Below are 54,656 nucleotides of genomic sequence, written 5' to 3'. Positions count from 1 at the left end.
TGGGACGGCAGCCTGCAGCTCCTGATCGACATCAAGAGCGAAGGCGAGGCCACCTACGCGGCCATCGAGCAGGAACTGTCCGAACACCGCGACATCATGAGCCGCTACACCAACGGCAACACCAAAACCGGACCGGTCACCGCCGTCATCAGCGGCAACCGCCCGCTGGCCACCATGCAGGCACAGACCCAGCGCTTCAGTTTCTACGACGGCCGCTCCACCGACCTCGCCTCCGGCCTGCCCGCGGCCCTCATGCCGCTGGTCAGCGACAACTGGACCAAGCTCTTCACCTGGCAGGGTGTCGGCCCCATGCCCGAGGCTGAACGCACCAGGCTGCGCGCCTTCGTGGCCACGGCCCACGCCAACGGTTACCGCGTCCGCTTCTGGGCCACACCGGACCAGCCCGGCGCCACCCGGGACGCCGTCTGGACCGAGCTCGCCGACGCGGGCGTGGACCACATCAACACCGACGACCTCGCCGGCCTCCAGCAGTTCCTCACCGCCCGCAGCGCCTAAGCCCCCACGAGAAACAGGACCATCCCCATGCCTTCAAAGACGTTGAAAACCGCGACGGCGGCGCTCGCCCTGGCGCTCGGCCTCCTTGCGGCCCAACCCGCCCAGGCAGCCGACGGCACGAGCGACAGCAACCAGGCCTTCACCTTCGCCGCCATCGGCGACATCCCGTACGGCGCAACCGAGATTGCGAAATTCCCGTCCCGCATCCAGGACCTCAACGCCGACAAGGACCTGAAGTTTGTAGCACACGTGGGCGATATCAAGAACGGCTCCTCCGTCTGCTCGGACGACTACTTCTCCTACATCCGCACCCAGTTCGACACCTTCACCCATCCGCTGGTCTACACGCCCGGCGACAACGAGTGGGTGGACTGCCACCGGACCAACAATGGCGCGTACAACCCGCTGGAGCGCCTGGACAAGTTGCGGGAAATCTTCTTCAACGAGCCCGGCAAAACGCTGGGCGCCACCATGCCCGTCAAAACCCAGGAGAACCTGGGCCTCCCCGAGGACGTCCGCTTCACGAAGAACCGCGTGGCCTTCTCCGTCCTGAACGTCCAGGGCAGCAACAACTCCCTTCTGCCCTGGACCGGCCTGGGCAGGACAGCACCCACGCCGGAGCAGCTCGCCGAGGTGGAGCACCGGACGGACGCCGTCATCGCCCAGATCCACCAGACCTTCGCCGACGCCAGGCGCAGCAATGACCGGGCCGTGGTGCTCATGCAACAGGCCGACATGTTCGATCCGTCGCTGCTCGCCAGCGCCACAGCCGACCCGGGCACTGTGTCCGGCTTCCGCGGGATCGTGCAGGCGATCGTTGACGAAACCAACCACCTCGATGCTCCCGTCTACCTGGTCAACGGTGACAGCCACGTCTTCGCCGAGAACCAGCCACTCGCCGCAAGCTCGCCCTGGCTGGACATCTACGGCTCGCCGGCCGCTGACAACCTTCAGCGCATCACCGTGGACGGCGCCAGCAATGCCGTGGATTACGTCCGGTTCACAGTGGCTGGCAACAGCGCCACGGGCGCCGATGTCCTGAGCTGGGAAAAGGTCCCCTTCAGCGGGTAGCCACCCAACGGAAGCGGACGACGGCGGGTGCCCACCCGCCGTCGTCCGCTTCCTTTGCGGAGGTCTGGACCGTGGCCGCGGCCGGATTTATGGTGAAAAGGTGGCGGCTGCCTGACTGGCAGGATGGCAAGCTCTGCCGGCCCGCTGTTGCAGCCGTCCGTCTTGAGGAGGCAGCAGATGGAACACGTTGAAGAGACAGTCGACGTCGCAGTGCCGGTGCGCACCGCGTACAACCAGTGGACCCAGTTCGAGTCCTTTCCGCAGTTCATGTCGGGTGTGGAATCCGTAACCCAGCTCACCGACACCACCAACCACTGGGTCACCAAAGTGGGTGGAGTCCAGCGCGAATTCGATACTGAAATAGTCGACCAGGAACCGGACGACCGCATCGCCTGGCGCAGCACCGACGGAAAGTCCCACGCGGGAATCATCAGGTTTACACCGCTGGACGCCAACCACACAAAGGTCAAAGTCCATTTCGAGTGGGCGCCGGAAACCGTCACCGAAAAGGCAGGCGCGGTACTGAAGATCGACGAGATGCAGGTAAAGGCCGACATGCGGAAGTTCAAGGACTTCATCGAATCGCGCGGTGCCGAAACCGGCGGCTGGCGCGGCGAAGTCAAGGACAGCGGCCCCACCGGGCAGTTCTAGCAGTGCCCGTGCGCCCGGCCGGGGAAGCGGCGCATCAGCAACAAAAAGCGGACGACGGCGGGAGGTTCCCGCCGTCGTTCCCCTTCGGTTTGAGGATTAGAAAGTCAGGCGTCAGCGCCCCACGAGGCCCATGTGCACATCGTTGTAGCGGTTTCCCTGCACCCCAATCCGGCCGGCGACAGCGTTGAGGTCAGCGACCTCGTCGGCGGACAGGGCAACGGCGGTGGCGCCTGCGTTTTCCTCGAGGCGCTCACGGCGGCGGGTCCCGGGGATCGGCACAATCCATGGCTGCTGCGCCAGGAGCCAGGCCAGCGCAATCTGCCCAGGCGTGGCGTTCTTGGCGGCCGCAAGTCCGGCCACGTGATCCACCAAGGCCTGGTTGGCCGCGCGGTTCTCCGGCGTGAAACGCGGAATGCTGCCGCGCACGTCACCCTCGGAGAACTGTGTGGCCGTATCCACGGTTCCGGTGAGGAAGCCCTTGCCGAGCGGGCTGAAGGGAACAAAACCGATCCCCAGTTCCGCAAGCGTGGGCAGCACTTCCGGCTCCGGATCACGCGTCCACAGGGAATACTCGCTCTGCACCGCTGTCACCGGATAAACGGCGTGGGCCGCCCGGATGGTAGCAGCCGAGGCCTCGGACAGGCCGAAGTGGCGGACTTTTCCGGCCTTAACAAGCTCGCCCACGGCGCCGGCCACCTCTTCGATGGGCACATTGGGGTCCACACGGTGCTGGTAAAAGAGGTCGAGCGTGTCCACGCGAAGCCGTCTCAGAGATTCCTCCGCGACGCGCTTGATCCGTTCGGGTGAACTGTCCAGCCCCACGGATTTGCCGTCCTCGATCCTCCACCCGAACTTCGTGGCAATGACCACCTCATCCCTGACCGGCGCCAGTGCTTCGCCGATTAGTTCCTCATTGACGAAGGGGCCGTACACCTCGGCCGTGTCAAAGAAGTTGATCCCCATCCCTGCCGCATCCCGCAGCACCCCGATCATGGCCTGGCGGTCCCCAGGGTTGGGGCCGTAGCTCTGCGACATACCCATGCAGCCAAGCCCAATCGCCGAAACCTGCAGACCCTGCCCAAGTGTCCGTGTATGCATGATGTCTCCCTTGTCCATGGCGGTCATACCTGCCGGCACCCGGTGCCCCGCCTTAACCCAGTCAACGCCTTCCCGGGCGCGTAGGGGAGTCCCTGCTGAAACGGGTTCCGGCAGGGCCACCCTTGCATGCTGCCTTCCCGAGCTGGTTGGGGGTGTCTGACGGACACTGCCACCGGCCGGTCAGGCTGCGTAGCGTGATGGGTGTGGACAGAAAAGACGACATCCGTGAGTTCCTGATCTCGCGCCGCGCGAAGATCAGCCCCGACCGGGCCGGAATCCACAGCTACGGGGAACTGCGCCGGGTGCCAGGGCTCCGGCGTGAGGAAGTGGCTCAGCTCGCGGGGGTGAGCACCGACTACTACACCCGGCTGGAACGCGGCAGCCTCCGCGGTGTCTCAGACTCAGTGCTGGAAGCGGTTGCCGCTGCCCTTCAGCTGGACGAGGCCGAACGTGCGCACCTGATGGACCTGGCCCGGACGGCCAATGCGCCTAAGCGCCGGACGTCAGGGAGGCCGCCGCAGCAGCGGGTCCGTTCCGGGGTGCTGCGCCTGCTGGACGGAATGACCGGGGTGGCAGCCCTGGTACAGAACGGCCGCTCCGACGTGCTCGCCGCCAACCTCTTGGGCAGGGCCCTGTACTCCAACGTGTTCAGCTCCGATGAGTCGTTCGGCCCGGACCTTCCGGGCCGGCTGCCGAACCAGGCGCGCTACCTCTTCCTCGACCAGGGAGCCGGAGACCTGTATCCCGACTGGAACGCGGTGGCCGCCACCACGGTGGCCATGCTGCGCTCGGAATCGGGCCGAAGCCCGCACGACCGTGCGCTCAACGAACTGATCGGGGAGCTCACCACCCGCAGCGGACAGTTCGCCGCACTCTGGGCCGGCCACGACGTCCGGATCCACACCACCGGCACCAAGCGATTCCATCACCCGGTGGCCGGAGACCTGTCCCTGCAGTTCGAGACGCTGCACCTGCCCGGAGACCAAGGACAGACCCTGTTCACCTTCACCGCAGAGCCGGGCTCGGCCTCGGAAACCGGGCTTGCGTTCCTCGCCAGCTGGGCATCACCACCATCGTCCATCCCGGCCCGCGCCAGCGCGCAGGCAGAAACACCCATCACAGGAAAGACAGAACAACCCCATGACTGAACAGACCCTTCCCACATCTCCAACAACCAGCAGGACCGGCCGGAAGGTCTGGTTCATCACCGGCGCCGGCCGCGGTCTGGGCACCGACATCGCCAAGGCTGCCCTTGCGGCCGGGCACGCCGTCGTCGCCACCGGCCGCAACCCCGAAAAGGTGGCGCAGGCCGTCGGCGGCCACGAGGATTTCCTCGCCGTCAAGCTCGACGTCACAGATCCCGCCGACGCGACGGCCGCCGTCCAGGCGGCAGTGGACCGGTTCGGCGGAATCGACGTGCTGGTCAACAACGCCGGCAACTTCTACGCCGGGTTCTTCGAGGAAATCACCCCACAGGACTTCCGGACCCAGATCGAAACCACCATGTTCGGGCCCATGAATGTCACCCGCGCAGCCCTGCCGGTCCTGCGGGCCCAGCGCTCCGGCTTGCTGCTCACCATCTCCTCCACGGCGGGCATCGCAGGCGGAGAATTCCTTACCGCCTATGCCGCCTCCAAATTCGGGCTCGAGGGCTGGGCCGAGTCCCTGGCCCCCGAGATCGCGCCGTTCGGCATCCGCACCATGATCGTTGAACCGGGTTTCTTCCGCACCGAACTGCTCACCCCGGACTCCACCAGCTACGCAGACTCCACGATCGAGGACTACACAGAACGCACGGAGCAGACCGTCAAAGCGTGGAAGAGCATGGACGGCCAGCAGTGGGGAGACCCGGCTAAACTGGCCGACGCGCTGATCCACCTTGCCGGGCTGAGCGAACCGCCGCTGCGCTTCGCTGCCGGTGCCGACGCCGTCGACACCTTCGAGGCCCGGGCCAAGCTGCTTCAGGACCAGGCCGGCGCCCAGCGGGACCTCTCCAGCAACCTCGCCTTCGCCGAGGCCTGACAAACAGAAGCGGACGACGGCGGACGCCCAGCCGCCGTCGTCCGCGTTCCCTGGGTGCCGAGCACCTGGGGCAGCCAACCAACTGGGAGGGAGGTCAGCGTGCCGCCAAAACGCGTCATCAGGGGGCACTTGTCAGCGCGGTGAGGGCGCTCAGCTGGTCCACATGCAGATCGATGTCTGCGGCGGAAGCGTTGGCGCGGAGTTCGCCGGTGTTTTCCGCGCCGACGATGGCGGAGGCGACGCCGGGTCGGGACAGCAGCCACGCCAGCGAAGCCTGGTAGGGCTCGAGCCCCCATTCCCGGCTAAGCCGGTCGACTTCCCGGGCGATGGCGATTTCCTGCGGGGGGAATCCGGGTCCGGCGAAACGCTGGTCACCCGCGATGCTCCGCTCGAGGACGCGAAGATCAGCAAGCAAGCCTCCATGCAAGGGCGCGTAGGGGACGATGGACAAGCCAAAGTGTTCGCAGGCGGGCACCAGTTCACGTTCGGCTGCGCGATCAATGAGGTTGTACTTCACCTGGGCGGCGACAGGTGCGTGGTGCCGGCGGTCCTCGGCAATCCACAGTGCGTGCGTGACCTGCCAAGCGGGATGGTTGGATAAACCGACGTAGCGGATCTTGCCTTCCCGGATCAGATCGTCATAAACGCCAAGGGTTTGTTCCAGTGCCGTGTCCGGGTCCGGGTGGTGTGCGTAGTAAAGGTCGATGTAGTCCGTGCCCAGGCGGCGGAGGCTGGCCTCTACTTGTCGGATGATGTGGCGGCGGGACAAGCCGCGGTCGTTGACGCCGGGTCCGGCGGGGCCGCTTGATTTGGTGGCAATCACCACGTCGTCCCGGCGGCGCCGCAGTGCGCGGCCGAGGATTAGTTCGGCAGGTTCACGGTCGGCAGCGGGCGGGGCGCCAGGGCGATCGAAGACGGGAGTGTTGCCGTACACATCTGCGGTGTCAATGAAGTTGATACCAATTTCGAGCGCTGCCCCGACAATACGGTCCGCTTCTTCAGGGGCGGGGGCCACGCCAAACGTGGCAGTACCAAGGCAAATGCGGGAAACCTTAACGCCAGTCCTGCCAAGGGTTGAGTACCGCATCTGCAGCTTCCTTCATATCTGGATGGGTTATGGACTTGAACACTAACCGAGTGGTAGGTTTTCGTCAACGTTCCGAGGGAAGGAGGATGGCGGTGTGCGCTAACGTCGCGTCTCCCGCGCGCGGCCCCTATAAGACGGGTGTCCGGCGGAGGGAACAGATCGTCCAAGCTGCGATGGCAATTTTTGGAGAGCGCGGCTTTGCGGGCGGGTCCATCCGCACCATTGCCGAGAGCGTCGGGGTCTCGCATGCCACGCTGCTCCAACACTTTGGAAGCAAGGAAGGCCTCTTGACGGCGGTCCTGGAGGAATGGGACCGGCAAACCGTTGAAACCGGGCTGACCGACGTCTCAGGGCTGGACTATTTTCGGCGCCTGCCACAGGTCATGGGCGGGCACCTGGCCAACCGCGGCCTTCTTGAGCTGTTCATCACCATGGCGGCGGAGGCGTCCGGGCCTGGCCATCCAGCCCACGACTTCATCCAGCGCCGCTACAGGCGCAACCTTGCCACCCTGGCCGGCCACTTGCAGGAGGCTGTCGATGCCGGCGACGCAGCACCTTTGACCACAGCCCAAATCAATGTCGAAGTCATCATCGTTACCGCCGTCCTGGACGGGATCGGCCTGCAATGGCTGCACGACCCCTCCACCGATATGGTCCACAGCGTGGCCACCTTCATTGACCGCACGATCGCTGAATGGGGTCGTTAATCCTTTGCGCGGGGGAGACCTCTTTTAGCTTCTGCGGGAAGGGACGCCGCGCACCCGCTCTGAGCTGGCCACGAGGACCGGCCTGGCCCGGTCCACGGTCGCCTCACATATTGATGCGCTGATGCTCTCTGGGCTGGTGAGGCCGGCGGGGGATGCTTCGTCAACCGGCGGCCGGCCCCCCGCACGGGTAGCGTTCAATCCTGACGCCCGCATCATCCTGGCCGTCCATGTGGGAAGCACGCGGGTGCTCGTTGCCGTCACAGACCTCAAGGGCAAGGTGCTCAGCGAGCGTTCCCTCCCGCTGAAGGCGGCCGATGGTCCCGCGGCTGTCCTTGGCCAGGCGGTGGAGCAGGTCCCAGAGCTACTCGCCACCGCTTCCCGCAGGCTGAGCGAACTCGCAGGTGTGGGCATTGCCTTGCCCGGTCCTGTGGAACGCGGTACAGGCCGGCCGCTCAAGGCAAACATCTTGCCTGGGTGGGAGGGCTTTGACATCGCCGGTTATCTGCAGCAGTACCTGCCTGTGCCGGTGCTGGTGGACAACGACGTGAACATGATGGCTCTCGCGGAGCGAAACCGGCACTGGACGGAGCACGAAAACTTCTTCTTCTTGAACATTGCGGAAGACATCCGCTCCGCGGTCATCAGCGGCGGGCAGTTGCAGCACGGGGCCAATGGCATGGCAGGCGACCTTGGACACGTTCAGGTTGCCCCCACCTCGGACGTGCTGTGCACTTGCGGCAATTATGGATGCCTCCAGGCGCTCTCATCAGGGCCCGGCATCGTCCGCCGCCTCCGCAACGAGGGGCTGGATGCCAGCGGAGCCGCCGACCTGTTGGACCTCGCGGTTGCCGGCAATCCACAAACCCTCCAGGCCATTCGCCAAGCTGGGCGGGATATCGGAGGCGTACTGGCAACGGCCGTAAACCTGCTCAACCCCTCCGCAATAGTGGTGGGAGGCAGCATTGGAGAGCTCGGCGAACAATTGGTGGCAGGTATTCGCGAAGTGATCTACCAGCGATGCCCTCCGCTGGCGACGTCCCAACTTCGCATCGGCACCGCCATTGCAGGCGCCCACGCCGCTGTATACGGGGCAAGCCAGATGGTTGCCCAGCATGTCCTCTCACCTGATGCCGTAGAGGCGACCCTGGCCGCCAACACCACGCGCGGCCGCTAAAGACCGAGTTCCATGAAAACGCTGTTGGGGTCCAGGACGTAGTCGGCAAACGGCGGGCACTCGGTGAAACCGTGCCGGGCGTAGAGACGGCGTGCGGGAGCGAAGTAGTCCTCGGTCCCCGTCTCCAGGTAGAGGTGCTCAAGATTCCGGGCCCGGGCGTCCTCGACGATATGCCGGAGCATGAGGGTGGCCACGCCCCGTCCCCGTGCCGTTGCCGCGGTGCGCATGGATTTGATCTCGCCGCGCCTTGCAGGGCCGGTGGGTGAGGCCAGGAGCTTGAGCGCCCCGCACCCCAGCAAGTTGCCATCTTCGCGGGCAGTCCAGAACGTGATGGACGGGGCGGAAAGCGCCGAGTGATCCAGGGCGTGAACGCTCTCGGCCGGCGAGGTGGCGAACATGTCCGCCAGATGCTCCCTGAGGAGGCGGTGGACGTCGTCGCGTGTGGGGCTGTCCCGGTCTATGGAAATCATCGGCTCAAATTTACCTGTTGCGCAGCACTTCACGGCTGTGCCATGATTCCCGTGATCGTGACCCGACCGCAGGAGGTGAGACCCATGAATGCTGTATCCGCAATGGGTGCTCCCCGCAGTCCACGATCGCGCGGCTGAACCAGCCGCCACCGGGAGCGCCAAACAGGCAATTCGCGAAAGGCGACTCCCATGAACTCAACACCTTCTTCAACTCCGCACGCCACCCCGACGGCGGCCTCCGGACGGGCACTGGTCCTCGGCGGCGGCGGCTCAACAGGCAACGCCTGGCTGATCGGCGTCCTCGCCGGGCTGGCCGATGCCGGCCTGGACGTAACCGTCGCTGATGTGGTCATCGGCACCTCGGCCGGGTCCACAGCCGCCGCCCAGATCGCCGGCGCCGTGCCCACCGACCTCTATGCAGCCGTCCTGGACACGCCCCCGCACCGGGCTGCTCCGCCAGGACCCGGCAGCGGACCCGCTCCTGCCAGGCCCGTGTCTGACCAGCTGGAACGGACCGGCAGGATCATCGCCTCCGCTGAAGACGCGGCGGACATGCGCCGCAGGATGGGTGCCCTGGCCCTGGACCTGGCTGCCGCGCATGACGCGACCGGGCGGTGGCGCGAGACCGTGGCCGCGCGGCTGCCAAACCGGGACTGGCCGCACCACAAACTGCTCATCACTGCGGTCGACGCCCACACCGGCAAACCGGCCGTGTTCGACCGCAACAGCGGCATCGACCTGGTGGACGCCGTCGCTGCCAGTTGCGCAAGCGGGTTCGCCTACGGGATCGGGGACAGGCGCTATATCGACGGCGGCTACCGGCGCAATGAGAACGCCGACCTTGCCGCGGGGTGCGGACACGTCCTTGTGCTCTCGCCCTTCGGGGGCAGGACACGGATGCCCCTGGAGTGGGGCATGCAGCTTGCCGCGCAGGTGGAGGAGTTGCGGGAAGGAGGGAGCAGGGTGGAAACAATCTTCCCGGACGGCGGCGCCGAGCACATGTTCGGCGCCAACGCCATGGACTTTTCACTGCGCCCGGCAGCCGCCAGGGCGGGGTACGGCCAAGGCGGAGTGTTGGCCCATCGACTCACGAAATTTTGGTACTGACGCCGGGTGTTTTTCCAGGCAAACTTCGCATCCCACCCGCATGCCGAAAGCCAGCAGGCCGGGGTGGGATAGCGGGACTTTGGAGGGCTGGCCAAAAAAATAAAAGGGCGTAGCGTTGCGGGTACGCAAGCAAGGAAAGGCGTGATTCCGATGTCCGGAAAATCCCCCAAAAGCAGCGCCGCCAAGAAAGTCGGCAAGTCAATCCTCGAAAAACGGGCCGACAAAAAAGCAAAGCATGAGAGCGGCGAACTCAACGTTGTAAAGCCCCGGAAAAACCGGCGCTGACCAGGCTGGCGGGCGGCCGGAACTCCTAGCCCGGCTGCCCGCCGCCAGGTACCTCAGCAGTGAGCCTGGAAGGACGACGGCGGGTGCCCACCCGCCGTCGTCCTTCCTGTCAGCCTGCTAGTCCTCGATGGTGACGCCGCGCCAGAACGCGATCCTGTCCTCGATGTGCTTGGCCCTGTCTTTGGGTTCGGGGTAATACCAGGCGGCGGCGTCGTTCCGCTGGCCGTCCACTTCGAGCGTGTGGTAGCTGGCCTGGCCCTTCCACGGGCAGAAGGTGTTCTTCTCGCTGTCCCGCAGATAGCCGGCGTTGACGGCCTGGCGCGGGAAGTAGTGGTTGCCCTCCACCACCACCGTGTCCGCGGATTCGGCGATAACTTTTCCGTTCCAGATGGCCCTGACCATGAGGTTCCCTTCCGTCGCTGGCGCCGCACGATGCGGTAGGTGTCGTACCGATGCCAACGGCCTGGGGCGCGGGCTTGTTCCCGGGTGGGGGAGCTACCGCGGGCTTTTGTCGATGACGCAGAACCGGTTTCCGTCCGGATCCTCCAGGACCACGAAATCAGGATCCTCCGGGTACATGTCCCAGTCCACCCGCTTGGCGCCCAGCGAGACCAGACGGTCAACCTCTGCGCCCTGGTCATCCGCATAGAGGTCCAGGTGGATCCGCGGGTGGTCCTGGACGGGCGTTTCGCTGAACTGGAGGGACAGTGCCGCGCCCGGGCCCGACGCCGGCACCAGGGTCACCCACGTATCGTCACCGGGTTCCCGGGGGACATAGCCGATGGCGCCATGCCAGAAGTTGGTGGCGGCGGCAACGTCGTTAACGCCGAGGACGATGGTTCCAATGGTCAACATCCGCCCAGCCTAATCCTGGGTCCGGCACCCTGTCCTGCCCCTGGACAGGGGAAATGCCCGACTCCTTCCCGGAACCGGGCAACCCCTTCAGCAGCTAGGCAGCCACTTCCGACGGCACCACGCTGCAGTCCGCCCTTGTACCGGCGAGCTGTGGTGCCCACCCGTCCGTTCCCTCCAGGTACGTCCTGACCGTGTACTTGCCCGCTTCAGCCCGGGGCAACTGCGGACGGTCGGGGGTAACCTGCGCGCCCGGGCCACGGTTGTTGTACTCGTGGAACCGTGCCTCCCGCCAGGAGAAGCCGCTCATGTCTGTCCACGGCGTGCCGGAGATGTGGGCGCCAAGCCAGGAATCCCGGACCAGGACCTGGGCGACGGCTTTTGGATCGCCGCTGGGGTGCCACGGCCTGCCCAGGTGGACAGTGTTCGCGGCGGCATCCGAGACAAGCCGGCACCGGTCAAAGAGGTAGCCGTACGTGATGGACAGATCCTGGCTGCCCGCCGTCACGTAGCCGTTGTTGGTGCTGGAGCCGCGGTCCAGCGACGTGATTTCGCAGCCACTGAAGACGGCGGTCCCGCGGCCGAAGATGAAGTCCACGTCGCCCTCCACATAGCAGTCCTCAAAGTAGAACCGGGCCTGGACGCCGGCACCCGGTGAGTTGACCAGCAGGGTGTCCTGGTTGCCCAACAGCCGGACGCTGGAGAGCACCGAGCGGTCGCCGGTGATGTGCAGCGCGACCGCCTGGCGGTCCTTCATCCCCATGTTGGCGGCCTCGTCGAAATCGTTGCTGATGGTCAGGTTCCGGGCCACGAAGTCCGGCCCGTCAATCCGGACGGACGCGCTGCCGGAGGTGCCGAAGTTCCCGCTGCCGTCCGGCTTGGGCGTGCCGGACGCGTTGTGGAAGACCAGCACCACGTCCTCCGGCCGTCCGCCCTGGCCGACGAAGGAGATCCGGGGCTTGTCCGCCGGGACCCGTACGGCTTCCCGGTAGGTGCCGGGCTGGATCCTGACGACTGTCCGCTGGAGGCTGCCCGGAGGGACGGAATCGACGGCGGCCTGCACGGTCGCGAACGTCCGGCCGGGTCCGACGTCGAGCGTCACCGGGACGTCAACGGGCCGCTCGGCCGGCCAGTACATGTCCAGCAGCGGGGCCGCGGCGGCGTCGATGTCCGGGAAGTAGCCCGGCGGGACGATCTCCTTGGACTGCAGCTCACGCGCGACGAGGCGGGCCACGGCCAGCGCACCGGCGCCCTGGAAATGCGTGTTGTCCTCCGAACCCTGCGGATACTGCGGGTGCTCACCGGGAGCCAGGAAAAGGAACTGCGACTTGGTTCCTTCCGGCCCCAGCTGCTGCCAGAGCTCCTTGGAGGACGCCGTGAGGTCCACCAGGGGAGTGCCGGACGCCGCGGCGAGTTCCCGGACAGCCTGCGGATACGCTCCATGGGAGTCCTTCGCGTTGCCGAACGAATCGAAACGGCGGCGTTCCACCGGGGTGACCAGCACAGGCTTGCCCCCGCGTGCCCTGGCCCCGGCGATATACCGGCCCAGGTACTCCTTGAAAGTGGTGTCGGGGAGCGTTCCACGGGCAGGATCCGCCACTTTTTCGTCGTTGTGCCCGAAGGAGATCAGCAGGTAGTCGCCCGCCTGCATCAGGGCCAGCACCCGGTCCAGCAGCCCGGCGTCGGCGTAGCTCTTGGAGGAGGCGCCGGACCACGCGTAGTCAAAGACGGTTGCCTGCGGGCCCAGCAGGAGTGGCAGGGCCTGTCCCCAGCCGGCGCGGGGGCGTTCGGACTGCTGGTAGGCCGACGACGTCGAGTCCCCGACCACGAAGATGACCGGTTTGGTGCGGGGTGTCGCGGGGTCTTGGCCGGCTTGGGCGAACGCCGCCGCCATCCCCGTACCCGGGAAGGCCGCGGCCCCTGCGGTGAGTGCCAGCGCGGTCAGGACGCTGCGGCGGCTGGGCAGGACGGCAGCCATCAGAGCTCGCCCTCGGCCGTGAAGACCGGTCCCGTGGAGTCCTTGAGCAGCGCCGGCACGGCCTGGGCCGGGTGGACCTGGGTGCGCAGGGCAGGCGTCCAGGACGTATCCTCGGCCAGCTGGTCCGCGGGTACCGCGGCGGCGTTGTACTCGGCGCGCAGGTCGGTGATCTTGCCGTTGACCGCATTGGCGATGGTGGTGATGGCCGTCCCCTTGTAGCGGCCGATGATGTCCGCGGTGTCGATACCGGCCGGAAGTGTGAACGCGTTCGCTTCTGCGTAAAGGTGTGAGCTGAACCCGGCGCCCAGGCTGTATTCATAAGGAATTGCGCTGTCCTGGGTGACCTTGAAGTGGTTGTTGTACACATCCACCTGGCCGAACCGGACGCGTGGGGCGCGCTGGCCCACGTTTTCGAAGACGTTGTGGTGGATGGTGACCCGCAGCTTGCCGGGGTCCCCGCGCGTGGGTGAATCGGTGGAGCCGATCAGGAGCAGCTTGTCGTGCTCCGAGAACCGGTTGTAGGACATCGTGACCAGGTCCGAGCCGTTGGTGACATCGACGGCGCCGTCATGCACCTGGTAGGGGCGTCCGAAGTACAGCGGCTGGGAGCTGTCCAGGTTGGGGGCGTCCGTGAAGGCCGAGTGGTCGATCCAGACGTGCGTGGCCTTGTTGATGACCTGCAGCAGGTCGTACTCGCTGTTCCAGTTGCCCTCGGTGCCGTCCGTTGGGTCCCAGGCCGGGAAGCAATCGGACGCATCCCGAAGGGTAAGGTTGCGAACGATCACGTTGGTGGCGCCGTTGACGCGGAGGGCTGCGCCCTTGATGCTGCTGTCCGGCGTGGCGCCAACAATAGTGGTGTTGCTCGGGATGTCCCACCTGATGGTCTTCGCCTGGTTTGCTGCAGCGATACGCCTTGCGTCCTCCTGTGGGCCGGAAGGCTTCTGGCTGCGGCCGTAAGCGGCCGGATCGAAGTCCTGAAGGTACTGCTCCAGGCTGTAACCGGTGCCTGCAGCGTAGTCTTCGCAGGTAAGCAGGGAACCGTCCGTGGCCGTGTTGGCATCGATGCTTCCATGGATCCGGACGATTTTGGTCTGGCTTCCGGCAGCGAAGGCGGCCAGCAGTTCTGCCTTGGTGGAGACGTCGTAGACGTTTGCGGCTTCTGCCGCCGATCCGCCCGTGGTCCCCGTGCCCTCGGATGCCCAGCCGTTTCCCGCTGGGAGAATCTGGCGCTCAAGGGGGACCTGGGAGGTCTGGGCCGTGGGATCCGCTGCCGGGTTTGGCGAGGCACCTGCCGGTCCGGCAATGAGGAGTGCTCCCGCCACGGCGATGGCTGCAGACATGGATAAGTGCGTACTGCTTCTTCGCATGTTCTCTCTTCCGTCATTGGAATGAACAGCGCTCCCGTCCGGGGCCGCTTTGCCGCCGGAGGCTGTGAGCGCTGACAAGGACCCTACCGAGAAACCGCTTTCTCAGCAATAGAAGAGGCGGATGTTTCTGGAGTGGCTGGAGTGCGCGCCGGGCAAACTCCTGGGCGGTTGATATGTCGGGAATTTCCGACATATACTTGACGCTGTGCTTCCCGATGTCTTTGCTGCCGTATCCAATCCGGCGCGGCGCGTCATCCTGGATGAGCTGCGCCAGGGTCCCCGGACGGCGGGTGAGCTCACCGGGCTGCTGGACGTCAGCCGTCCGGCCGCATCCGAACACCTTGCAGTCCTTCGCGAGGCGGGGCTGGTCCGGGAGGAGCGGCAGGGCCGGAACAGGGTGTACCACCTCCAGCCTGCCGCGCTTGCCGAGATCGGCGGCTGGGTGAAGCACTTCGAGCACTACTGGAACCAGCGGGTTGATGCGCTGGCAGACCTTCTGGACGAGGAGAATCCGTCATGACCGAGAATGCCATCCGGCTGGAACGCCGCTTTCCGCACCCCGCCACGGCGGTCTGGGCAGCACTGACCACGCCGGAACTGCTGGCCCGCTGGTGGGCGCCCGGCGACATCGCACCCGTGGTGGGCCATCGCTTCACGATGGACATGGACGCATGGGGGCATCAGCAGTGCGAGGTCCTCACCGTGGACCCGGGGACATCCATCAGCTTCCTCTTTTCCGAAGGCCAGCTGGACACCACCATCACCTGGCGGCTCGAGCCCGTCGACGGCGGCACCCTCCTCCACTTCGAACACGCGGGCTTCCAGCTCGACACCCCGATGGGCCGGCATGCGGTCGAAGGCATGGGCAACGGCTGGCCAGGCCTGTTGGCCCGCATTGACGGCATCCTCGCCGGCGTCTCCTGACCCCTGGGGAACGGGCGACGGCGCAGGGACGACGGCGGGACGCGCCCGCCGTCGTCCGTTCCCTTTGGCTCCTTCCGCCCGTTTACCGCCGGAAGCAGAAGGGTAACCATGGAGTATGACTGATTCCGGAGCTGGCGGCGCAAACGACCCCTTTGACGGCAACGACGAGATCGTGGCCGGAACCGAGCATCACGAGACTCCTGAAAGCATTGCGGAGGATGTGCGGCACGAAATCCAGCTGGGCCACGTCCAGGACGATGTAACCCACGTCCTTGAGGAGCGGTTCGAGGAAGCGGGCATTGAGGCCCGCCCCGAAGAAGTGGAAGACCTCGCCGAAGAAATCGAGCGGGACGCATCCAGCTGAACAAAGCCGGGCGGGCCTGAAACGGCGGGTAACAACCTGGACCAGTGCGCTGGCCGTGTTGGGCGCATGGCTCCAAGGAGTCATACCGGTGGTCCAGGTGGCCCGTCCCTCAGCGCGCTGCTCCGTGCTTAGGGCCAGTCGGCCCGGGTGAAGCGTACCGGGCTCCTGAGCGTGAGAAGGCAGTCGGACGTCCACTCGGCGACATTGCCCTGTGCGTCCAAGGAATTCGGCGCTGCGACCTGAGGCGCGTCCTGGATCCCGCCGTCTTGAAGAGCTTCAACGGTGCTTTTCACTTATCCCCCTTGGCAAGCTTGTGTGCCCACATTAGGCACCCCGCAAGGCCAACGGAAGAGGGTTAATCCACCAGCGGGATAAACTTCGCAAATCTTGAGGAACACGCTGATCGCTGCCCCAAACGGCTGCCGAAGGGCTGCATTGGCAGCCTTTCCCGATCCAGCGCGGCTGCAATTAGCTCACCGTTTTATTGAAACTCTGTTGCTTGAAATGCAACTATCGTGGCCGCTGATTGCCTTGTTCGTCGGCGCGCTCGCACTCTAAGGAACGGTCGAAGGCCCGGCAGATTGTTTTCCTGAGGCTATTGACTGTGTTGCGTATCACGACCTATCTTGAAACAACCACGTTGCAACAGATGCAACTCTTACTTTTACTGGTGGTTTCATGAGTAACGAATCAAGCTCACCCGTCGCAGGAGTCATTGGCAATGACGCCAACGCTCCTGGCCAGGCGGGCCCCGGCACGGACAGCACCGCGGTCAGCAAGGATGTACGGCGCCGGGTGGTCACGGCGAGTTTCATTGGGAACTTCGTCGAATGGTTCGACTACGCCGTGTACGGCTACCTCGCTGCCGTTATTTCCTCGGTCTTCTTTCCGGAAGCAGACCGGCAGAGCGCGCTCCTGGCAACCTTCGGCGTCTTTGCCGTTTCCTTCTTCGTCCGTCCCCTGGGCGGCTTCTTCTGGGGCCACATCGGCGACAAACTCGGCAGGCGCAAAGCGCTGTCATTGTCCATCGTCATCATGTCCGTCTCCACCTTCTGCATCGCCCTTATCCCCGGCTACGGAACCATCGGCATGCTGGCACCGGTCCTACTGCTCCTGGTCCGCGTGGTCCAGGGGTTCTCGGCGTCCGGGGAATATGCAGGCGCCTCAGCCTTCCTGGTGGAATACGCCCCGGCCAACCGCCGCGGACTCTACGCCGCGGTGGTGCCGGCCAGCACCGCAGCGGGCCTGCTCCTGGGTTCACTGATCGCGGCACTCCTCAGCTCGGTGCTCAGTAGCGAACAGCTGCACGACTGGGGCTGGCGGCTGCCGTTCCTCCTGGCCGCCCCCATGGGCCTGATTGGCCGCTACATCCGGACCAGACTGGAGGACACCCCGGCCTTCCGCGCCCTGGCTGAGCAGGAGGAGTCGGTGCCCAAAGCTCCCGCACTGGCCATGTTCCGGACCTACCGCAAGCAGCTGGTCATCGCCTGCGGGGCGGTGCTGCTCAACGCCGTCGGCTTCTACGTCATCCTCAGCTACATGCCCACCTACCTGTCGGAGGAACTGGGCTTCGGGCCCACCGAGTCCTTCCTGGCCACCACCATCGCCCTGGCCAGCTACATCGGCTTCATCTTCCTGACAGGCATGGCCTCGGACCGGTTCGGCCGTAAACGCATGCTCATCACCGCCTCCGTCCTGTTCATGCTCCTGACCGTCCCCGCCTTCATGCTGCTGGACACCGGCAACTTCCTGGTGATCGTCCTGGTCCAGATCCTGCTCGGCGGCATGCTGACCCTCAACGACGGAACCCTGCCCAGCTTCCTCGCCGAACTGTTCCCCACCAAGGTCCGGTACAGCGGCTTCGCCGTCAGCTTCAACTTGTCCAACGCCCTGTTCGGCGGAACCGCGCCCTTCATGGCCACCCTGCTGATCGGCCTGACGCAGAGCAAGCTGGCACCCGGCTGGTACCTCGTAGCAGCCTCCGCCGTGTCCCTGGCGGCCGTGCTGTTCGCCGCCGAAACGTCGCGGAAGCCCCTCAGGCACCTCTGAAGAAACCAGAGACCCCTAAACCAACCCCTTCCAGAAAACACCAACTGCAGCACCTCAAACTGCCCCGGCAGCAGCTGCATCCATTAGAAAGGCACCACCTTCGTGACTATCACCGCCGACAACGCCTCCTCCATCGCCGAACTCGAGCGCCTCAAGGTCCTCCACATTGGCTCCAAGGGCAAGCTCACGTTCTCCGACGCTGAGTTCGAGCGCCGCCTGGACGGCCTCCGCCGGATCATGGCCGCCAAGGACCTGGACGCAGTCATCCTGACCAGCTACCACGGCATCAAGTACTACTCCGACTTCCTGTACACCACCTTCGGCCGCAACTACGCCCTGGTGGTCACCGCGGATGACTCCGTCACCGTCACAGCCAACATCGACGCCGGTATGCCCTGGCGCACCTCCTACGGCGAGAACATCGTCTACACCGACTGGCGCCGGGACAACTTCTACTTCGGCCTGCAGGAGGCACTGCGCCAGCGCGGCGTCAAGGCCGCCCGCCTGGGCGTCGAAGACGACTTCCTCCCGGGCCTTACCCGCGAGAAGATCGCTGCCGCCTTCCCGGGCGCCGAACTCCTGGACGTCTCGCAGGACGCCATGCGCCAGCGGATGATCAAGTCCGCAGAGGAAATCGAGGTCATCAAGCACGGCGCCCGCATCGGCGACCTGGGCGGCGAGGCCATCCGCAACGCCATCCGGGAGGGTATCACCGAGTACGAGGTTGCGCTCATCGGCACCGAAGCCATGGTGCACGAAATCGCCAGGACCTTCCCTGACCGTGAGGTCCGCGACACCTGGGTGTGGTTCCAGTCCGGCATCAACACCGACGGCGCCCACAACTGGGCCACCACCCGGAAGCTGCAGCAGGGTGACATCCTTTCGCTGAACTGCTTCCCGATGACCTCCGGCTACTACACGGCCCTGGAGCGCACCCTCTTCCTGGGCCAGCCGGACGAACGATCCCTGGAACTGTGGAACATCAACGTCGAGGTGCACCGCCGCGGCCTGGAACTCATCAAGCCCGGCGCCGTCTGCAAGGACATCGCCGCAGAACTCAACGAGATCTACATCAGCCACGGGCTGCTGGCCAACCGCACCTTCGGCTACGGCCACTCGTTCGGCGTCCTCAGCCACTACTACGGCCGCGAAGCCGGCCTGGAGCTGCGCGAGGACATCGACACCGTGCTGGAACCCGGCATGGTGGTGTCCATGGAACCGATGATCACGGTGGCGGACGGCCTGCCCGGCGCCGGCGGCTACCGCGAACACGACATCCTGGTCATCGGCGAGGACACAGTGGAGAACATCACCAAGTTCCCGTTCGGCCCGGAACACAACATCATCCAGGCATAACTGGCTGAACAGCCAAAGCGGCGCCGTGGGCCACGGCGCCGCTTTCGGCGTCTGCCGCCAACGATGAGGAAAGATGGTGTCCACCATGACTCCTGCAACAACCCCCGAAACCAGCGGCGCCGGCACCAACGGCGGGACGGACGCCAAAGGCGCCTCCGTCGTCGTCAATGCCATCGCCGTCCTGCGCACCTTCACCGCGGACGAACCGCTGCTGGGCGTCACCGAAATCGCCAACCGCGTCGGCATGCACAAGAGCAGCGTCTCCCGGATCCTGGCCACCTTCGAGCAGGAAAACCTGGTGGAACGGGACCCGGAAACCAAGCGGTTCCGGCTGGGCCTGGGGCTCATCGCCGTCGCCGGACCGCTGCTGGCCGAGATGGAAGAACGGCGCGTGGCGTACCCCGTCCTGCGGCAACTGACCGAGCAGACAGGGGAGACCAGTGCGCTGATGCTGTGGAACGGGGACGAGGCAATCTGCGTGGAGCAGATCGCCAGCCACCACCAGATCAAGCACACCACGCCCCTTGGCGCCCGTTACCGGGACGCCATGAGCGCCTCTGTCCAGGTGTTTCTCTCCACCCTGCCGGCCGAGCGGGTGCGGGAGCTGCTGCGCAGCGGAACCATCACATTTCCAGGACTGGACGACGCCGGACTGGCGGCTTACGAAGCCAGGCTCCAGGACGTGGCGCAACGGGGATGGGCGGGAAACTACGGCGAATCGTCCATGGACGAGGTGGGCGTCGCCGCCCCGGTCCGCGACCACCGCGGCGACGTGGTGGCTGCCGTCCTGATCCCCGCCCCCCGTTTCCGGGTATCGAAGGAACAGTTCGAAAGCCTCGCTGAGACGTGCGTGGCCGCTGCGGCCAAGGTATCCACCCGCTTGGGCGGCAGGCCGGCAACCTGACTCTAGGATTCGACGAGCGTCAGGATGGTTTCCGGGCGGACGCCGTCGGATTTCATCGCATCGGCTGCAGCTTCCGACTCCATCATCCGCTGGAACGTGTCCATGTCCGGGACATCGACGATCAGGCCTACACGGTTGGTCTTCGCCGGATCAGTGAACGTTCGAACGGTGATGCCCGCGGGCCCGAAGATTTCTTCCCGTTTTGAGGAACTGAGCCAGTGCTCAACGTCATCGACCTCGTGCATGATTACCAGCGTTGGCATCGTTGCCCCTGCTTTCTGAAGTTTCGTCAGAAGCCGAACGGGAGAGGACCCGCGTCAGGACATCCTGATCACCCGAAACCTAGCATGACCTCGATCGCAGGGCCAGAGACCGAAGACACCGATTCACATGTCACGGCAGCCCGGCCATCCGCGCCGCCAGATGCAGCGCCGCGAGCCGCCCGGTCCCGCGCGGATCGCCGCCGCACAGCTCGAAAATCCGCTGCAGCCTGTGGTGCATCGACTGCCGCTCCAGGTGCAGTTCCCGTGCGGACTGCGCCGTGTTGCAGCCTGAGTCCAGCCACACCTGCAGGGTCTCCAGCAGCTGGGACTGCCGCTGCGCATCATGCTCAAGGACTGCCCGCAACTGCCGGTTGACAAACGCCTCGCGGGCCGAGCCGTCGAGGCAGGTCAGGGAGAGGCTCTCCACGGCCGCGTCGTCGGCGTCCACCACCACCAGGCCGCGGGCCGGGAAACGCCTGCGCGCCGACGCGTTCCGGCGCCGGATCTGGCGCACTTCCAGGGTGCGGCGCGCTTCAGCAAGCGACCAGGCAGCCCCGGCAACGCCACCTGTCAGCGGACCCGCGGCGATCACCGCATCGTGGTCCCCCTCCAGGCCGCGGAGCGATTCCAGGAGCTGCCGTCGTTCACCGGCAGTATCAGTGCACGGCAGGCCAATCATCACCACCAGCTCGGCGTCGTCCAGGTACGCGGCACAGGGGATGCGGCGTGAGCTAAGGAAAGTTTCGACGGCGCCACGCAGCTCCTGCGGCGACGCCGCGTGGATTGCCGCCACCACGGCGGGGGAGTCCGTGGGAAAGCCCGCAGCCGGGGCCAGCTGCTCAAGGCGCCACTCCGGAGCGGAGTGCAGTACGGCCCGCATCAGTTCGGCGCCGGCCAGGGCGTGCAGTCCGGGAGGGGTGTGCTGCAGCAGCGCCAGGCCCAGGATGTCCACGGCGCGTTCCCCGGCCACCTGCGCCATTGCCAGGTCCGCAACATCCGGCACCCGCACCTCGAGCCGGCCCATGAGGACCCCGCGCACGGGGATGTCCACGCTGACCACTGTTTCGCCCGCGGCCCCGGAAACCAAGCGCTGCCCGCCTGCCTGCTCGTCGCCGTCGTCCTCCCAATCCTCAGGCGCCGCGCTGCCCATGGTGACACCCCAGGGGGAGGTGAGCTTGCAGGCGGAACCGGTGATGCCTGCCAGCACGCCCAGGATCTTGTCGAGCGACGCCCCGTGGGCCAGCTCCGCCGCCATGGCACGCGTGGCGGCGTCGGCCTGCTGCAGGTGCCCTACGGACTCGCTGACCAGCATGGAGTTGATGGCCTGCATGACGCCCACAAACGGCACCACCTTGCGCAGCTCCACCACCGGAAGGCCGTATTCCTCAGCCTTTTCGAGCATGTCGGCAGGGATTTCCGGCAGGGCACCACCAGTCTCGATGGCGAGCGCCGCAACGCCGCGCTGGGCCAGTTCACGGACGTAGTTTTCGCGTTTGGCAGGCGTGGCCGTGGCCAGCGTGATCCCCCCGCAAAGCAGCAGTTCGCCGCCCCGGAGCAGGGGAGCGATATCCAGTACCTCACTGGAGTGGACCCAGCGGACCGGCTGTTCGTCAATCAGCACGCCCTGCGGATGGACCACGGGGTCGGCGGCGGCGAGCGCGGGGTGGGCGAGTATTTCGCCAAGAAGCAGTGACACGACATTCCGTAACGTAATAGGAGAATCTATTCGACATATCGTATCTTGTTCCTTGTGATCAGGGCCACATAACCTTTTGGTACTTATCCACCTCACGGAGGCCCCCATGCAAGAAAAGCTTTCACCAGCCACGCACGGCCAACCCGGCCAGGCCACGCAGGACCACAACGCCGTGGACCACGAAGCCTGGCTCCAGCCCATTCCCGAATCAGCACGAACCCGCAAGGTATCCGGCCAGTTCTGGATCTGGGCGGGCGCCAACCTGGCCCCCATCAACTGGGTGCTGGGGGCACTCGGCATCCAGCTGGGGCTCGGGCTGGCGGACACCGTCACCGTCCTGGTCCTGGGCAACCTGATCGGCATGCTGCTCTTTGGCTGCTTCGTCCTCCTGGGCCAGAAGACCGGCGCCACCGGCATGGTCCTGGCCCGGGCGGCCTTCGGACGGCGCGGCAACTACTTGCCGGCCGCCATCCAGGCCCTGCTGGTCATCGGCTGGTGCGCGGTGAACACCTGGATCATCCTGGACCTGGTTATGGCCCTCTTCGGAACCCTCGGCTGGGTTGACCCGGACGCCCCCAACTACGGCTGGAAGATCGGCGTCGCCACCTTCATCATGGCCCTGCAGGTGGCCATCGCCTGGTTCGGCTACAAGGCCATCGCCGCCTTCGAAAAATGGACCGTACCGCCCACCATCCTCATCCTGGCCGTCATGTCCGCCGTCGCCTGGTTCGGCATGGACATCGACTGGGGCTACGCCGGACCGGCCGGCGCCATCCTGGAAGGCTCCGAGCGCATCGCCGCCATGAGCGCCGTCATGACCGCCATCGGAATCGGCTGGGGCATCACCTGGTTCACCTACGCCGCGGACTACTCCCGGTTTGTCAGCACGAGCGTCCCCAAGAAGAAGGTCTACCTGGCCTCCGTGCTGGGCCAGTTCATCCCGGTGGTCTGGCTCGGTGTCCTCGGCGCCAGCCTGGCAACCAACAGCGGCGAAATCGACCCCGGCAAGCTGATCGTCCTGAACTTCGGCGCCATGGCGCTGCCGGTGCTGCTCATGGTGCTCCACGGCCCCATCGCCACCAACATCCTGAACATCTACACCTTCTCCGTGGCCACCCAGGCGCTGGACATCTCCATCAGCCGCCGCAAGCTCAACCTGTTCGTCGGCGTCTTCTCGCTCGCCGCCGTCGTCTTCTTCATCTTCCAGGAGGACTTCGCCGCGGTCCTCGACGCCTGGCTGATCGGCCTGGTGGCCTGGGTGGCCGCCTGGGGCGGCATCATGCTGGTGCACTACTTCTGGCTGGACAAGCGCTGGCCCGGTGAGCCGGACCGCCTGTTCGACGCGGTGGGCACCAAGCGGCTGCCTGGCGTCAACTGGGCCGGCGTCACCGCCCTCGTGGCCGGCATCTTCGCCACCTGGCTGTTCATGTACGGACTCATCCCCATCATGCAGGGCCCCATCGCAGTGGCCCTGGGCGGATGGGACCTGTCCTGGCTGGCCGGCGGACTGACCAGCGCCGGGGTGTACGCCATCCTCGGGCCACGGCAGCACATCCGCTACCTTGCCTTGGAGCCCCGCACCCCGCAGGAGGCGGACGCCGCTTCCGGAGCGGACGGCACGGCGGCGGACAGCACGCCTGCCCTTCCCGCTCTCTAAGCCGCCCCACCCCTCTTCCCTAAGACCCTGGCGGGCGCACTGCGCCCGCCGAAAGGATTTCCCGTGAACCAGCCCGCCATCGCGGACCCACTGCACCCGATCACCTGGCCGGACGGCGCCAAGGCTGCTGCATCGTTCACCTTCGATGTGGACGCCGAGTCCTGCACCATCGCCCACGACCCCGCCAGCACCCGCCGCATGTCGCTGATGAGCCACCAGTCCTACGGACCCAAAGTCGCGGTGCCGCGGCTGCTGGCGATCCTGGCCCGCCAGGACATCCGGGCCACCTTCTTCATCCCCGGCTTTACCGCCGAGTCCTACCCGGACGTGGTGCGGCGGATCGTGGACGGCGGGCACGAGGTGGCGCACCACGGCTACCTGCACGAACCCATGCAGGGCATCGATGCCGCCACCGAAGCCGGCTACATCGACCGTGGCCTGGAGGCCCTGGCCAGGGTGGCCGGAGTCCGGCCGGTGGGCTACCGGGCGCCGTGGTGGGAGCTGAACTGGCATTCCCCAGGCCTGCTGGCCGACCGTGGTTTCCTTTATGATTCCAGCCTGCTCGACGGCGACGCCCCCTACCGCTTCGCCGTCGCCGCCGATGATCCCCGGGACATCGTGGAAATTCCCGTGGACTGGGCCCTTGACGACTGGGAGCAGTACGCGTTCTACCCCGGGGTGACGGGCAGCGGGGTGATTGAGAGTCCGGCCAAGGTCCTGGAGATGTGGACCCTGGAAGCCGAGGCCCACCACTCCCAGGGCAGCTGCTTCGTGCTGACCAACCACCCGTTCATCTCCGGCCGGCCATCGAAGGCCGTGGCGCTGGAACAACTCATCGAGCGGGTGAAGGCCATGGACGGCATGTGGGTGGCCACGATGGAACAGATTGGCCGGCACACGAAGGCCACGGTCCCCGAGGTCCACACCCACGCGCGGATTGACGTGCCGGTATTCCCGGGCGCGGGTGCACAGTTCCAGTCGGCCGTGGTGCGGCAGGGGGTGCTGGCCTAGTCTTCCCGGGCATCATGTCTGGCCGAGGACAGCGGCCGGCGGGCGGGAACCCCCGTCGCCGGCCGCTTTCCTTGGTTCCCCATGGACATCCTCGTTTCCCATGGACACCGTCTGCGTGCGCTGCCTATGGTGGCGGAAGGGGCCGGGATGACCGGGCGGGAGGAGCCTTCCATGGATATGACAGACCAACTCACGGGCGGCATCGGGCAGGAGCTGTCCTGGCAGATCCCCCTCTACGAGCAGTTCCACCGGCACCCGGAACTGGGCCTCTCCGAACACGAAACGTCCGCAGCCGTCGCCGCGAAGCTGGCTGGTTGGGGCTATGACGTGCGGCACTTTGGCGGCACCGGCGTCGTGGGCGTCCTTGCCCACGGTGCAGGTTCGTGCGTCCTGGCCCGGGCGGACATGGACGCCCTCCCGGTCACCGAGGCAACTGGGGCAACTTACGCCTCCAGCATTCCGGGCGTGATGCATGCCTGCGCGCACGACATGCACGTGGTGGCGCTGCTCGGCGCGGCGAAGTACCTGGCCGAACACCGCGATATCTGGCAAGGCACCTACGTTGCCCTGTTCCAGCCGGCGGAGGAGACAGCGGCTGGCTCCCAGGCAATGCTCGACGACGGCCTGGCCGCCGGAATCCCTCGGCCCGACATTGCGCTGGCCCAGCACGTGATGCCCACCGAGGCGGGAACGATCGGCACAACCCCGGGCCCTGTGCTGTCGGCAGGCGACTCCGTGCGGATCACCGTCCACGGTCGCGGCGCCCACGGCTCAATGCCGCACAAATCCGTGGATCCTGTGGTCCTGGCCGCCTCGATCGTCCTCCGCCTGCAGACGGTGGTGTCCCGGGAAACCCTGCCGGGGGAGTTCGCCGTGCTGACCGTTGGCTCGGTGAGTGCCGGAGCTACGGCCAACATCATTCCGGACCGGGCCGAACTGCTGCTGAACCTCCGCACTTACGATCTGGCGATCCGGAGCCACATGATCGCCGCCATTGAGCGGATCGTGCGCGGCGAGTGCGCAGCGGCCGGCTCGCCGCAGGAACCGGAGTTCGAGTATTACGACCAGTACCCGCTGACCAGCAACGACCCGCAAGCCAACGCGCGGGTCACTGCTGCCTTCACCAATGCCTTCGGTGCTGACGCTGTCTACCGCACCGCCCCGCAGACAGCATCCGAGGACTTCAGCCGCATCCCCGACGCGTTCGGCATCCCGTACGTGTACTGGGTAGTGGGCTCCGTGCCCCAGGCAGCCTACCGGCGGGCCGTGGCGAACGGCACGGTGGACGCGGACATCCCGGCCAACCACTCGCCGTCGTTCCTGCCCGCCGTGGATCCCACCCTCGGCGTGGCCACCCGCGCCCAGGCCGCCGCCGCGCTCGCGTTCCTCGCGGGGACTGTTTAGCCGGCCACGGACAGCAGGGACTGCATTTGCGCTGCAGCGTCACTGCCCGGGGCGGGCGTGTACACCACGATGTGCAGATCCGGCCGGTCGGAAGGGGAGACCTGATGGTGTTCGAGCTGGAGGACTCCCACCGCCGGGTGGTGGAAGAGGCGCTCGCGGGATTCGAAGCCGAGGATGTCGTAGAGGTCCCAGCCCTGCCGGAACTCCGGGCTGGCTTCCTTGAGCCGTTCCACCTGGTACTGGATGTCCGGATCGCCCAGCCGCTGCCCGGTTTCGGCCCGGAACTCGGCAAGGAAACGCTTGCTGGTGGTCTCCCAGTCCGGGAGCAGGTCCCTGACGTAGGGGTCCGTGAACACCAGCCACAGCAGGTTGCGGTCCGCGGGCGGCGCGATGGCGATGTTCGGGTACAGCGCGGCATATGCCTTGTTCCAGCCGGCCACGCCCCAATCCGGGAACAGGGCGAAGGACGGATTGGGATCCAGCGCATCCAGCAGCCGCTGGATATGGGGTGGCGCCGAGTCTGCCGCGGGGCCGGAAGGGGCGGCGGACGCGTACCCGCCCAGCGACAGCACATAGCCAAGACCGGTGCTTGAAAGATGCAACGCGCGGCTGATGGCTTCCAGGACCTGCCGGGACGGGCTGATGTCCCTGCCCTGCTCTAGCCAGGTGTACCAGGTGACGCTGACGCCGGAGAGAAAGGCCACCTCTTCGCGGCGGAGGCCCCGCTCGCGGGTACGGCCAATCGGCGGAAGGCCGTAGTCGGCCCGCAGCGCCTGGTCGCGGCGGGCCCTCAGGAAGAGGCCAAGTTCCTTACGCCGCCCGGGGTTAGTCACCCATAAATACTATTACTGTGGTACTCCTACTACTAGTATCAGCGCTGTCTTCCACCGCGCTGTGGATGCACAGAGGATGGTAGGCATGCCTGCACTCCGCTCAAAAACAGTCACCCACGGCCGCAACATGGCCGGCGCCCGCGCACTGCTGCGCGCCTCCGGCGTCGCCAACTCGGACATCGGAAAGCCCATCATCGCCGTGGCCAACTCCTTCACCGAATTCGTCCCCGGGCACACCCACCTCGCCCCCGTGGGCCGGATCGTCTCCGACGCGATCCTCGCCGCCGGCGCCGTGCCGCGGGAGTTCAACACCATCGCGGTGGACGACGGCATCGCCATGGGCCACAGCGGCATGCTCTACTCGCTGCCGTCCCGCGACCTGATCGCCGATTCCGTGGAATACATGGTCAACGCCCACTGCGCCGACGCCCTGGTCTGCATCTCGAACTGCGACAAAATCACCCCCGGCATGCTCATGGCCGCGCTGCGCCTGAACATCCCCGTGGTCTTCGTCTCCGGCGGTCCCATGGAGGCCGGCCGCGTGACCCTGACGGACGGCTCCGTGCGCTCGCTGGACCTGGTGAACGCCATTGCCGACGCCGTGGACGAGTCCATCTCCGATGCTGACATCAACCTCATCGAAGAGAACGCCTGTCCCACCTGCGGTTCCTGCTCCGGCATGTTCACCGCCAACTCCATGAACTGCCTTGCCGAGGCCATCGGCCTGGCCCTGCCGGGCAACGGCTCCGTGCTGGCAACCCACACCGCGCGGAAGGCGCTGTACGAGAAAGCCGGCCGCACCGTCGTCGAGCTGGTGAAGCGCTATTACGACGGCGACGACGCCTCCGTGCTGCCGCGCTCCATCGCCACCGCGAAGGCCTTCGACAACGCCATGGCCCTGGACATTTCCATGGGCGGCTCCACCAACACCATCCTGCACCTGCTCGCCGCGGCCCAGGAGGCCGGCGTGGATTACGGCCTGGCCGAGATGGACGCCAAGTCCCGCCAGGTGCCCTGCCTGGCCAAGGTGGCACCGAACGTCGCCAAGGACAAGACCTACTACATGGAGGACGTGCACCGCGCCGGCGGCATCCCGGCGCTGCTGGGCGAGCTGAACCGCGGCGGCCTCCTGCACAAGGACGTCCACTCCGTGCACTCCAATGACCTTGACGGCTGGCTGGACGACTGGGACATCCGCGGCGGCAAGGCCACGGAAGAAGCGAAGGCCCTGTGGCACGCGGCTCCCGGCGGCGTCCGTTCCTCCACCGCGTTCTCCCAGTCGAACGAGTGGACCTCCCTGGACACCGACGCTGCCGAAGGCTGCATCCGCTCCGTGGAGCACGCCTACTCCAAGGACGGCGGCCTGGCCGTGCTCCGCGGCAACGTGGCCATCGACGGCGCAGTAGTGAAGACCGCCGGCGTGGACGAATCCATCTGGACCTTCCAGGGCCCGGCCGTCGTGTGCGAATCCCAGGACGAAGCCGTGGAAAAGATCCTGAACAAGACCGTCAAGGAAGGCGACGTAGTGGTCATCCGCTATGAAGGCCCGCGCGGCGGTCCGGGCATGCAGGAGATGCTTTACCCGACGTCGTTCCTCAAGGGCCGCGGCCTGGGCAAGAAGTGCGCCCTCATCACGGACGGCCGCTTCTCCGGCGGCACCTCGGGCCTGTCGATCGGGCATATCTCCCCGGAGGCTGCCTCCGGCGGCGCCATCGCCCTGGTGGAAGACGGCGACATCATCAGCATCGACATCACCCAGCGTTCAATGCAGCTGGAGGTCTCCGACGAGATTCTCGCCGAACGCCGGGAAAAACTGGAAGTCAACGGCGGTTACAAGCCCAAGGACCGCGACCGCCAGGTCTCGCCTGCGCTGCGGGCGTACGCCGCGATGGCCCTGTCCGCGGACAAGGGCGCAGTCCGGGATGTCTCCCTGGTAGAGCGCTAAGGCTCTCCGGGCGGGGGAGGAGTGAAGCAGGGTCCTCCGGGCCTCCCCCGCCCGCTCAAACAGACACGGGCGGCGTGACGTCCCATGTCAACGGGCCAAAAGTCCGGTCCCACGCTCCTGCAGTGACGGTACCCTGTTGACATGGTGCAGGAATTTTCCGATTACCGGGCGGAAGGCATCCTGCTTGCCGGGGCAGGCCGGGCCATCCTGCTGCAGCTTGCCAACCCGGCCATTGGCCGGGGAGTGGCAGAACACAGCACGTTCACCGAGCGTCCCGTCAACAGGCTGAAGGGCACCCTGACCTACGTCTACGCGATCGTGTATGGAAACGAGGCGCAGGTGAACGAGGTCCGCCGCAGGGTAAACCGGGCGCACGTGCCGGTGCAGCGGGCTGCAGATAAAACCTCCGCCGGGTACAGCGCCTACGATCCTGAGCTGCAGCTCTGGGTGGTGGCCACGCTCTACGACACTGCCCTCACCATCATCGAGAAAATCTACGGCCCGCTGGACGACGACGCTGCCGACGCCATGTACCGGGACTATGCGCGGATCGGCACCGCCCTGCAGCTTCCACCGGGCATGTGGCCGAAGGACCGGACAGAGTTCGGTCGCTACTGGGCGGACCATGTCTCCACCCTCCGCGCGGAGTACGCAGGGGTGCGCGTGGGCCGGGGCCTGTTGTTTCCCAAGCACACGGCCCTTTGGTACCGGGCCATCATCCCGCCTGCCAGGTTCCTCACCGCCGGGCTCCTTCCCGACCAGTTGCGCAAAGACTTCGGCCTCGCCTGGAGCGACCGGCACGAGCGCCGCTTTGACCGGACGTTCCGCATCCTGGCCGTGGCCTACCCGAGGCTGCCGCAGGGCATCAGGTACTGGTTCAAGGACTACTGCCTGCGCGAACTCGACAGGGACCTGAAAAGGAACCTGCAGCCAAGCCAGCACGAGGGGATCAGTGCATAGCTCGAATACCGGTTCGACACCGGTGGAGCAGCGGATCGACGAACGGGCCCGTCGCTTCCTGGCCACGGCGCCGCCCGGCGGCGGCAAGGCAAAGCTTATCGAGTTCGCCGTTTTCGGCCTCAAGCAGGGGTGGGCCTGCATCTTCGGCGCATCGCTCCTGGCAGTGCTCATGGCGGCCAGGCTCTGGTACCCGGACTCTGCCGGCCTGGCCCGCAACGACTTCCTGACCATCGCCGCCGTCGCCATCCAGATCCTGATGGTGTCGTTCAAACTGGAGACCCTGCGGGAACTGCGGGTGATCGTTCTGTTCCACCTGGTGGGGACCGTCATGGAGCTGTTTAAGACGGACATGGGCTCCTGGTCTTACGCTGCCGAAGGTTTCCTGCGCTTCGGCGCCGTGCCGCTCTTCAGCGGGTTCATGTATGCGGCTGTGGGCTCCTACATGGTGCGCGTCCACCGGCTGTTCGACCTGAAGTTCGCCGGCTACCCCCGCCGCTGGATCACCGCCATCCTCGCCGCCGCCATCTACGCCAACTTCTTCACCCACCACTACATCTGGGACTTGCGCTGGGTGCTGCTCGCCGCCGTCGTCCTCATCTATGGCCGGTGCGTCATGCACTTCCGGGTGTTCCGCCGCGAATTCCGCATGCCGCTGGTGGTCTCGTTCCTGCTGGTGGCGCTGTTCATCTGGCTCGCCGAGAACATCGCCACCTGGTCCGGCGCCTGGCTCTACCCCAGCCAGCTGGACGGCTGGCACCCCGTGGGCGTGGAGAAACTGGTGGCCTGGTTCCTGCTGATGATCATCTCCGTGGTCCTGGTGGCCTGGGTCTACAAGCCGCAGCCCCCGGAGGCGGATAGCGGACGACGGCGGCAGGTCCCGACGTCCGCTGCGCTGCGGTAAGGGGCGCTGCGGCAAGGGGCGGCGGTAAGGGGGGTCTGCCAAGACCCGTTTCAGCAGGGCCCTCGCTAGGGCGCCGGGAGCACGGTTTGATGGAGAACATGCCCCAGGAAACAACAGTCATCAACACCAGCGAAGCGCAGACACCACACGGCCCCGGGCACCACCCCGCCCACTGGGGAGGCGTCTTCGCGATGTCGCTGTGCGTCTTCGCGCTGATCGCCTCCGAATTCATGCCGGTCAGCCTGCTCACGCCGATGGCCTCCGAGCTGCAGGTTTCCGAAGGCATGGTGGGGCAGGGCATCGCCATCTCCGGCGTCTTCGCCGTCCTGACCAGCCTCTCGGTCTCCACACTGGCCGGCAGCACGAACCGCAAAACACTCCTGCTGGGCCTGACGGCGCTGATGGCAGTCTCCGGAGCGCTGGTGGCCATGGCGCCGGGATACCTGCTCTTCATGATCGGCCGCGCCCTCATCGGCGTGGTGATCGGCGGCTTCTGGTCCATGTCCGCTGCAACGGCCATGCGGCTGGTGCCGGCCCACCAGGTGCCCCGCGCCCTGGCCATCTTCAACGGCGGCAATGCCCTCGCCACGGTGCTGGCCGCGCCGCTGGGAAGCTACCTTGGCTCCGTCATCGGCTGGCGTGGCGCGTTCTTTTGCCTGGTGCCGGTGGCCGTGCTCGCGCTCGGGTGGCAGTGGATCAGCTTGCCCTCGATGAAGGTGGAGAAGCGGGCATCCGGCAACGTCCTCGGGATTTTCGCCGGGCTCAAGAGCCGGCCCGTCGCCTGGGGAATGGCCGCCTGCGGGTCCTTCTTCATGGGCCAGTTCGTCCTGTTCACCTACATCCGGCCGTTCCTGGAGACCGTGGCCCGCGTGGACGTTGCCACGGTGTCCCTCGTCCTGCTGGTGATCGGCGTGGCGGGCTTTGCGGGAACCCTGCTGATTGGCCGCTTCCTTGGCAAGGGCCTGTACCGCACACTGGTTATCATCCCGGTGCTGATGGCGGTCATTGCCGCAGCCCTCGTTCCCGCCGGCGGCTGGATCGCCGCCGTCGTGGTCCTGCTGGGCCTGTGGGGCCTGATGTCCACGGCCGCGCCTGTCGGCTGGTGGAGCTGGCTGGCGGAGGCGATGCCGCACGACGCCGAAGCCGGCGGCGGCCTGATGGTCGCGGTGGTCCAGACGTCCATCGCCATCGGGTCCACGCTCGGGGGCGTGCTGTTCGATTCCGCGGGCTACCAGTCCACGTTCCTGGCCGCAGCGGCCATTCTTTCCATCGCCGCTGTCCTGGCATTCGTGACGTCCCGCGCCATGCCTGCCGGCAACCACCAGGCGGCATTGCCAGCCAATTGAAACCGAAATACCAGGAGGAAAACATGAAATACACCAAGAGCGGCGGCCAGACAGGCGCCGGGCCGAAGGACTGGTTCACGGGAACGGTGCAGATTGATGGCATCCGAAACCCTGATGAGCAGTCGGCCATCGGCTGTGCGCACGTCCGGTTCGCCCCCGGCGCCCGGACCGCCTGGCACCACCACCCCAAGGGGCAGACTCTTTACGTCACGGACGGGATTGGGCTGGTGGCCCGGCGCGGCGGGGAGGTCCAGGAAATCCGCCCCGGCGACGTGGTCTACATCGAGCCGGGCGAGGAGCACTGGCACGGGGCTACTCCTGAGCGGTTCATGGCGCACGTCGCCATGCACGAGGCCGACGAAAACGGAGAGGTGGTCACCTGGCTCGATCACGTAACCGATGAGGAGTACGGGGCCTGACCGTCCCAGGCACAGCAAAAGGGGAGCGGACGACGGCGGGAGGTTCCGCCGTCGTCCGCTCTTCCGCCTGCGGGAGGCAGGTCAGTCCTCGTAGGTGTTCGCGATGTAGACATCGCACGGGGCGTTGTGCGCCACGCTGTTGGCGACGCTGCCCAGGAGGCGGCCGATGCCGCGCATCCGGCGGTTGCCCACCACGATCAGCCGGGCATCCAGGCGGACGGCTTCCTTGATGAGGGAATCGGCAGGCTTCCCGCGGGCAGCGAAGTGGGTGATCTCCACGCCCGGATGCGATGAGCCCAGGGACTTCGCCACCATCTCCGAACTGTCAGCGTTGGAGATCCGCACCTTGTCCGAGCCCACCCCGAAGGTTTCGGTGTTCTCGACGTCAAAGGCGGTCACCACATGGAGGGATGCTCCCAGCGACTCCGCCAGGCTCAGCGCCACTTCCGCGGCCTTCCGTGCCGACGGGCTGGCATCCACACCTACAACGATTACTCCGCTCATGTCCTGCTCCTTTGTCCAGTCCTGGCATCAACGTTCAGCTGCCAGTCTAGGCAGTACCCTCCGGAAGTCCCCGTATCACGCACACGGACAGGTTCAGCTTTAACTCCCGCCCCATCAGATCGCGGATCCAATCGAGGCAAGCCCAGGGGCAGCCGCGCCCGCGTACTGGTTGGCCGGCCGTTGCAGGCCGTAATGTTCCCGAAGGGTCCGGCCTGTGTACTCGGTCCGGAACAGGCCGCGGTCCTGCAGGATGGGCACCACCTGGTCCACAAAGGTTTCCAGCCCGGACGGGAGCACCGGCGGCATGATGTTGAAGCCGTCCGCCGCGCCGCCGTCGAACCATTCCTGGATGGCGTCCGCAACCTGCACGGGGGTGCCGGTGAAGGTGCGGTGCCCGCGGCCGCCGCCCAGGCGGCCGATCAGCTGGCGCACTGTGAGCTGCTCGCGGCGGGCGAGCTGCACGATCAGCGTGTAGCGGCTCTTGGCGCCCTCGATCTCGTCCTCGCTGGGCAGGTTGTCCGGCAGCTGCCGGTCCAGGGGAAGGTCTTCCGGGTCCACGCGCAGGGTCTTGGCCAGCTGGATCCGGGCGTACTCGGGCTTGATCAGCCGGTCCAGCTCCCGCTCCAGCTCCAGGGCTTCCTCCTCGGTGGCGCCGATGACGGGAACGATGCCAGGCAGGATCTTAATGGTTTCCGGGTCTCGGTCGGCAGCCGCGGTGCGGGCCTTGAGATCGCGGTAGAACTCCTGGGCGTCGGCGAGGGTCTGGTGGGCGGTGAAGACGGCGTCCGCGTAGCGGGCGGCGAGGTCCTTGCCGTCCTCGGACGAGCCGGCCTGGACAATCAGCGGGTGCCCCTGCGGTGAGCGGGGGACATTGAGCGGGCCACGGACCTTGAAATGCTTTCCTTCGTGGTCAATGGTCCGGATCCTGTCAGCGTCGCCCCAGACGCCCTCGGCCTTGTCCGCCAGTATGGCGTCATCCTGCCAGCTGTCCCACAGCTTCTGCGCCACCTCGATGAACTCTGCGGCCCGCTCGTACCGGACAGCGTGGGCGGGCTGGTCGTCCACGCCGAAGTTCCGGGCGGCATCCGGGCCGGCGGTGGTCACCACGTTCCAGCCGGCACGGCCGCCGCTGGCCCAGTCCACGGAGGCGAAGCGGCGGGCCAGGTTGAACGGCTCGTTGTAGGTGGTGGAGGCCGTGGCGATCAGCCCGATCCGGTCGGTGGCACCGGCGATGGCGGTCAGCAGGACGGTGGGCTCCAGTTTGCCGGCGGGGCGGCGGCCCACCTCGCCGAACAGGACGGGGGAGTCGGCGAAGAAAATCGAGTCCAGTTTGCCGCGCTCGGCGGTGCGGGCCAGCTGCTGGTAGTGCCCCACATTGGTGCCGGCGTGCGTGTCGCTCTCCGGCAGCCGCCAGGAGGCTTCGTGGTGGCCGGTGCTCATGAGGAAGGCGTTCAGGTGCAGTTGGCGCTGGGGAGGGTTCTGGTCAGACATGGGATGGCTCCTTGCAAATAGAGGTGTGTTAATGGCCGACGGCGGCAGGTTCAGCAGTGTGGGTTGGCTCGACGCCCGCTGCAGACAAGACACCCAGCGCAGTGAGGAGGTCGCGGCGGAGGGCTTCATGGCCGGCGGCATCGGTGGACGAGCGGATCGCCGGTGACACGGGGCGGACCGTGGCGATGCGGCCGTGGTCCAGGACCACGATCCGGTCCGCCAGAGCGATGGCCTCATCCACGTCGTGCGTGACCAACAGGACGGCGGGCCGGTGTGCGGCCACCAGGTCCTGGAGCAGCCCGTGCATCTTGATCCGGGTCAGCGCGTCCAGGGCGCCGAAGGGTTCGTCGGCCAGCAGCAGCTGGGGTTCGCGGACCAGCGAACGGGCCAGCGCCACGCGCTGCTGTTCGCCGCCGGACAGCTGGTGGGGCCATGCTTTTTCACGTCCGCCGAGCCCCACTTCGGCGAGGGCCTTGCGCGCCCGGGCGTCGGCGTCGTGCTCCCGAACGCCCAAGGTGACATTGCCCAGCACGCTGTCCCAGGGCAGGAGGCGCGAGTCCTGGAAAACCACCGAGACGCGGTCCGGGACGCTGATGACTCCGCTGCCGCGGACGTCGTGGTCCAGCCCGGCGAGGGCGCGCAGCAGGGTGCTCTTGCCGCAGCCGCTGGGTCCCAGCAGGGCCACGAACTCACCGGGGGCGATGTCCAGGTCCACGCCGTTCAGGACGCCTTTGGGGCCGAAGCCACGCACCAGGTCCCGGACGGAAACGGCGGGGGCAGCCGCGCCGGCAGGGGTGCCTGCCGGACGGGTTTCGACGGCGGTCAACCCGCCAGGGTGCGCTGCCATGAGAGGGCCTTTCGTTCGATGAAGCGGACAATGCCGTCGGAGATCAGGCCAAGAATGCCGTACACGGCAAGGCCCAGGACGATGATGTTGGTTTGGCCGTAGGTGCGGGCGAGCTCCATCATGTAGCCGATGCCGCTGGTGGCGTTGATCTGCTCCACCACCACCAGGGACACCCAGGCGCCGGTGACCGCGAAGCGCAGCCCCAGGAAGAACCCGGGCAGGGCGCCGGGCAGGACTACCTTGTGGATGAACCCGGCCCGGCTGAGCCCCACGGTCTGCGCGAGCTCCACGAAGCGCAGGTCGATGCCGCGCAGCCCCGCATGCGTCTGCAGGTAGACCGGGACAAAGACCCCCAGGGTGATGGTGAGGACCTTCATGGTCTCGTCGATCCCGAACCACAAAATCAGCAGCGGAATCAGGGCCAGCCCCGGGATGGCGCGCTTGATCTGCACAGGCCCGTCGATCAGGGCCTCGCCCACCCGGCTCAGCCCGGACAGGAGCGCCAGCACGGCGCCTACAAGGATCCCGAAGAACAACCCCAGCCCGGCGCGCTGGGCGGAAATGGCCAGGTTCTCCTGGAGGCGGCCGTCCGCGATGAGCTCACGGGCGGTGATCACCACGGTCCACGGCTCGGACAGGATCCTGGGGTCGAGGAGCCCGGTTGCGGAAGAGGCTGTCCACAGCAGCAGCAAAGCGGACGGGCCCACCCAGGCGAGCTGCCGGCGTCGTCCGGGCCCCAGCCTCTTCCCTGTGGGGCGCACGTCTTCCCGCCCGGCCAGCGCCGGATCCTGGTGCGGGGCCAGCACTGGCCGGTCCAGTACGGCGCTCATGCCGCACCTGCCTTTCCGGCGGAAGCGAAGGCGGTGCCGGCGATGGCTTCAAACCTGGTGTCGTACAGGTCGGCTGCCGTCAGCTGCGGCTTCTTCTGCTCGCGGGCCAGGAGGTCGGTGGTTTCCTGGTGCCGGGCGATTGCCTCGGTCCAGGCAACCGGCAGGTCGCGCTTGCCGGTCGCGTCGATCAGGTACTGCCCGTCCTCGCGGGACAGGCCCTGGTCCTTGACGTAGTAGCCCTCCAGCCACTCGGCCGGGTGGTCTTCGATCCAGCGCTGTGCCTTGCCCCAGACCTTCACGTAGGCGGCAAGCGCGGCGGCCTTCGCGGGATCAGCCAGGACTTTCGCGGGGGAGTAGAGCAGGCTGGGATCATCGCGCAGCCCGTGGCGGAGGGTGGTGGCGCCGTCGGCTTTGTACTTGGCCAGGTAGCGCTTGATCTGGACCCCGCCCAGGGGAGCAGCGTCCACCTGCCTGCTGGCCAGCGCCGTGGCATAGGCGTCCCCGGTGCTGGGCAGTTCCACGAGCTTGACGTCTTCCTGCTTGAGCCCGGCCTTGTCCAGGATGCGCAGGACCAGGGCGCCCTGCGCCTGTCCCGGGCTGTAGGCCACCTTCTTGCCGCGCAGGTCCTCGAGCCGGCTGATGCCGGCTCCGGGTGCGACGCCCAGCTCATAAATGGGATGGTTCACGGCGTCCTGCCGGTAGCCGGCCGCGATGATGCGCACGTCCAGGCCGGTCCAGGTGGCGTGGATGGGCGGGATGTCCGCCACGGACCCCACGTCCAGGGCGTTGGCGCGGAACGCCTCGGTGGTTTGCGGGCCGCCGGAGATGTTGGCGAACTCCACCGTGAAGCCGTCCAGGTCCTTGGCAAGGCCGGACAGTTCCAGCGCGACTTTGATGCTGGGATCGCCCACCTTGATGGTGGTTCCGGCAGGCACGGAGGCGGCCAATGGTTCCAGGGCGCCCTGGCTGATGCGTTGGCTGCCGGCGGTGGCGGCCCCGCCGCAGGCGGACAGCAGGCCGGCGGCGGGAATCGCCAGAAGTGCGCCCAGGGCACGGCGGCGGGTGAACGCAGGGGAGCCGGGGCTGGAGTGGGGCTTGGGTGCTGGGAAGGACATGGTGTTCCTTTCAGGGAAGATTCCGGGTACGACGACGGCACCCGGGTTGTGGCCCGGGTGGGCTTGGGAGATGGGTGGGACCGCCTGCGCGGCGGTGTGCGGGTGTGTCTGGCTGGGGCGTCTTGGATGGTGCTTGGAGGTGGTGCTTGGCGGTGGCGCCTACGGCCTGGCCGGTGCCGTGCCAACACTTAAGCACGGTCCGCAGGGCGTTGGCCAGCGGCGCGCAATGGACGCTAAACGCGGCGAAACGGCGCTACTTATGGCGCCATCCGGGGGACAAACGCGGACCAAAGAAGACAAGCCAGGAAACGCGGAGCCACGAACCGCAACGGAAATTAATGTGACTGGAATTAGTGTGGTTGGACGGAAGCGCGGCGCATTCGCAGCCGCTTTCCGGTGCAGGCGCTAACGGCGCAGTAGCCCCTCAACCTGGTCGCCGATGAGAGCGCCGTCCCGGTCCATCCAGTAACGGCGCTTCACGTTCAGCGCCACGCTTGTGTCCATGGCCTGGATTCCGGGCAGGGCGCCGATGTCTTCGGTGATGAAGTCCGCCAGGCTCCGAGGATCGCGGAAGACGCCGTGGAAGACCACGGGGGCCTGTCCGGTCACCATCGAGATCATGCGCGCTGATTCGTGCCCGCTGAGCTGATCCAGTACGTGGGCGATGGATTTCGGTTTCACCTGCAGGGAAACCACGGCGGCGAGGGGGAAACCCACGGCGCCCGGCTCTACTTCAACCCGTGGCGAAATGGCTCCCGTGCCGAGGAGCATCTGGATGGCCCGGTAAGCAGAGGAACTGCTGACATTCAGGGTGCGCGCCACTTCCGCAGCCGAGGCGCGCGCGTTGCGCCCGAGCTCGCACATCGTGCCAAACTCCAGATCCGACAGTTGGTCCATGGATTCCAGGGCAGGCAGGTTAACGGGGACCACATGGGCTGCCAACGCCTCGTCCTGCTCAGCGGTCAGCCGTTGGAACCGCCAGCTCTGGCCTACCCGTCTGGAGTCCAGCACCAGCCGGGTTTCAATCGACCTGATTCCCGGCAAGGAAGCAATTCGATTGCTGATCAAGTCGTTGATATCCGATCCCAGCAGGGGAAAGAGATCTGCATAAATGTCGCCGGTGCCCGAGGTGGTCATGACGAACTGGATTTCGGCGAAGGCTTTGAGCTTCTCTGCCACTTCCGCAGTACGCCCCGGTTCGCAGCAGATCCAGAGTTGCTGCGGGTTGCCGGAGAGGATCAGCGGCCAGGCGAATCTTCCGATCACCTTCATCAGGCGTTCGTTCTGGAGCCTGTTGAGTCTGCGGGTAATGGTGCTCGTGGGCACTCCGAGGATTTCGCCCAGTGCATTGGCCGGGACGCGGGGAGCGGCCTGGAGGGCGGCAATGATGTCCAGGTCCGTGTCATCCATGAGTGGAATGGTGTGCCTCCGCCGTTGTGGGTGTTCGCCTGCTCTCTATCAAGACTACCGGCAGCGGCGGTGCCTGGACAGAGAAAAAACCATTAGGAGACGTTTTTTTGAATGATTTTTCCACTACCCCTTGCGCCGATAGTTGATTTCCCCTTAGTTTGGTTAATGAGAGGTGGATCACTCTCATCAATCCATTCAGGCAGGGCTGGGATCGGCCGGCGTTCCTGCCGTGGCTGAACTGTCGGCACCCCCTAAGAATGAAAAGGAACGCATTGTGAACAACGCCCCATCGTGGCAGTGGCCCGAAGCGGAGTGGCGGGCGCACGTCAACAAAGTCCGTGCCGGCCAGTCCCTCGTGCATCAGGACCAGGCCGTGCGCTGGAAGGGCGGTGCCGCCGTCGCCGTGCTGCTGTCCTTCGACTCGGACCACGAAACTCCGTCCCTGCGGGACGGCGAAACCTCGCCTGGGCGGATGGCCCAGGGTGAGTATGGAGCGCGGGTGGGAGTGCCCCGGATCCTGGAACTCCTCCGCCGCTACGCGGCTCCGGCATCCTTCTATATCCCGGCAGTATGCGCGCTTCTCCGTCCCGACGAAGTCCCCACCTATATGGAACAGGGGCATGAGGTGGCGGTGCATGGGTGGATCCACGAGAGGAACACCCTGCTCAGCCATCAGCAGGAACTCGATCTGCTTGGACGCGCGGTGGACGTACTGGAGCGCCAGGCCGGAGCCCGGCCGGTAGGTATCAGGACACCGTCCTGGGACTTCTCGGAGTCAACCCTTGACGTCATCCGTGAGCTGGGGTTCCTCTACGACTCATCGCTCATGGCCGACGACGAACCCTACGAACTGCTCGCTGACGGTACGCCTACCGGGATTGTGGAAATCCCTGTCGAATGGATCCGGGATGACGCACCCTACTTGATGATGGACCGTTTCACCGGTCTTCGTCCCTACATGCCGCCCCGCCAGCTCCTCCAGATCTGGAAGGACGAATTCGACGCAGCCTATGCCGAAGGCGGGGTCTTCCAACTCACCATGCATCCGCACATCATCGGCCATCGTTCACGGCTGATGATCCTGGCGGACCTCATGGACCACATCCGATCCCACAACGACGTGTGGATCGCCACCCACGCAGAACTGGCAACCCACGTTGCCTCCCAACTCACGACAAGGACGTCTGTTTCATGACACAGCAGCTGAACGTGGCCGGAGTCCACGGAACCAAACTTTCTTCCCAGGGACGCAAAGCGATCGTCGCGGGAAGCATCGGCAACGCCGTTGAATGGGTGGACTGGGCCGTCTACACCACCTTCTCGTCGATTTTTGCCCATCATTTCTTTCCCAAAGGCGACCCCATCGCGGCCCTCCTGGCGACGCTTGCCATCTTCGCCGTGGGATTCGTCATGCGGCCCGTCGGCGCGGCGCTGATGGGCGCCTATGCAGACCGGCACGGCCGAAAGAAGGGCCTGGTCCTGACCATTGGCCTCATGGCCGGAGCCACCGCGCTGATCGGACTCGCACCCACCTATGAAGCCGTCGGGCTTGTCTCACCGATCATCCTCGTGGCGGCCCGCATGGTCCAGGGCTTCGCAGCGGGAGGCGAGTTCGGTTCCTCCTCGGCATTCCTGGTCGAATCCGCCGCGCCACGCCGGCGCGCCTTCGCCGGCTCCTGGCAGCAGGTTTCAGTTGGCGCCGGAGTTCTGCTTGCCTCCGGTATGGGGGCGATCATCACCAGCACCCTGTCCAAGGACGCCTTGGACAACTGGGGATGGCGGCTGGCGTTCATCGTAGCTGCGCTCCTGGGCCTGGTGGGCCTGTGGCTGCGCTCCTCTGTCGAGGAGACTGAGTCGTTCGTCAACGCCAAGAACCTCTCAGAAGCGGCTGGTGAGAAGCGCCGCAACGCCATCTTCACGATGTTCGTGAAGCATCCTGCGGCTACCCTGCGGGTGTTCGGCGTCACCATTGCCGGCACATTGCTTTACTACATGTGGGTCTCCTATATGCCTACCTACGCGGCCGTGGCAACCGGAATTCCCCTGAACCAGGCCCTGCTCGCGAACTTCATCGCTGTTGGCCTGTTCCTCGTCCTCCTGCCGTTCGCCGGACTCCTTTCCGACAAGATCGGCCGCAAACCAACAATGACAGCTTTCGCGGGTGGCTTCCTGCTCTTTTCGTGGCCAGCCTTCGCGCTGCTCAACGGCAATTTCTGGATGCTGTTGCTCATTGAAGTCATCGGTATCATCCTGCTCCTGGGCTATTCGGCAAATTGTGCGGTGATCATGGCCGAGCAGTTCCCGGCTGAGGTACGGGCAACCGGGATTGGGCTGCCCTACGCGCTCGCCGTCGCGATATTCGGCGGAACTGCGCCGTACATCACCACCTGGATGAACACCAGCGGATACGGCGGGCTCGTATGGCTCTACTGTTCAGTGGCGGCCGCCATCGGTGTTGCGGTCTACCTGACGATGCCCGAAACCAAAGGCAAGGTCCTCAATTGAGCCGGCATGCTGTCATCACTGGAGCCGGAAGCGGCATTGGGCGGCAGGTTGCAAGCCGGTTCGCCGGACTTGGCTACCGGCTTACCCTCGTGGATATCAGTGCCGAACCCCTTGCTTCAACGGCTGCAGCATGCAGGGAAGCAGGCGCTGAGGACACGAAAACCCTGGTAATGGACCTGGCAACTGCCGCGGGTCCCGAGGAGATGCTCGCCGAATCGTGGGCCGCCGCCCCGGTGGATGTGCTGGTCAACTCGGCCGGGATCTACCCGGCCACTCCTTTCCTGTCCCTGGACGCCGGCACATGGGATGCAGTGCAAAACCTCAACACCAGGGCGCCATTGCTGGCAACAGTGGCGTTGGCGCAGCGGGCCATCGAAGCAGGACGGCCCGCCAGTATCGTCAACATCTCCTCGGGTGCTGCCCTGCGCGCCCGTCCCGGAGCAGCCCCCTACTCCACCTCCAAAGCGGCCTTGGAAATGGCGACGCGTGCTTCCGCCCTGGAGCTCGGGCAGTACGGCATCCGTGTGAACGCCGTCGCCCCAGGCTTCGTGACCGTAAACAGCAGCGCCAATCCGGTGACGGAGGAATATGCCGCCGCCGTCTCGGGCAATCCCCTGGGTCGCCGCGGAGAGCCCGACGACATTGCCCGTGCCGTCGTGTGGCTGGCCGGAGCCGAAGCCGATTGGATCACGGGCGAAACCCTGCGCGTCGACGGCGGCTCGTCCGCCGGCGCAATGAATCTCCCTCTTCATTGGGCCACGAACAAAGCGGCCCACCGCGAGGACAACGAATTGATAGGAAGCCATGACGGATAATACGTACACAGTAGTAGGCGCTGGCGCGATAGGCGGAACCTTGGCCGCGCACCTGCATGCGCAGGGAGTCCCGGTCCAGCTGGTCGACGCCGACGTCCGCCACGTCGCAGCCATCCGCAAGAATGGTCTGCAGATCAAAACTCCCTCGGGAGTAATGGTGGCGGATGTCCCGGTCTACGGACTCGACGACGCCCCTGACCATTTGGACCGGGTCCTCCTGGCGGTCAAGGCCCAGGCGACCGACAGTGCCGCTGCCTGGATAGCTCCCAGGCTGGGCAGCGACGGTTACGTGGCGTCCATGCAGAACGGCCTTAACGAGGCAACCATTGCTGCGCACGTCGGCGTCGATCGCACTGTTACGGCGTTTGTGGATCTCTTTGCCGACGTACTCGAACCAGGCGTCATCAACGACGGCGGCAGCGGTGCGATGGCACTGGGCGAATACTCCGGCGGGACGAGCGACCGGGTACGGCAGCTCGCCCACGACCTTCGCCATTGGGGAACCCCCACCGTGACCGGCAATGTCGCTGGATTTCTGTGGGCCAAGCTTGGCTTCGGTGCCATGTTGACGGCCACTGCGCTCGCTGATGCCGACATGGGCGAGTTGATCGACCGCCACCGGCCTGCGATGAACGAATTGGCCGCCGAGGTCTTCGATGTTGCGGCAGCTGAGGGAATCCGCCTTGAGGGATTCGATGCCTTCAACCCCACCAGCTACGTCCGCGGGGCGGATCCCAGCAGGAATTCCGAGGCCACTGACGATCTTGTTAAGTGGCTGTCTACGCAGACCAAGACCCGTTCGGGCATCTGGCGCGATATCGCGGTACGCAAACGTCCCACTGAGGTTCCCACCCAGTACGGGCCGGTCATCGCCATGGCCGCGAAGCATGGACTGACGCTGCCCCTCATTGAGGAACTTGTATCGGTTATCCGGCAACTCGAAGCAGGCGCCATTCCCATGGACGAGGAACATCTCTTTGCCCTCGACCGTAAGGCTGTCGCGCGATGAATACCCTCCAAGACCTGCCATCGTGGATTTCAGGGAAAAGGGAGGACCTGGTCGGGGATCTGGCCGCCTACGTTTCCCGGGAAACCCCCTCGGATGACAAAGCTCTGCTCGTATCCGGTCTTGCCTGGGTGGAGGAGTGGCTTCAGGACCGCATCGGACGCCCGGCTTCCCGCCGCCTGGTCGACGGAGGCATATGGGGTGACACCCTTGTGCTGGATTACCCGTCGGAGGGCGATGCCGGTGGCTGGATCACGGCCCTCTGCCACTATGACACCGTGTGGTCCGCCGGGACCCTCCGTGACTGGCCTGTGGCAGTGGAGGGGGACCGCTTCTCAGGCCCTGGCGCCTTTGATATGAAGGGCGGCCTCGTGCAACTCGTATGGGCCATTCGCATGGCCAAGGAACTTGGGCTTCCCCGACCCAACGTCAGGCTGGTCCTGAACGGGGACGAGGAGGTGGGAAGCCCCGCATCGCGGTCGGTCATTGAAGCAGAAGTAGTCCGGGGAGATGCGGTGCTCGTCTTCGAGGCCAGTGCCGGCGGCGCACTGAAAACTGCCAGAAAAGGGGTGGGGATCTTCCACGTCAAGGCCACGGGAAAGGAAGCTCATGCCGGACTGGACCCTGAAGTGGGTGCCAGTGCCATCGATGAGATAGCACGGGTGATCCTGCAGCTCCACGCCGCCGCGGACCTCGCCAAAGGAACCACGGTGAATGTGGGTCTTGTCCACGGGGGGACACGGACGAATGTCAAGGCCGGATCTGCCGTAGCCGACCTCGACGTCCGCGTTACATCCGAGGCCGAGGTCCGACGGATTGATTCAGTCCTTAGTGATTTGGTCCCCCACAGCCCCGAGGCCATGTTGACTGTAAGCGGTGCCTGGAACCGCCCCGTCATGGCACGTTCCCCGGAAACCGCTCGTCTGTTTGCGGAGGCAGAACGGGTGGCTGACCTGTTGGGATTCCCGCTGGCCGAAACGTCCGTGGGCGGAGCCAGCGACGGCAACTTCGCCGCGGCGCTGGGTCTGCCGGTCCTCGACGGCCTCGGCGCGGTCGGCGACGGTGCGCACGCGCGGCATGAATGGATCAGCATTGACGGCATGCTGGAGCGGACCTGCCTCGCGGCCGGCCTTCTCGCAGTCCTGGCGGAACCTGCTGAACTGGGACAGCATGGCGAAGCCGATGCAATGGTTGGATGAGTGGGCGTCTGGAAATGAGTACGTCCATGGAGAAATTTTCGCTACCGCTGAAGCTGCGCGCGCTCAAGATTCCGAACAGAATCTGGATGTCGCCCATGTGCCAGTATTCGGCCAAGGAAGACGGGGTCCCCACCAGCTGGCACATGGTCCACTACGGGTCCAGGGCTGTGGGCGGTGCGGGCATGGTCATGGTGGAGTCAACGGCAGTGGGACCCCGCCACCGAACGACGCCGCACGATCTCGGTATCTGGAGTCCGGGGCAAGTCCGGGCGCATCGGAAGCTGGCAGCCCAAATTAAGGATCTTGGTGCCGTTGCCGCGGTCCAGTTGCAGAGTGCCGGGCGGAAAAGCTCGCACATGGTCCCGTGGCTCGGAAAGGGGCAGAACGGGGCGGTCAGTGTAGAGGACGGGGGATGGATTCCCATGGCCCCGTCCTCACTGCCGTTCGGGCAGCTTACCGTTCCGGATGCGATGACGGCCGCCGATATGGAAGAGACCGTGGAGGCATTCGCCCAGGCCGCCGTTAATGCGGCAGAGGCCGGCTATGACGTCGTCGAAATCCACGCAGCGCACGGGTACCTGCTCCATCAGTTCCTCTCGCCGGTCACGAACCGCCGCAATGACGGCTTTGGCGGCGGCCTTGAGAACCGGATGCGGCTGCCGCTGAGGGTCTGCAAAGCAGTACGCGATGCTTTCCCACAGGACAAGCCCGTTTTCGTGCGCATCACAGCCACGGACTGGATCGATGGCGGGATCACCCTTGATGAGGCCATCGTCTTAGCGGGCCGCCTTGCCGCACTCGGCATCGACCTCCTGGATGTGACGTCCGGGGCTTTGGCCATAGATGCGCCGCCGCCCAACAGGCAGGGCCTCAACCTGGAGTTCGCCGAGGTCCTGAAGGATATCGCCGGTGTCGCCGTGGCCCCGGTGGGCCAGCTTTCCGACCCGGAGCTGTTGCGGAAGGTCGCGGAGACCTCATCCGTGGATGCAGTGATTGTTGGGCGGGCACTCCTGCGCGATCCCTATTTCGCGCTCCGGCTCACCGCCAACCAGCCCAAGGAAAGCTGGCCCAGCCAGTATCACCGGGCGCTGTAGCCGTGAGGGAAAAGGGGCGCTGACGCATCAGGCGCGGACTTGGCCTTGTGCCGCTTCGGCGATGTTCTCGGTGACCGCCCAGGAGGCCAGGAGCTTGAGGGCTTCCTCGGAGGGGCTGCCGGGAGTGGCGGGATAGACGGTGAGGGTGTGTCCTGGGTCCTCTTCGAGGCCCAGGACCTGGTAGTTCAGCTCGAGGAGGCCCACCACGGGGTGCTGGAAGAACTTGGTTCCGGCGTAGTGGCGGCGGACGTTGTGCGCTGCCCAGAGCGTGCGGAATTCGTCGCTGCGCATGGACAGTTCACCGATGAGTTCGGCGATGCCCTTGTCATGGGGGTTGCGGCCGGCCTCGCGGCGGAGGATGGCCACGTTGGTGTTGGCTGCCCGGTCCCAATCCGTGTAGAAGTTGTGGGCGCGGGGGTCCAGGAAGATGAAGCGGGAGTGGTTGGCCGGCCGTGACGGGGTCCGGTACATGTCCGAATACAGGGCGTACCCCAGCGTGTTGGCGGCCACGATGTCCAGCCGGTTGTTGCCGATGAAGGCAGGCGCTCCGGTGATGGTGTCCAAAAGGTACTGCAGTTCCGGACGGACCTTCGAGGGAGCGGAACCGCCCGTGCCTGCAGCACTCTTCCGGCCCGAGGTGTTGGCCGCCCGCGCCAGGTCGTAAAGGTGGTCGTGCTCGGCGCGGTCCAGTTCCAGGGCGCCGGCAATGGCGTCCAGCACGCTGTCCGAGACGCCGGAGAGATTGCCGCGTTCCAGCCGGGTGTAGTAGTCCACGCTCACGCCGGCCAGCCGGGCCACTTCCTCGCGCCGGAGTCCCGGTACGCGCCGCCGGCCGCCGTACGGTTCGATGCCTGCCTGCTCCGGGGTGATGCGCCCACGGCGGGAGGACAGGAACTGTCGTACCTCGGCTCGGTTATCCATAGGGAACACGTTACGACGGATGGTCCGGCCCTAAGGAGGTTCTGCCAGAACCAGTTACAGCAGCACCCTCGCTAACGGGTCCCGGGCCGGGTTTGATGGGATTGTCCGCTTTCAGCCTTTCACCACTTGGAGGACCCAGCATGCGCGCAACCATCATGCACGCTCCCGGAGACGTGCGCGTCGAGGACCGTGACAGGCCCGCCATCAAACAGCCCACGGACGCGGTCATCAGAATCGTGGCCGCCTGTGTCTGCGGGTCCGACCTGTGGCCCTACCGCGGCGCCGACAAACTGGCCAAACCCATGCCGATGGGCCACGAGTACGTGGGCGTCGTCGAAGAAGTGGGTGCCGACGTGAAGAACGTCCGCCCCGGCCAGTTCGTGGTTGGTTCCTTCTTTGCGTCGGACAACACCTGCGGGATCTGCCGCTCCGGCTACCAGAGCGGCTGCGTCCACCGGCAGGGCGTGGGCGGCGCCCAGGCCGAGTACCTGCGGGTCCCGCTCGCTGACGGAACCCTGGTGGCCACACCGGACATGCCCGACGCCGGCCTGGTTCCGTCGCTGCTTGCCGCCTCCGACGTCCTGGGTACAGGATGGTTTGCCGCCAAGGCGGCCGAGGCGGGACCGGGCAAGACCGTGGCGGTGGTGGGCGACGGCGCCGTCGGCCTTTTGGGGGTCCTCGCGGCCCGGCAAATGGGCGCCGAACGAATCATCGCCATGTCCCGGCACGTTGACCGGCAGGCCCTCGCCCGCGAGTTTGGTGCCACCGACATCGTCGAGGAGCGCGGCGACGCAGGGGTAAAGAAGATCAAGGAACTCACGGAAGGGCTCGGCGCACACTCCGTCATCGAGGCCGTGGGCACGCAGGAATCGATGCTGCAGGCAATCCACGCCACGCGCGCGGGCGGCCATGTTGGTTTCGTGGGCGTGTCCCACGACGTGGCGCTTCCGGGCAGGGACCTGTTCTACTCCCACGTCCACCTGCACGGCGGCCCGGCTCCGGTCCGGCAGTATCTCCCCGAGCTGGTCGACTTGATCCTGCGGGGAGAGATCAACCCCGGCAGGGTGTTCGACCTCGAACTTCCGCTGGACCAGGCGGCAGAGGCCTACAAGGCCATGGACGAACGGCGCGCCATCAAGGTGCTCCTCCGTCCGTGACTGTCAGTCCCACCGGCGTGGCACTTACGGCGGCCGCCAAGGGTAGGACTCCCAAGACCAGGTACAACAGGGCCACGCTGGCCACACGAATTCCGGGGTTTGATCCGAACAGCCCCGGTAGCATTTTTGTTATCCCCAACAGATCACAGGAGAACCATGACTACCGTCAAGGCATATGCATCCCCGTCCGCCACGGAGGACCTGGTGGCAACCACCATCGAGCGCCGCGAGGTGGGTCCCCACGACGTCAGGATCGAGATCAAGTTTGCCGGCATCTGCCACTCGGACATCCACACGGTCCGGGGCGACTGGGGCCCGCAGCAGTACCCGCTGGTGCCCGGCCATGAAATCGCCGGCATCGTTACCGAGGTGGGCTCGGCGGTGACCAAGCACGCCGTCGGCGACCGCGTGGGTGTTGGCTGCATGGTCAACTCCTGCAAGGAGTGCGCCAACTGCCTGAAAGGCGAGGAGCAGTACTGCCTCAACGGCATGGTGGGCACCTACGGCGCGGTTGACCGCGACGGCACCATCACCCAGGGCGGCTACTCCAGCCACGTTGTGGTGACTGAGGACTTTGTGGTGACCATCCCCGAGGGCATCGACCTCGATGTCGCGGCACCGCTGCTGTGCGCCGGCATCACCACGTACTCCCCGCTGCGGCACTGGGGCGCCGGGCCCGGCAAGAAGGTCGCCGTCGTCGGCCTCGGCGGCCTTGGCCACATGGCCGTCAAGCTCGCCCACGCCATGGGCGCCGACGTGACGGTCCTGTCCCAGTCGCTGAAGAAGCAGGAGGACGGGCTGCGCCTGGGCGCGGACCACTACTACGCCACCAGCGACGAGAACACCTTCAAGGAACTCGCCGGCACCTTCGACCTGATCATCAACACCGTCAGCGCCTCGATCGACATCAGCTCCTACCTGCAGCTGCTGGCCCTCGAAGGCGCGCTGGTGAACGTCGGTGCCCCCGCCGAGCCGCTCCCCGTCAATGCCTTCGCACTGATCGGCGGACGCCGTTCATTCGCCGGTTCCATGATCGGTGGCATCCGCGAGACCCAGGAGATGCTCAACTTCTGCGCCGAGCACGGCCTGGGCGCCGAGATCGAGGTCATCCCGGCAGAGAAGATCAACGAGGCCTACGAGCGCGTCCTCGCCTCGGACGTCCGGTACCGCTTCGTGATCGACACCGCCACCCTCTAAAGCACACCCACGCATCGCGGGCCGGCTCCGAAAGGGGCCGGCCCGCCGTCGTCCATGGCATGGGCGGTGCAACGCCCTACGGGGCGAGACTCTTCAGGATCGAGGCGGCGGGGCCTTCCGCGGCGTGCCGGTAGTTGATGCCCGCCCACAGGTTCAGCCAGTCCGGCTCCCCGGCGGCAGCGGCGGCGGCCCGCAGGGGAGTGGTCAGGTGGTGGATTTCCGGGTACCCGTAAGGCGCCTCAGCGTCATGCCGGCGCATGAATTCGTTGTAGAGGCCGCGGGCATTGCGGCCCGAGAAGGCGCGGGTGACGGCGGTGGTGGGGAAACGGTCCGACGACGACAAGGCGGCCCGGTGCGCCGCCTTGGTTCCTGCTTCGTCAGAGAGGAGGAAAGCCGTTCCGGCCTGGACCGCCGCCGCACCGACGGCAAGCGCCGCCCGCGTATCCTCCGGCGTCCCAATCCCGCCTGCTGCGATGAGCGGCACTTCAAGATCGGCCAGCTCCTCGAGGATTCCATGCAGGGGCACTACGGGAGGCGGAGCAGCCGCCTTGAATGTTCCGCGGTGGCCGCCGGCTTCCGGGCCCTGGACGCACAGGGCGTCGGCACCTGCCGCAAGGGCCTGAAGCGCCTCGTCGCGGTCCGTCACCGTGGCCACCACATGCACGCCCCGCTCCTGGAGGGCCTGGACCATCCCGGATCCGGGAACATCAAAGGTAAACGAAACAACCGCAGGTGCGAGCTCCAGCAGGATCTCGAGCTTCTTGTCCCAGTCGTCGTCGTCATGCCGTGGCTCTCCCAGGCTGACACCGAAGCGATCGGCGTCGGGGGCCAGGGACGCTGCATACTGCTGAAGGGACCCGGGGCTGATGACCGACGGCTGGGGGACGAACAGGTTGACCCCGAAGGGCCGGCCCGTGAGTGACCGAAGGGTTTCGATCTCGGAGCGCATGGCCGCTGCGGTCTTGTAGCCGGCCGCGAGGAATCCCAGCCCGCCGGCAGCACTGACGGCGGCGGCAAGCTGCGGGGTGGAGGGTCCGCCGGCCATCGGCGCCTGGATGACGGGCAGTGCCAGGGATCCAAGATCAAACCGATTGGCCCTGCGTTGGGTATCCATGCTTCCTCCCGGTCCTGCTGCGCCTACTTGACGAATGCTACGCCGTTCCCGTCCCCGTCGCGGATCCGTACCAGCACGCAAAGTCCTGTGCCACGGCCCTGCTGCCTAGGGCCAGTAAAAAAGCGCGTACGACGCCGGGTGGTGCCCGGCGTCGTCCGCGCCCTTTGGGGGTGGACCGCTTAGAGTGCCAGCGCCGGTTCGTCCCCGCGCACGCTCAGGGTGAAGGTGTTGGGGCCGCTGCAGGTGACAGCGATGCGGCAGGTGGTGGTGTTGTGGCGCGAGGAGAGGTCCGAGACCGCGGAATCCAGGGTTTCGTGGAGTGAGCTACGGTCCCAGATCTTCAGCGTCACGGATTCGGCAGTGTTAAACGTCATTGTTCAGTACTTTCCTGTATTCAAGCCGGCGTCGAGTCCGGTCAATGGGCCTGTCCGCGCTCGGAGGGTCGGTGGCCTGTGCTCACCGGTGGGCCTCGTCGCGTCACCAGGATGTCAAGGGCGGATGTTCCCCGCCCTGCCTATCCATAGTGCCCATGCAGGAATAACCGACTCAACCGAAACACCCATTTGTTGCGAGTGATTCTCATCACGTGTGAGCTGCAGCATATGTTGCTACTCGCTGAAGTGGGTTGGGATTTTCTCTTCCCCGGAGATCGACGTGATGACTGAGGCCGCCACGTCCCGGAGTTTGACGTTGCGCGCGCTGGAGGCCCGGGTGAGGATGTTGAAGGCCTCGTCCCGGGTACATCTGTTTTCAGCCATGATGGCCCCGACGGCCATGTCGATGATTGTGCGCGACTGCATGGCTGCGGACAGGTCTTCCCGCGCTTCGCTCAGCTGGGTGATCCGCAGGATTAGTCGGATCGAGCCGGCTGCCTGCCGTGCGAACGCCTCCACCGTGCTGATGTCCTCGGCCGGAAACCCGTTGCTGCAGCCGGAGTAAAGGTTCAGTACGGCCTCTGCGTCCCCCGCAAGATCCAGTGGAACGGCAAGGATCGACGAAACCCCGTGCTCCAGGGCGGTCCTGACATAGGGCAACCAGCGTTCTTCGGTCGCCAAGTCGGGAACCAGGAGGGTGGTCCGGTTTCGGAGTGCGGTGAGGCAGGGGCCGTCACCGAATCCGTTCTGCAGTTCGTCAAGGGCCTTGGCCGCGGCATCGCTGGCAGCGACCGCTTGAGGTTTCCTGCGCCGGATGACAGTCACTCCACAGTGGACGGTGTTACCCGGCGAGGACAGCCGCGACGCTGCCCGGACAGCCAGTTCCGCGAGGAAGTCACGGACATCGCGGCTCTCCAGGACCATCCGCTGGAAGGACTGTTCGCTGTCCGCCCGGGCCAGGCCATCAGGTTCCTGGAGTGGCCCTTTGTTGTCCGTCATCCGGCATCATCCCGTGTCAGTTCGGTCATGGCAGTGGCAACAAGCCCCACTTGGGCCGCCGGGAGGTGCAGGGCTTCGTTGAGGTAGGCGTCGAGGGACAGTTCGTCCACGTCACCGCCGATGCCGTAGTAATAAGTCCACAATTTGAGGAGTGGAACGCCGGTATCCCGGAAGCGCCGTGCGGCTCCACGCCTTTGCTCGTCGGCTTCGATCAGCTGGTCCGGGCCCCCGGTCCATTCGGCATTCATTCTTCCCCCTCGTCCGTCCCTGCGGTAAAACTTCCCCTTGCCACGATCTCCTGGGCAATTTCCTGGATCCGGCGGTTGCCGGATTTGGCGGCAGCCTGGAGGAGCTCCAGTGCACCGTCCCGGCCTCCCCGGGCCTGGAGCATAACCAGGGCAACCGCCGCGTCCACCACCGCACGCGACTTAAGGGCCGCACGCAAGTCCTCGGGAAAAACCTGGGGTGCGTGGAGTCGGAGGGCGAGACGAAGGATACGGGACATCGACGCGGCCTGCTCCTCTACAAGCTTGATGGTGTCCGGGCCGAAAGCATGGGCAGTATGCGCATAGCAATTCAGTGCCGCCTGGGAATGAGGGTCTGTGTGGATGGGCGCCGCCAGGACCGACTGCACACCCAGCTTGGCGACGGCATAGGTATATGGCCCCCATCTCTGGTCAAGCTGCAGGTCTTCGATCAACACCGTGTGCTGTTCCCTGAGGGCGGTGAGGCAAGGGCCGGTACCGAAGGCGTACTGCGTCTCGTCCAGCCGGCGGCCCTCTTCGCTGCTGTACGCAAACGTGGACAATGCACCGTCGCGCTCCACGGTGACAGTACAGGCCAGTGGCGCGCCGTCCGCCCCCAGCTGCGATGCTGAAATGGTCGCCAGGCCCAAGAGGAAGTTCGGAAATTCCGGAGTATCGAGCAATAAATCCTGATACTCGTCGGCCGCGGTGACTGCATCCTTGTGGGCCATAGGGCCTCGATCCCTAGTTGCGCCAGTGACCGTTGCTGCTGGCTGTCGGCCTCCCGCTCTCATCGCCGAAGGCCCGGTAGTCAATTTCCGGATGTCGCAGCCGGAAACCTCCTGCCTTCGACACTACGCCTGTCCACGGCATTCGGAACAGGGCCGCATGTCCTTCCGGCGGGTACGGCCCCTAGGGACCCGGTGCGGCGGCACCTGGCTCGCTGCCGCCGTCGTCATCACCTTCCGCCGCCCCGGACCTGGAGGGGAAGTCATTGGAGTAGGGTGCACGCGGCCGCGGCCGCTCGTCGATCAGCTCATTCGCCGCAAGCGCCAGCAGGTCGCGCTGGACCGGCGGCAGCGAGAGAAGGCCCTGCAGATAGGCCTCCACCTCGTATTCACCTGCGTCTCCGGACATGCCAAAGTACTTCAACCACAGCTCTGGTACGGAGATGTCTGCTGCCCTGATGGCTGCACGGAGCCGGCGTCTTTGTTCCGGTTCATGCGGATCGAAAGCCATCCGTGCTGCCTAAATCCCGGACGCCGGCGTCCCGGCGAGAATGGATTCGCTGACATTCAGCAAGGTGGTGCGCTCCTGCCGCGCCTGGTTCATCAGTTGTTGCAGCGCCGTCTGGTGGCTCGTGCCAAGGCGTTCCATCAGGACACCGCACGCACGGTTGATGACATCCCTGCTGTGGAGCGACGTTCGCAGTGCTTCCGTCATCTTGTGCGGAGCCTCCGTCCCCTGGACGTGCGACAGGAGGGTGGCAGCCGGCGCAGCGAACAGTTCGAGGAGCCGAATGCTGGCCGTGTCATAAGCAGACGGGGCAGCAGCGTACAGCTTGATGGCGCCGAGCGTTTCCTTGCCGGCAACCAATGGTGCGCTGACCACTGACCGGATAGGCAAATCCCGCACGGAGTCCCGCCACAGCGGCCAGCGCGGGTCATCATGGAGGTCCTGAACCAGGACAGGAGTCTCGGCTGCCCAGGCCGTCAGGCAAGGGCCCTCACCATGGCGGTACTGGGCGGCGTCAGCCTGTTCCACTACCCCATCCGTGTAACCGCTGCTGGTACGCCGGCCGCGGGAGTCCAGAAGGGAGACCCCGGCGCCGATGGTACCCGGCACGGAATCCTTGGCCGCCTGGGCCAGGAGGCTGACGGCGGTATCCACCTTTTCTTCTGTTAATAGCAGCCCCCGAATCCGAGCAATAACGGTACTGAGCTCGTCAATTGGGAGGTGCTGGGACATTTCTCCAGCATATGCCAACCTTTCGGCGTCCCATGCGGCGCTGGGCATGTGACAGTAGGATTGCTCCATGTCGACTTCAGCAGATAACGAGTCCGTGCGCCAGCTGCAGGAAATCCTGGTGGGCGCTGAAGACATTGTGGATTTCCTGTCCGGGCTCTCCGGGATGGCTGCCGCGGCGGTCTCTGAAGCTGCGAACGATAGGATCGAGTGCGCTGTCACGCTTAAACTCCACCGGCGGCCGGCCACTGCAGCCGGCAGCAGTGCGCGTGCAGTGGAGCTTGACCACATTGAGCAGTCGCTGGGCGATGGGCCTTGTGTCCGTGCCCTCCGTGAGATGACTCCCGTCATGATCGACGACGTGGCAAAAGATCCGAGATGGCCGGAATTCAATGCAAAGCTGGCAGAGAACAGCGTGCGCAGCTCCCTTGGAGTGCCGCTGGAAATCACGGGCGAGGCCAGGGCGGCGTTGAACTTTTTCGCCGCCAAGCCCCATGTCTTTACGGCGGATGTTTATGACAAGGCAGTCGGTTTCGCTGGGGCGGTGCACAACACCATGCAACTCTCCGTGCGCATCAACACGATAGAGAACCGGGCCGACGACCTTGAGGCCGCGCTGGCGAGCAGGACCGCCATCAACCTGGCCTGCGGTGTCATCATGGCGCAGAACCGGTGCACGCAGGAGGAAGCCATGGAAATCCTCACCAAGGTCTCCAGCAACCGCAACCGTAAGCTCCGCGATGTTGCCAAGGAACTGATTGAGCAGTTGTCCGGCGGCAGTGTTCGCACCCACTTCGACTCATAGGCGGTACTGGCGGGTCACCCTGGTTCCGGCCTGTCAGCGCGCCGGGCGGACGGATACGACGGCGGCCCCTCCGGCTTGGTGGATGTCCCAACAGTTCCCGCTGCCGATGACCTTGTAGCCCAGGTCTTCTGTGCCAGCCAGAATCAGGGCTGTGTTTTCGTCAATGGCCACTGCCCTGTCCACGAGGCCGGCCGCCACGGCACCTACGGCACGGCTCAGCGTCCCCGCCTGCGCGGCATGGACATCCACCGCGAACGGGCCAGTCCCAGTCCCTCCCGCATATCCACGGAATCCAGGCCCTCCGAGCACTCCTCGCCGCACACTTCCACGCCGTTGATTCGGTAGCCGCCCACCAGCGCGTGCTCGGGTGCCACCATGGCACCTGCGGAAAACCCCAGGTAGCGCGCGCCGTCGGCAATCAACCCCCTGATGAGTGCGGCCACAGGGTGGAGGGCCTCCCAATAGGCCGGCGTCAAACCCCCGCCCACCACCACCGCGTCCACTGCCTCTAAGGCGGCAGCATCGGCAGGCCTTCCGTCTTGAAGGGGCACAGCAACTATCCCGCACTCGATCCTGGCTTGGAGGGGTTCGGCGTAGGACGCCACGAGGTCGTGCAGCTTTCCTTCGGGACCATGCACTGCAACGG

Annotated in this window: 59 protein-coding genes (2 of these 59 only partly in view); 33 read left to right on the top strand and 26 right to left on the bottom strand. The window is 65.8% G+C overall.

From position 1 onward, the window contains the following. The 3 genes from Q9R31_RS17990 to Q9R31_RS17980 form a co-directional block, all read left to right on the top strand. A protein-coding gene (locus tag Q9R31_RS17990) for a phosphatidylinositol-specific phospholipase C/glycerophosphodiester phosphodiesterase family protein (protein WP_311264074.1) crosses the window boundary here: on the top strand, positions 1–516 show its 3' portion. 351 nt of this gene lie to the left of the window's left edge; the window shows 516 of its 867 coding nt (coding positions 352–867); its start codon lies beyond the left edge, outside the window; it ends in the stop codon at positions 514–516. Between the two features lie 27 nt (positions 517–543). Continuing rightward, a complete protein-coding gene (locus tag Q9R31_RS17985; RefSeq protein ID WP_311264073.1) occupies positions 544–1,587 on the top strand; it encodes a metallophosphoesterase in 1,044 nt (347 codons plus the stop codon). Between the two features lie 177 nt (positions 1,588–1,764). Beyond that, a complete protein-coding gene (locus Q9R31_RS17980) occupies positions 1,765–2,238 on the top strand; it encodes an SRPBCC family protein (protein ID WP_311264072.1) in 474 nt (157 codons plus the stop codon). 111 nt (positions 2,239–2,349) lie between these two features. Here Q9R31_RS17980 and Q9R31_RS17975 read toward each other — a convergent pair whose 3' ends face one another. Next, entirely contained in the window at positions 2,350–3,336 is a 987-nt protein-coding gene (locus Q9R31_RS17975; protein WP_311264071.1) for an aldo/keto reductase, read from the bottom strand. Positions 3,337–3,533: 197 nt separating this feature from the next. On the opposite strand from Q9R31_RS17975, the gene Q9R31_RS17970 reads away from it, so the two are divergent. Beyond that, complete coding sequence (locus Q9R31_RS17970) at positions 3,534–4,484, top strand: helix-turn-helix transcriptional regulator (RefSeq protein ID WP_311264070.1); 951 nt, start codon at positions 3,534–3,536, stop codon at positions 4,482–4,484. Next, positions 4,477–5,358: an SDR family oxidoreductase gene (locus tag Q9R31_RS17965; protein ID WP_311264069.1), complete on the top strand. Its 882-nt coding sequence runs from the start codon at positions 4,477–4,479 to the stop codon at positions 5,356–5,358. Before Q9R31_RS17970 ends, Q9R31_RS17965 begins: the two co-directional genes overlap by 8 nt. Before the next feature lie 118 nt (positions 5,359–5,476). Here the strand turns inward: Q9R31_RS17965 and Q9R31_RS17960 are convergent, their stop codons facing one another. Then, positions 5,477–6,445: an aldo/keto reductase gene (locus tag Q9R31_RS17960; RefSeq protein ID WP_311264068.1), complete on the bottom strand. Its 969-nt coding sequence runs from the start codon at positions 6,443–6,445 to the stop codon at positions 5,477–5,479. Between the two features lie 86 nt (positions 6,446–6,531). On the opposite strand from Q9R31_RS17960, the gene Q9R31_RS17955 reads away from it, so the two are divergent. Then, a complete protein-coding gene (locus Q9R31_RS17955) occupies positions 6,532–7,152 on the top strand; it encodes a TetR/AcrR family transcriptional regulator (RefSeq protein ID WP_311264067.1) in 621 nt (206 codons plus the stop codon). Between the two features lie 121 nt (positions 7,153–7,273). Next, positions 7,274–8,326, top strand: coding sequence for an ROK family protein (locus Q9R31_RS17950; RefSeq protein ID WP_311264066.1), 1,053 nt, complete (start codon positions 7,274–7,276; stop codon positions 8,324–8,326). Here the strand turns inward: Q9R31_RS17950 and Q9R31_RS17945 are convergent. After that, on the bottom strand, positions 8,323–8,796 hold the full coding sequence (locus tag Q9R31_RS17945; RefSeq protein WP_311264065.1) for a GNAT family N-acetyltransferase: 474 nt from the start codon (positions 8,794–8,796) through the stop codon (positions 8,323–8,325). The two genes, Q9R31_RS17950 and Q9R31_RS17945, sit on opposite strands and share 4 nt — an antisense overlap. 189 nt (positions 8,797–8,985) lie before the next feature. On the opposite strand from Q9R31_RS17945, the gene Q9R31_RS17940 reads away from it, so the two are divergent. After that, the gene (locus Q9R31_RS17940) at positions 8,986–9,903 is read left to right on the top strand and encodes a patatin-like phospholipase family protein (RefSeq protein WP_311264064.1); all 918 of its coding nucleotides are present in this window, start codon (positions 8,986–8,988) and stop codon (positions 9,901–9,903) included. Positions 9,904–10,044: 141 nt separating this feature from the next. Then, entirely contained in the window at positions 10,045–10,188 is a 144-nt protein-coding gene (locus Q9R31_RS17935) for a hypothetical protein (protein WP_160141877.1), read from the top strand. A gap of 117 nt (positions 10,189–10,305) precedes the next feature. Here Q9R31_RS17935 and Q9R31_RS17930 read toward each other — a convergent pair whose 3' ends face one another. The 4 genes from Q9R31_RS17930 to Q9R31_RS17915 all read right to left on the bottom strand — a co-directional run bounded on the left by Q9R31_RS17930 (position 10,306) and on the right by Q9R31_RS17915 (position 14,358). Next, positions 10,306–10,590 (bottom strand): DUF427 domain-containing protein, encoded by a 285-nt coding sequence (locus Q9R31_RS17930; protein WP_311264063.1) that lies wholly within the window; start codon positions 10,588–10,590, stop codon positions 10,306–10,308. A gap of 93 nt (positions 10,591–10,683) precedes the next feature. Beyond that, positions 10,684–11,043, bottom strand: a complete 360-nt coding sequence (locus tag Q9R31_RS17925; protein WP_311264062.1) for a VOC family protein — start codon at positions 11,041–11,043, stop codon at positions 10,684–10,686. A gap of 94 nt (positions 11,044–11,137) precedes the next feature. Then, on the bottom strand, positions 11,138–13,018 hold the full coding sequence (locus tag Q9R31_RS17920; RefSeq protein WP_311264061.1) for a pectinesterase family protein: 1,881 nt from the start codon (positions 13,016–13,018) through the stop codon (positions 11,138–11,140). After that, positions 13,018–14,358 carry a pectate lyase gene (locus tag Q9R31_RS17915; protein ID WP_311264060.1) on the bottom strand — a complete coding sequence of 447 codons (1,341 nt, stop codon included), beginning with the start codon at positions 14,356–14,358 and terminating at the stop codon, positions 13,018–13,020. Before Q9R31_RS17915 ends, Q9R31_RS17920 begins: the two co-directional genes overlap by 1 nt. Positions 14,359–14,590: 232 nt before the next feature. Here Q9R31_RS17915 and Q9R31_RS17910 point away from each other — a divergent pair, with 232 nt between their 5' ends. The 7 genes from Q9R31_RS17910 to Q9R31_RS17880 all read left to right on the top strand — a co-directional run bounded on the left by Q9R31_RS17910 (position 14,591) and on the right by Q9R31_RS17880 (position 19,982). Continuing rightward, the gene (locus Q9R31_RS17910; protein WP_311264059.1) at positions 14,591–14,905 is read left to right on the top strand and encodes a metalloregulator ArsR/SmtB family transcription factor; all 315 of its coding nucleotides are present in this window, start codon (positions 14,591–14,593) and stop codon (positions 14,903–14,905) included. After that, positions 14,902–15,309: an SRPBCC domain-containing protein gene (locus Q9R31_RS17905; protein WP_311264058.1), complete on the top strand. Its 408-nt coding sequence runs from the start codon at positions 14,902–14,904 to the stop codon at positions 15,307–15,309. The genes Q9R31_RS17910 and Q9R31_RS17905 overlap by 4 nt, the downstream gene beginning before the upstream one ends. 115 nt (positions 15,310–15,424) lie before the next feature. Further along, positions 15,425–15,673: a hypothetical protein gene (locus Q9R31_RS17900; RefSeq protein ID WP_311264057.1), complete on the top strand. Its 249-nt coding sequence runs from the start codon at positions 15,425–15,427 to the stop codon at positions 15,671–15,673. 387 nt (positions 15,674–16,060) lie between these two features. Next, on the top strand, positions 16,061–16,231 hold the full coding sequence (locus Q9R31_RS17895) for a hypothetical protein (protein WP_311264056.1): 171 nt from the start codon (positions 16,061–16,063) through the stop codon (positions 16,229–16,231). 120 nt (positions 16,232–16,351) lie between these two features. Then, on the top strand, positions 16,352–17,722 hold the full coding sequence (locus Q9R31_RS17890) for an MFS transporter (protein WP_311264055.1): 1,371 nt from the start codon (positions 16,352–16,354) through the stop codon (positions 17,720–17,722). Positions 17,723–17,824: 102 nt separating this feature from the next. Continuing rightward, entirely contained in the window at positions 17,825–19,078 is a 1,254-nt protein-coding gene (locus tag Q9R31_RS17885) for an aminopeptidase P family protein (protein WP_311264054.1), read from the top strand. 85 nt (positions 19,079–19,163) lie between these two features. After that, on the top strand, positions 19,164–19,982 hold the full coding sequence (locus Q9R31_RS17880) for an IclR family transcriptional regulator (protein WP_311264053.1): 819 nt from the start codon (positions 19,164–19,166) through the stop codon (positions 19,980–19,982). Between the two features lie 2 nt (positions 19,983–19,984). On the opposite strand, the gene Q9R31_RS17875 is transcribed toward Q9R31_RS17880, so the two are convergent. Further along, positions 19,985–20,227: a hypothetical protein gene (locus Q9R31_RS17875; protein ID WP_311264052.1), complete on the bottom strand. Its 243-nt coding sequence runs from the start codon at positions 20,225–20,227 to the stop codon at positions 19,985–19,987. A gap of 148 nt (positions 20,228–20,375) precedes the next feature. Beyond that, positions 20,376–21,941 (bottom strand): PucR family transcriptional regulator ligand-binding domain-containing protein, encoded by a 1,566-nt coding sequence (locus Q9R31_RS17870; protein ID WP_311264051.1) that lies wholly within the window; start codon positions 21,939–21,941, stop codon positions 20,376–20,378. Between the two features lie 106 nt (positions 21,942–22,047). On the opposite strand from Q9R31_RS17870, the gene Q9R31_RS17865 reads away from it, so the two are divergent. The 3 genes from Q9R31_RS17865 to Q9R31_RS17855 all read left to right on the top strand — a co-directional run bounded on the left by Q9R31_RS17865 (position 22,048) and on the right by Q9R31_RS17855 (position 26,013). Next, positions 22,048–23,598: a cytosine permease gene (locus Q9R31_RS17865; RefSeq protein WP_311264050.1), complete on the top strand. Its 1,551-nt coding sequence runs from the start codon at positions 22,048–22,050 to the stop codon at positions 23,596–23,598. Positions 23,599–23,661: 63 nt separating this feature from the next. Next, positions 23,662–24,609, top strand: a complete 948-nt coding sequence (locus tag Q9R31_RS17860; RefSeq protein WP_311264049.1) for a polysaccharide deacetylase — start codon at positions 23,662–23,664, stop codon at positions 24,607–24,609. A gap of 171 nt (positions 24,610–24,780) precedes the next feature. Next, positions 24,781–26,013 (top strand): amidohydrolase, encoded by a 1,233-nt coding sequence (locus tag Q9R31_RS17855; protein WP_311264048.1) that lies wholly within the window; start codon positions 24,781–24,783, stop codon positions 26,011–26,013. On the opposite strand, the gene Q9R31_RS17850 is transcribed toward Q9R31_RS17855, so the two are convergent. Further along, positions 26,010–26,846, bottom strand: a complete 837-nt coding sequence (locus Q9R31_RS17850; protein ID WP_311264047.1) for a helix-turn-helix transcriptional regulator — start codon at positions 26,844–26,846, stop codon at positions 26,010–26,012. The two genes, Q9R31_RS17855 and Q9R31_RS17850, sit on opposite strands and share 4 nt — an antisense overlap. Before the next feature lie 85 nt (positions 26,847–26,931). On the opposite strand from Q9R31_RS17850, the gene ilvD reads away from it, so the two are divergent. The 5 genes from ilvD (at position 26,932) to Q9R31_RS17825 (ending at position 32,417) form a co-directional block, all read left to right on the top strand. Then, positions 26,932–28,791 (top strand): dihydroxy-acid dehydratase, encoded by a 1,860-nt coding sequence (gene ilvD / locus Q9R31_RS17845; RefSeq protein WP_311264046.1) that lies wholly within the window; start codon positions 26,932–26,934, stop codon positions 28,789–28,791. Between the two features lie 141 nt (positions 28,792–28,932). Next, positions 28,933–29,751, top strand: a complete 819-nt coding sequence (locus Q9R31_RS17840) for an oxygenase MpaB family protein (protein WP_311264045.1) — start codon at positions 28,933–28,935, stop codon at positions 29,749–29,751. Continuing rightward, entirely contained in the window at positions 29,744–30,652 is a 909-nt protein-coding gene (locus Q9R31_RS17835; protein ID WP_311264044.1) for a DUF817 domain-containing protein, read from the top strand. Before Q9R31_RS17840 ends, Q9R31_RS17835 begins: the two co-directional genes overlap by 8 nt. Positions 30,653–30,741: 89 nt before the next feature. Further along, on the top strand, positions 30,742–31,998 hold the full coding sequence (locus Q9R31_RS17830; RefSeq protein ID WP_311264043.1) for an MFS transporter: 1,257 nt from the start codon (positions 30,742–30,744) through the stop codon (positions 31,996–31,998). Between the two features lie 23 nt (positions 31,999–32,021). Further along, entirely contained in the window at positions 32,022–32,417 is a 396-nt protein-coding gene (locus Q9R31_RS17825; RefSeq protein ID WP_311264042.1) for a cupin domain-containing protein, read from the top strand. 81 nt (positions 32,418–32,498) lie between these two features. Here the strand turns inward: Q9R31_RS17825 and Q9R31_RS17820 are convergent, their stop codons facing one another. The 6 genes from Q9R31_RS17820 to Q9R31_RS17795 form a co-directional block, all read right to left on the bottom strand. Next, a complete protein-coding gene (locus Q9R31_RS17820; RefSeq protein ID WP_311264041.1) occupies positions 32,499–32,921 on the bottom strand; it encodes a universal stress protein in 423 nt (140 codons plus the stop codon). Positions 32,922–33,035: 114 nt separating this feature from the next. After that, on the bottom strand, positions 33,036–34,412 hold the full coding sequence (locus Q9R31_RS17815) for an LLM class flavin-dependent oxidoreductase (RefSeq protein WP_311264040.1): 1,377 nt from the start codon (positions 34,410–34,412) through the stop codon (positions 33,036–33,038). A 28-nt stretch (positions 34,413–34,440) separates the two neighbouring features. Then, positions 34,441–35,259 (bottom strand): ABC transporter ATP-binding protein, encoded by an 819-nt coding sequence (locus Q9R31_RS17810; protein WP_311264039.1) that lies wholly within the window; start codon positions 35,257–35,259, stop codon positions 34,441–34,443. After that, on the bottom strand, positions 35,235–36,089 hold the full coding sequence (locus Q9R31_RS17805; RefSeq protein ID WP_311264038.1) for an ABC transporter permease: 855 nt from the start codon (positions 36,087–36,089) through the stop codon (positions 35,235–35,237). The genes Q9R31_RS17810 and Q9R31_RS17805 overlap by 25 nt, the downstream gene beginning before the upstream one ends. After that, positions 36,086–37,204 (bottom strand): ABC transporter substrate-binding protein, encoded by a 1,119-nt coding sequence (locus tag Q9R31_RS17800; protein ID WP_311264037.1) that lies wholly within the window; start codon positions 37,202–37,204, stop codon positions 36,086–36,088. Before Q9R31_RS17800 ends, Q9R31_RS17805 begins: the two co-directional genes overlap by 4 nt. Positions 37,205–37,609: 405 nt before the next feature. Then, the gene (locus Q9R31_RS17795; protein ID WP_311264036.1) at positions 37,610–38,614 is read right to left on the bottom strand and encodes an Lrp/AsnC family transcriptional regulator; all 1,005 of its coding nucleotides are present in this window, start codon (positions 38,612–38,614) and stop codon (positions 37,610–37,612) included. A gap of 274 nt (positions 38,615–38,888) precedes the next feature. Here Q9R31_RS17795 and Q9R31_RS17790 point away from each other — a divergent pair, with 274 nt between their 5' ends. The 6 genes from Q9R31_RS17790 to Q9R31_RS17765 are packed head-to-tail and all read left to right on the top strand — an operon-like array spanning position 38,889 to position 45,233. Further along, positions 38,889–39,809 (top strand): polysaccharide deacetylase, encoded by a 921-nt coding sequence (locus Q9R31_RS17790; RefSeq protein WP_311264035.1) that lies wholly within the window; start codon positions 38,889–38,891, stop codon positions 39,807–39,809. Continuing rightward, positions 39,806–41,119 (top strand): MFS transporter, encoded by a 1,314-nt coding sequence (locus Q9R31_RS17785; RefSeq protein WP_311264034.1) that lies wholly within the window; start codon positions 39,806–39,808, stop codon positions 41,117–41,119. The genes Q9R31_RS17790 and Q9R31_RS17785 overlap by 4 nt, the downstream gene beginning before the upstream one ends. Then, positions 41,116–41,934, top strand: coding sequence for an SDR family oxidoreductase (locus tag Q9R31_RS17780; RefSeq protein ID WP_311264033.1), 819 nt, complete (start codon positions 41,116–41,118; stop codon positions 41,932–41,934). Before Q9R31_RS17785 ends, Q9R31_RS17780 begins: the two co-directional genes overlap by 4 nt. After that, on the top strand, positions 41,924–42,943 hold the full coding sequence (locus tag Q9R31_RS17775) for a 2-dehydropantoate 2-reductase (protein WP_311264032.1): 1,020 nt from the start codon (positions 41,924–41,926) through the stop codon (positions 42,941–42,943). Before Q9R31_RS17780 ends, Q9R31_RS17775 begins: the two co-directional genes overlap by 11 nt. Then, positions 42,940–44,139 carry a M20 family metallopeptidase gene (locus Q9R31_RS17770; protein WP_311264031.1) on the top strand — a complete coding sequence of 400 codons (1,200 nt, stop codon included), beginning with the start codon at positions 42,940–42,942 and terminating at the stop codon, positions 44,137–44,139. The genes Q9R31_RS17775 and Q9R31_RS17770 overlap by 4 nt, the downstream gene beginning before the upstream one ends. Positions 44,140–44,165: 26 nt before the next feature. Further along, entirely contained in the window at positions 44,166–45,233 is a 1,068-nt protein-coding gene (locus tag Q9R31_RS17765) for an NADH:flavin oxidoreductase/NADH oxidase (RefSeq protein ID WP_311264030.1), read from the top strand. A gap of 27 nt (positions 45,234–45,260) precedes the next feature. On the opposite strand, the gene Q9R31_RS17760 is transcribed toward Q9R31_RS17765, so the two are convergent. Beyond that, positions 45,261–46,154: a helix-turn-helix transcriptional regulator gene (locus tag Q9R31_RS17760; RefSeq protein WP_311264029.1), complete on the bottom strand. Its 894-nt coding sequence runs from the start codon at positions 46,152–46,154 to the stop codon at positions 45,261–45,263. A gap of 140 nt (positions 46,155–46,294) precedes the next feature. Here Q9R31_RS17760 and Q9R31_RS17755 point away from each other — a divergent pair, with 140 nt between their 5' ends. Continuing rightward, positions 46,295–47,311, top strand: a complete 1,017-nt coding sequence (locus Q9R31_RS17755; protein ID WP_311264028.1) for a zinc-dependent alcohol dehydrogenase family protein — start codon at positions 46,295–46,297, stop codon at positions 47,309–47,311. Between the two features lie 156 nt (positions 47,312–47,467). Further along, positions 47,468–48,508, top strand: a complete 1,041-nt coding sequence (locus tag Q9R31_RS17750; protein WP_311264027.1) for an NAD(P)-dependent alcohol dehydrogenase — start codon at positions 47,468–47,470, stop codon at positions 48,506–48,508. A gap of 76 nt (positions 48,509–48,584) precedes the next feature. Here Q9R31_RS17750 and Q9R31_RS17745 read toward each other — a convergent pair whose 3' ends face one another. From Q9R31_RS17745 to Q9R31_RS17715, 7 genes are all read right to left on the bottom strand, one after another. Beyond that, positions 48,585–49,622 (bottom strand): nitronate monooxygenase, encoded by a 1,038-nt coding sequence (locus Q9R31_RS17745; protein ID WP_311264026.1) that lies wholly within the window; start codon positions 49,620–49,622, stop codon positions 48,585–48,587. 179 nt (positions 49,623–49,801) lie between these two features. Then, on the bottom strand, positions 49,802–49,996 hold the full coding sequence (locus Q9R31_RS17740; RefSeq protein ID WP_311264025.1) for a hypothetical protein: 195 nt from the start codon (positions 49,994–49,996) through the stop codon (positions 49,802–49,804). A gap of 234 nt (positions 49,997–50,230) precedes the next feature. Continuing rightward, complete coding sequence (locus Q9R31_RS17735; RefSeq protein WP_311264024.1) at positions 50,231–50,995, bottom strand: GAF and ANTAR domain-containing protein; 765 nt, start codon at positions 50,993–50,995, stop codon at positions 50,231–50,233. Further along, positions 50,992–51,243 (bottom strand): hypothetical protein, encoded by a 252-nt coding sequence (locus tag Q9R31_RS17730; RefSeq protein ID WP_311264023.1) that lies wholly within the window; start codon positions 51,241–51,243, stop codon positions 50,992–50,994. The genes Q9R31_RS17735 and Q9R31_RS17730 overlap by 4 nt, the downstream gene beginning before the upstream one ends. Continuing rightward, on the bottom strand, positions 51,240–51,971 hold the full coding sequence (locus Q9R31_RS17725) for a GAF and ANTAR domain-containing protein (RefSeq protein WP_311264022.1): 732 nt from the start codon (positions 51,969–51,971) through the stop codon (positions 51,240–51,242). Before Q9R31_RS17725 ends, Q9R31_RS17730 begins: the two co-directional genes overlap by 4 nt. A 181-nt stretch (positions 51,972–52,152) precedes the next feature. Further along, positions 52,153–52,479 (bottom strand): hypothetical protein, encoded by a 327-nt coding sequence (locus tag Q9R31_RS17720; RefSeq protein WP_311264021.1) that lies wholly within the window; start codon positions 52,477–52,479, stop codon positions 52,153–52,155. A gap of 9 nt (positions 52,480–52,488) precedes the next feature. After that, positions 52,489–53,208 carry a GAF and ANTAR domain-containing protein gene (locus Q9R31_RS17715; protein ID WP_311264020.1) on the bottom strand — a complete coding sequence of 240 codons (720 nt, stop codon included), beginning with the start codon at positions 53,206–53,208 and terminating at the stop codon, positions 52,489–52,491. 67 nt (positions 53,209–53,275) lie between these two features. Here Q9R31_RS17715 and Q9R31_RS17710 point away from each other — a divergent pair, with 67 nt between their 5' ends. Beyond that, on the top strand, positions 53,276–54,010 hold the full coding sequence (locus Q9R31_RS17710) for a GAF and ANTAR domain-containing protein (protein ID WP_311264019.1): 735 nt from the start codon (positions 53,276–53,278) through the stop codon (positions 54,008–54,010). 33 nt (positions 54,011–54,043) lie between these two features. Here the strand turns inward: Q9R31_RS17710 and Q9R31_RS17705 are convergent, their stop codons facing one another. Both Q9R31_RS17705 and Q9R31_RS17700 read right to left on the bottom strand, forming a co-directional pair. Then, on the bottom strand, positions 54,044–54,208 hold the full coding sequence (locus Q9R31_RS17705; protein ID WP_311264018.1) for a hypothetical protein: 165 nt from the start codon (positions 54,206–54,208) through the stop codon (positions 54,044–54,046). A gap of 17 nt (positions 54,209–54,225) precedes the next feature. Then, positions 54,226–54,656 carry the 3' portion of a Type 1 glutamine amidotransferase-like domain-containing protein gene (locus tag Q9R31_RS17700; protein ID WP_311264017.1) on the bottom strand. The gene runs 115 nt beyond the window's last position, so only the last 431 of its 546 coding nucleotides appear in the window; its start codon lies off the right edge, out of view; the stop codon is at positions 54,226–54,228.

Source organism: Pseudarthrobacter sp. BRE9, assembly GCF_031844305.1.
Taxonomy (GTDB): domain Bacteria; phylum Actinomycetota; class Actinomycetes; order Actinomycetales; family Micrococcaceae; genus Arthrobacter.
The sequence above is the reverse complement of the archived record's forward strand: the minus strand, read 5'-3'. Positions and strand labels throughout refer to the sequence as shown.

Bases quoted from the DNA above. Each gene is read 5' to 3' on its own strand.
- Q9R31_RS17985 (WP_311264073.1), top strand. From the start codon at position 544: ATGCCTTCAAAGACGTTGAAAACCGCGACGGCGGCGCTCGCCCTGGCG.
- Q9R31_RS17980 (WP_311264072.1), top strand. From the start codon at position 1,765: ATGGAACACGTTGAAGAGACAGTCGACGTCGCAGTGCCGGTGCGCACC.
- Q9R31_RS17975 (WP_311264071.1), bottom strand. From the start codon at position 3,336: ATGCATACACGGACACTTGGGCAGGGTCTGCAGGTTTCGGCGATTGGG.
- Q9R31_RS17970 (WP_311264070.1), top strand. From the start codon at position 3,534: ATGGGTGTGGACAGAAAAGACGACATCCGTGAGTTCCTGATCTCGCGC.
- Q9R31_RS17965 (WP_311264069.1), top strand. From the start codon at position 4,477: ATGACTGAACAGACCCTTCCCACATCTCCAACAACCAGCAGGACCGGC.
- Q9R31_RS17960 (WP_311264068.1), bottom strand. From the start codon at position 6,445: ATGCGGTACTCAACCCTTGGCAGGACTGGCGTTAAGGTTTCCCGCATT.
- Q9R31_RS17955 (WP_311264067.1), top strand. From the start codon at position 6,532: ATGGCGGTGTGCGCTAACGTCGCGTCTCCCGCGCGCGGCCCCTATAAG.
- Q9R31_RS17950 (WP_311264066.1), top strand. From the start codon at position 7,274: ATGCTCTCTGGGCTGGTGAGGCCGGCGGGGGATGCTTCGTCAACCGGC.
- Q9R31_RS17945 (WP_311264065.1), bottom strand. From the start codon at position 8,796: ATGATTTCCATAGACCGGGACAGCCCCACACGCGACGACGTCCACCGC.
- Q9R31_RS17940 (WP_311264064.1), top strand. From the start codon at position 8,986: ATGAACTCAACACCTTCTTCAACTCCGCACGCCACCCCGACGGCGGCC.
- Q9R31_RS17930 (WP_311264063.1), bottom strand. From the start codon at position 10,590: ATGGTCAGGGCCATCTGGAACGGAAAAGTTATCGCCGAATCCGCGGAC.
- Q9R31_RS17925 (WP_311264062.1), bottom strand. From the start codon at position 11,043: ATGTTGACCATTGGAACCATCGTCCTCGGCGTTAACGACGTTGCCGCC.
- Q9R31_RS17920 (WP_311264061.1), bottom strand. From the start codon at position 13,018: ATGGCTGCCGTCCTGCCCAGCCGCCGCAGCGTCCTGACCGCGCTGGCA.
- Q9R31_RS17915 (WP_311264060.1), bottom strand. From the start codon at position 14,358: ATGTCTGCAGCCATCGCCGTGGCGGGAGCACTCCTCATTGCCGGACCG.
- Q9R31_RS17905 (WP_311264058.1), top strand. From the start codon at position 14,902: ATGACCGAGAATGCCATCCGGCTGGAACGCCGCTTTCCGCACCCCGCC.
- Q9R31_RS17900 (WP_311264057.1), top strand. From the start codon at position 15,425: ATGACTGATTCCGGAGCTGGCGGCGCAAACGACCCCTTTGACGGCAAC.
- Q9R31_RS17890 (WP_311264055.1), top strand. From the start codon at position 16,352: ATGAGTAACGAATCAAGCTCACCCGTCGCAGGAGTCATTGGCAATGAC.
- Q9R31_RS17880 (WP_311264053.1), top strand. From the start codon at position 19,164: ATGACTCCTGCAACAACCCCCGAAACCAGCGGCGCCGGCACCAACGGC.
- Q9R31_RS17875 (WP_311264052.1), bottom strand. From the start codon at position 20,227: ATGCACGAGGTCGATGACGTTGAGCACTGGCTCAGTTCCTCAAAACGG.
- Q9R31_RS17865 (WP_311264050.1), top strand. From the start codon at position 22,048: ATGCAAGAAAAGCTTTCACCAGCCACGCACGGCCAACCCGGCCAGGCC.
- Q9R31_RS17855 (WP_311264048.1), top strand. From the start codon at position 24,781: ATGGATATGACAGACCAACTCACGGGCGGCATCGGGCAGGAGCTGTCC.
- ilvD (WP_311264046.1), top strand. From the start codon at position 26,932: ATGCCTGCACTCCGCTCAAAAACAGTCACCCACGGCCGCAACATGGCC.
- Q9R31_RS17840 (WP_311264045.1), top strand. From the start codon at position 28,933: ATGGTGCAGGAATTTTCCGATTACCGGGCGGAAGGCATCCTGCTTGCC.
- Q9R31_RS17830 (WP_311264043.1), top strand. From the start codon at position 30,742: ATGGAGAACATGCCCCAGGAAACAACAGTCATCAACACCAGCGAAGCG.
- Q9R31_RS17825 (WP_311264042.1), top strand. From the start codon at position 32,022: ATGAAATACACCAAGAGCGGCGGCCAGACAGGCGCCGGGCCGAAGGAC.
- Q9R31_RS17820 (WP_311264041.1), bottom strand. From the start codon at position 32,921: ATGAGCGGAGTAATCGTTGTAGGTGTGGATGCCAGCCCGTCGGCACGG.
- Q9R31_RS17815 (WP_311264040.1), bottom strand. From the start codon at position 34,412: ATGTCTGACCAGAACCCTCCCCAGCGCCAACTGCACCTGAACGCCTTC.
- Q9R31_RS17810 (WP_311264039.1), bottom strand. From the start codon at position 35,259: ATGGCAGCGCACCCTGGCGGGTTGACCGCCGTCGAAACCCGTCCGGCA.
- Q9R31_RS17805 (WP_311264038.1), bottom strand. From the start codon at position 36,089: ATGAGCGCCGTACTGGACCGGCCAGTGCTGGCCCCGCACCAGGATCCG.
- Q9R31_RS17800 (WP_311264037.1), bottom strand. From the start codon at position 37,204: ATGTCCTTCCCAGCACCCAAGCCCCACTCCAGCCCCGGCTCCCCTGCG.
- Q9R31_RS17795 (WP_311264036.1), bottom strand. From the start codon at position 38,614: ATGGATGACACGGACCTGGACATCATTGCCGCCCTCCAGGCCGCTCCC.
- Q9R31_RS17785 (WP_311264034.1), top strand. From the start codon at position 39,806: ATGACACAGCAGCTGAACGTGGCCGGAGTCCACGGAACCAAACTTTCT.
- Q9R31_RS17775 (WP_311264032.1), top strand. From the start codon at position 41,924: ATGACGGATAATACGTACACAGTAGTAGGCGCTGGCGCGATAGGCGGA.
- Q9R31_RS17770 (WP_311264031.1), top strand. From the start codon at position 42,940: ATGAATACCCTCCAAGACCTGCCATCGTGGATTTCAGGGAAAAGGGAG.
- Q9R31_RS17765 (WP_311264030.1), top strand. From the start codon at position 44,166: ATGGAGAAATTTTCGCTACCGCTGAAGCTGCGCGCGCTCAAGATTCCG.
- Q9R31_RS17760 (WP_311264029.1), bottom strand. From the start codon at position 46,154: ATGGATAACCGAGCCGAGGTACGACAGTTCCTGTCCTCCCGCCGTGGG.
- Q9R31_RS17755 (WP_311264028.1), top strand. From the start codon at position 46,295: ATGCGCGCAACCATCATGCACGCTCCCGGAGACGTGCGCGTCGAGGAC.
- Q9R31_RS17750 (WP_311264027.1), top strand. From the start codon at position 47,468: ATGACTACCGTCAAGGCATATGCATCCCCGTCCGCCACGGAGGACCTG.
- Q9R31_RS17745 (WP_311264026.1), bottom strand. From the start codon at position 49,622: ATGGATACCCAACGCAGGGCCAATCGGTTTGATCTTGGATCCCTGGCA.
- Q9R31_RS17740 (WP_311264025.1), bottom strand. From the start codon at position 49,996: ATGACGTTTAACACTGCCGAATCCGTGACGCTGAAGATCTGGGACCGT.
- Q9R31_RS17735 (WP_311264024.1), bottom strand. From the start codon at position 50,995: ATGACGGACAACAAAGGGCCACTCCAGGAACCTGATGGCCTGGCCCGG.
- Q9R31_RS17730 (WP_311264023.1), bottom strand. From the start codon at position 51,243: ATGAATGCCGAATGGACCGGGGGCCCGGACCAGCTGATCGAAGCCGAC.
- Q9R31_RS17725 (WP_311264022.1), bottom strand. From the start codon at position 51,971: ATGGCCCACAAGGATGCAGTCACCGCGGCCGACGAGTATCAGGATTTA.
- Q9R31_RS17720 (WP_311264021.1), bottom strand. From the start codon at position 52,479: ATGGCTTTCGATCCGCATGAACCGGAACAAAGACGCCGGCTCCGTGCA.
- Q9R31_RS17715 (WP_311264020.1), bottom strand. From the start codon at position 53,208: ATGTCCCAGCACCTCCCAATTGACGAGCTCAGTACCGTTATTGCTCGG.
- Q9R31_RS17710 (WP_311264019.1), top strand. From the start codon at position 53,276: ATGTCGACTTCAGCAGATAACGAGTCCGTGCGCCAGCTGCAGGAAATC.